At 44.3% G+C, this 57671-nt stretch carries 52 protein-coding genes (1 of these 52 only partly in view); 28 read left to right on the top strand and 24 right to left on the bottom strand.

Going from position 1 to position 57671, the window contains the following annotated elements; translation table 11 throughout:
* Positions 1–509: 509 nt before the first annotated feature.
* The gene (locus UF05_RS02520) at positions 510–1919 is read left to right on the top strand and encodes a porin (protein WP_005454568.1); all 1410 of its coding nucleotides are present in this window, start codon (positions 510–512) and stop codon (positions 1917–1919) included.
* A 43-nt stretch (positions 1920–1962) separates the two neighbouring features.
* On the opposite strand, the gene UF05_RS26240 is transcribed toward UF05_RS02520, so the two are convergent.
* The 6 genes from UF05_RS26240 to bcsE form a co-directional block, all read right to left on the bottom strand.
* Positions 1963–2145: a hypothetical protein gene (locus UF05_RS26240; protein WP_071651861.1), complete on the bottom strand. Its 183-nt coding sequence runs from the start codon at positions 2143–2145 to the stop codon at positions 1963–1965.
* Between the two features lie 540 nt (positions 2146–2685).
* A complete protein-coding gene (locus UF05_RS02515) occupies positions 2686–3147 on the bottom strand; it encodes an NfeD family protein (RefSeq protein ID WP_045546203.1) in 462 nt (153 codons plus the stop codon).
* 9 nt (positions 3148–3156) lie between these two features.
* A complete protein-coding gene (locus UF05_RS02510) occupies positions 3157–4074 on the bottom strand; it encodes an SPFH domain-containing protein (protein ID WP_045546202.1) in 918 nt (305 codons plus the stop codon).
* 158 nt (positions 4075–4232) lie between these two features.
* The gene (gene bcsG / locus UF05_RS02505; protein ID WP_025632291.1) at positions 4233–5858 is read right to left on the bottom strand and encodes a cellulose biosynthesis protein BcsG; all 1626 of its coding nucleotides are present in this window, start codon (positions 5856–5858) and stop codon (positions 4233–4235) included.
* Positions 5858–6034, bottom strand: coding sequence for a hypothetical protein (locus tag UF05_RS26235; RefSeq protein WP_020840228.1), 177 nt, complete (start codon positions 6032–6034; stop codon positions 5858–5860). The genes bcsG and UF05_RS26235 overlap by 1 nt, the downstream gene beginning before the upstream one ends.
* Positions 6031–7614: a cellulose biosynthesis protein BcsE gene (gene bcsE, locus UF05_RS02500; RefSeq protein ID WP_045546201.1), complete on the bottom strand. Its 1584-nt coding sequence runs from the start codon at positions 7612–7614 to the stop codon at positions 6031–6033. The genes UF05_RS26235 and bcsE overlap by 4 nt, the downstream gene beginning before the upstream one ends.
* 477 nt (positions 7615–8091) lie before the next feature.
* On the opposite strand from bcsE, the gene UF05_RS02495 reads away from it, so the two are divergent.
* Genes UF05_RS02495 through UF05_RS02470 form a run of 6 tightly spaced genes read left to right on the top strand, consistent with a single transcriptional unit; the run spans position 8092 to position 18838 of the window.
* Positions 8092–8289 carry a hypothetical protein gene (locus UF05_RS02495; RefSeq protein WP_020840230.1) on the top strand — a complete coding sequence of 66 codons (198 nt, stop codon included), beginning with the start codon at positions 8092–8094 and terminating at the stop codon, positions 8287–8289.
* A complete protein-coding gene (bcsQ, locus tag UF05_RS02490) occupies positions 8286–9065 on the top strand; it encodes a cellulose biosynthesis protein BcsQ (RefSeq protein ID WP_020840231.1) in 780 nt (259 codons plus the stop codon). Before UF05_RS02495 ends, bcsQ begins: the two co-directional genes overlap by 4 nt.
* A gap of 3 nt (positions 9066–9068) precedes the next feature.
* Positions 9069–11702, top strand: coding sequence for a UDP-forming cellulose synthase catalytic subunit (gene bcsA / locus UF05_RS02485; protein ID WP_025524128.1), 2634 nt, complete (start codon positions 9069–9071; stop codon positions 11700–11702).
* The gene (bcsB, locus tag UF05_RS02480) at positions 11692–13977 is read left to right on the top strand and encodes a cellulose biosynthesis cyclic di-GMP-binding regulatory protein BcsB (RefSeq protein WP_023585926.1); all 2286 of its coding nucleotides are present in this window, start codon (positions 11692–11694) and stop codon (positions 13975–13977) included. Before bcsA ends, bcsB begins: the two co-directional genes overlap by 11 nt.
* Positions 13977–15083, top strand: coding sequence for a cellulose synthase complex periplasmic endoglucanase BcsZ (bcsZ, locus tag UF05_RS02475; RefSeq protein WP_031816678.1), 1107 nt, complete (start codon positions 13977–13979; stop codon positions 15081–15083). Before bcsB ends, bcsZ begins: the two co-directional genes overlap by 1 nt.
* Entirely contained in the window at positions 15074–18838 is a 3765-nt protein-coding gene (locus UF05_RS02470; RefSeq protein ID WP_045546200.1) for a cellulose synthase subunit BcsC-related outer membrane protein, read from the top strand. Before bcsZ ends, UF05_RS02470 begins: the two co-directional genes overlap by 10 nt.
* Positions 18839–18899: 61 nt before the next feature.
* Here the strand turns inward: UF05_RS02470 and UF05_RS02465 are convergent, their stop codons facing one another.
* The 3 genes from UF05_RS02465 to UF05_RS02455 all read right to left on the bottom strand — a co-directional run bounded on the left by UF05_RS02465 (position 18900) and on the right by UF05_RS02455 (position 21985).
* Positions 18900–19754 carry a thioredoxin family protein gene (locus UF05_RS02465; RefSeq protein ID WP_005454528.1) on the bottom strand — a complete coding sequence of 285 codons (855 nt, stop codon included), beginning with the start codon at positions 19752–19754 and terminating at the stop codon, positions 18900–18902.
* Between the two features lie 447 nt (positions 19755–20201).
* Complete coding sequence (locus UF05_RS02460; RefSeq protein ID WP_045546199.1) at positions 20202–21029, bottom strand: SDR family oxidoreductase; 828 nt, start codon at positions 21027–21029, stop codon at positions 20202–20204.
* A 38-nt stretch (positions 21030–21067) separates the two neighbouring features.
* Complete coding sequence (locus UF05_RS02455) at positions 21068–21985, bottom strand: TIGR01777 family oxidoreductase (protein WP_020840238.1); 918 nt, start codon at positions 21983–21985, stop codon at positions 21068–21070.
* Between the two features lie 285 nt (positions 21986–22270).
* Here UF05_RS02455 and UF05_RS02450 point away from each other — a divergent pair, with 285 nt between their 5' ends.
* From UF05_RS02450 to yfcE, 6 genes are all read left to right on the top strand, one after another.
* Complete coding sequence (locus tag UF05_RS02450) at positions 22271–23005, top strand: DUF1538 domain-containing protein (RefSeq protein WP_020840239.1); 735 nt, start codon at positions 22271–22273, stop codon at positions 23003–23005.
* Positions 23002–23793 (top strand): DUF1538 domain-containing protein, encoded by a 792-nt coding sequence (locus UF05_RS02445; RefSeq protein ID WP_005454529.1) that lies wholly within the window; start codon positions 23002–23004, stop codon positions 23791–23793. Before UF05_RS02450 ends, UF05_RS02445 begins: the two co-directional genes overlap by 4 nt.
* Complete coding sequence (locus UF05_RS02440) at positions 23783–24133, top strand: P-II family nitrogen regulator (protein WP_005382084.1); 351 nt, start codon at positions 23783–23785, stop codon at positions 24131–24133. Before UF05_RS02445 ends, UF05_RS02440 begins: the two co-directional genes overlap by 11 nt.
* Entirely contained in the window at positions 24130–24537 is a 408-nt protein-coding gene (locus UF05_RS02435; protein ID WP_005454537.1) for a CBS domain-containing protein, read from the top strand. The genes UF05_RS02440 and UF05_RS02435 overlap by 4 nt, the downstream gene beginning before the upstream one ends.
* A gap of 142 nt (positions 24538–24679) precedes the next feature.
* Positions 24680–24889 carry a hypothetical protein gene (locus UF05_RS26425; protein WP_011105727.1) on the top strand — a complete coding sequence of 70 codons (210 nt, stop codon included), beginning with the start codon at positions 24680–24682 and terminating at the stop codon, positions 24887–24889.
* Positions 24890–24958: 69 nt separating this feature from the next.
* Positions 24959–25504 carry a phosphodiesterase gene (gene yfcE, locus UF05_RS02430; RefSeq protein WP_045546198.1) on the top strand — a complete coding sequence of 182 codons (546 nt, stop codon included), beginning with the start codon at positions 24959–24961 and terminating at the stop codon, positions 25502–25504.
* A 58-nt stretch (positions 25505–25562) separates the two neighbouring features.
* Here yfcE and UF05_RS02425 read toward each other — a convergent pair whose 3' ends face one another.
* From UF05_RS02425 to toxR, 4 genes are read right to left on the bottom strand one after another with little or no spacing between them, the layout of a single operon-like run.
* Positions 25563–25841 carry a SelT/SelW/SelH family protein gene (locus tag UF05_RS02425; RefSeq protein ID WP_031816673.1) on the bottom strand — a complete coding sequence of 93 codons (279 nt, stop codon included), beginning with the start codon at positions 25839–25841 and terminating at the stop codon, positions 25563–25565.
* Between the two features lie 21 nt (positions 25842–25862).
* Positions 25863–26618, bottom strand: coding sequence for a sulfite exporter TauE/SafE family protein (locus UF05_RS02420; RefSeq protein ID WP_005496102.1), 756 nt, complete (start codon positions 26616–26618; stop codon positions 25863–25865).
* Between the two features lie 46 nt (positions 26619–26664).
* Positions 26665–27180 (bottom strand): transmembrane regulator ToxS, encoded by a 516-nt coding sequence (toxS, locus tag UF05_RS02415; RefSeq protein ID WP_005454545.1) that lies wholly within the window; start codon positions 27178–27180, stop codon positions 26665–26667.
* An 11-nt stretch (positions 27181–27191) separates the two neighbouring features.
* A complete protein-coding gene (gene toxR / locus UF05_RS02410) occupies positions 27192–28070 on the bottom strand; it encodes a transcriptional regulator ToxR (protein WP_025442174.1) in 879 nt (292 codons plus the stop codon).
* Between the two features lie 269 nt (positions 28071–28339).
* On the opposite strand from toxR, the gene htpG reads away from it, so the two are divergent.
* The 3 genes from htpG to hemH all read left to right on the top strand — a co-directional run bounded on the left by htpG (position 28340) and on the right by hemH (position 32277).
* The gene (gene htpG, locus UF05_RS02405; protein WP_045546197.1) at positions 28340–30244 is read left to right on the top strand and encodes a molecular chaperone HtpG; all 1905 of its coding nucleotides are present in this window, start codon (positions 28340–28342) and stop codon (positions 30242–30244) included.
* Positions 30245–30564: 320 nt separating this feature from the next.
* A complete protein-coding gene (adk, locus tag UF05_RS02400) occupies positions 30565–31209 on the top strand; it encodes an adenylate kinase (protein ID WP_005454556.1) in 645 nt (214 codons plus the stop codon).
* A 105-nt stretch (positions 31210–31314) separates the two neighbouring features.
* Positions 31315–32277 carry a ferrochelatase gene (hemH, locus tag UF05_RS02395; RefSeq protein ID WP_045546196.1) on the top strand — a complete coding sequence of 321 codons (963 nt, stop codon included), beginning with the start codon at positions 31315–31317 and terminating at the stop codon, positions 32275–32277.
* Between the two features lie 76 nt (positions 32278–32353).
* On the opposite strand, the gene UF05_RS02390 is transcribed toward hemH, so the two are convergent.
* The gene (locus tag UF05_RS02390) at positions 32354–33742 is read right to left on the bottom strand and encodes a peptide MFS transporter (RefSeq protein ID WP_005454549.1); all 1389 of its coding nucleotides are present in this window, start codon (positions 33740–33742) and stop codon (positions 32354–32356) included.
* A gap of 333 nt (positions 33743–34075) precedes the next feature.
* Between UF05_RS02390 and rfaH the strand changes: the two genes are divergently transcribed.
* A complete protein-coding gene (rfaH, locus tag UF05_RS02385; RefSeq protein WP_005454588.1) occupies positions 34076–34576 on the top strand; it encodes a transcription/translation regulatory transformer protein RfaH in 501 nt (166 codons plus the stop codon).
* Positions 34577–34691: 115 nt separating this feature from the next.
* Here the strand turns inward: rfaH and asnB are convergent, their stop codons facing one another.
* The 4 genes from asnB to nagA form a co-directional block, all read right to left on the bottom strand.
* On the bottom strand, positions 34692–36356 hold the full coding sequence (gene asnB, locus UF05_RS02380) for an asparagine synthase B (protein WP_005454564.1): 1665 nt from the start codon (positions 36354–36356) through the stop codon (positions 34692–34694).
* A gap of 242 nt (positions 36357–36598) precedes the next feature.
* Positions 36599–38188 (bottom strand): cation:proton antiporter family protein, encoded by a 1590-nt coding sequence (locus tag UF05_RS02375; protein WP_005454558.1) that lies wholly within the window; start codon positions 38186–38188, stop codon positions 36599–36601.
* 81 nt (positions 38189–38269) lie between these two features.
* Positions 38270–39484: a DNA-binding transcriptional regulator NagC gene (nagC, locus tag UF05_RS02370; RefSeq protein ID WP_005454586.1), complete on the bottom strand. Its 1215-nt coding sequence runs from the start codon at positions 39482–39484 to the stop codon at positions 38270–38272.
* A 2-nt stretch (positions 39485–39486) separates the two neighbouring features.
* A complete protein-coding gene (gene nagA / locus UF05_RS02365; RefSeq protein WP_005496091.1) occupies positions 39487–40623 on the bottom strand; it encodes an N-acetylglucosamine-6-phosphate deacetylase in 1137 nt (378 codons plus the stop codon).
* Positions 40624–41112: 489 nt separating this feature from the next.
* On the opposite strand from nagA, the gene nagE reads away from it, so the two are divergent.
* The gene (nagE, locus tag UF05_RS02360) at positions 41113–42684 is read left to right on the top strand and encodes an N-acetylglucosamine-specific PTS transporter subunit IIBC (RefSeq protein ID WP_005454584.1); all 1572 of its coding nucleotides are present in this window, start codon (positions 41113–41115) and stop codon (positions 42682–42684) included.
* Between the two features lie 235 nt (positions 42685–42919).
* Complete coding sequence (glnS, locus tag UF05_RS02355; protein ID WP_031850049.1) at positions 42920–44590, top strand: glutamine--tRNA ligase; 1671 nt, start codon at positions 42920–42922, stop codon at positions 44588–44590.
* Between the two features lie 125 nt (positions 44591–44715).
* Here glnS and fcrX read toward each other — a convergent pair whose 3' ends face one another.
* On the bottom strand, positions 44716–45165 hold the full coding sequence (gene fcrX, locus UF05_RS02350) for a ferric iron uptake transcriptional regulator FcrX (protein ID WP_005489847.1): 450 nt from the start codon (positions 45163–45165) through the stop codon (positions 44716–44718).
* 199 nt (positions 45166–45364) lie between these two features.
* Between fcrX and UF05_RS02345 the strand changes: the two genes are divergently transcribed.
* On the top strand, positions 45365–45868 hold the full coding sequence (locus tag UF05_RS02345) for a DUF4442 domain-containing protein (protein WP_021453870.1): 504 nt from the start codon (positions 45365–45367) through the stop codon (positions 45866–45868).
* Positions 45869–45918: 50 nt separating this feature from the next.
* Here UF05_RS02345 and fldA read toward each other — a convergent pair whose 3' ends face one another.
* The 3 genes from fldA to UF05_RS02330 form a co-directional block, all read right to left on the bottom strand.
* The gene (fldA, locus tag UF05_RS02340; RefSeq protein ID WP_005489824.1) at positions 45919–46452 is read right to left on the bottom strand and encodes a flavodoxin FldA; all 534 of its coding nucleotides are present in this window, start codon (positions 46450–46452) and stop codon (positions 45919–45921) included.
* 48 nt (positions 46453–46500) lie between these two features.
* Positions 46501–46722 (bottom strand): DUF2788 domain-containing protein, encoded by a 222-nt coding sequence (locus UF05_RS02335; protein WP_005461613.1) that lies wholly within the window; start codon positions 46720–46722, stop codon positions 46501–46503.
* Between the two features lie 112 nt (positions 46723–46834).
* On the bottom strand, positions 46835–47602 hold the full coding sequence (locus UF05_RS02330) for an alpha/beta fold hydrolase (RefSeq protein WP_005496087.1): 768 nt from the start codon (positions 47600–47602) through the stop codon (positions 46835–46837).
* Between the two features lie 92 nt (positions 47603–47694).
* On the opposite strand from UF05_RS02330, the gene seqA reads away from it, so the two are divergent.
* Both seqA and pgm read left to right on the top strand, forming a co-directional pair.
* On the top strand, positions 47695–48237 hold the full coding sequence (seqA, locus tag UF05_RS02325) for a replication initiation negative regulator SeqA (protein ID WP_005489857.1): 543 nt from the start codon (positions 47695–47697) through the stop codon (positions 48235–48237).
* Positions 48238–48331: 94 nt separating this feature from the next.
* Positions 48332–49978, top strand: a complete 1647-nt coding sequence (pgm, locus tag UF05_RS02320; protein WP_020840247.1) for a phosphoglucomutase (alpha-D-glucose-1,6-bisphosphate-dependent) — start codon at positions 48332–48334, stop codon at positions 49976–49978.
* Positions 49979–50042: 64 nt separating this feature from the next.
* Here pgm and UF05_RS02315 read toward each other — a convergent pair whose 3' ends face one another.
* Entirely contained in the window at positions 50043–50813 is a 771-nt protein-coding gene (locus UF05_RS02315; protein WP_045546195.1) for a DUF1853 family protein, read from the bottom strand.
* Between the two features lie 137 nt (positions 50814–50950).
* On the opposite strand from UF05_RS02315, the gene UF05_RS02310 reads away from it, so the two are divergent.
* Positions 50951–51709 (top strand): Nif3-like dinuclear metal center hexameric protein, encoded by a 759-nt coding sequence (locus UF05_RS02310; protein ID WP_045546194.1) that lies wholly within the window; start codon positions 50951–50953, stop codon positions 51707–51709.
* Positions 51710–51791: 82 nt separating this feature from the next.
* Here UF05_RS02310 and UF05_RS02305 read toward each other — a convergent pair whose 3' ends face one another.
* A complete protein-coding gene (locus tag UF05_RS02305) occupies positions 51792–53081 on the bottom strand; it encodes a citrate synthase (protein ID WP_005455487.1) in 1290 nt (429 codons plus the stop codon).
* 395 nt (positions 53082–53476) lie between these two features.
* Here UF05_RS02305 and sdhC point away from each other — a divergent pair, with 395 nt between their 5' ends.
* The 5 genes from sdhC to sucA form a co-directional block, all read left to right on the top strand.
* Positions 53477–53869 carry a succinate dehydrogenase cytochrome b556 subunit gene (gene sdhC / locus UF05_RS02300; RefSeq protein ID WP_045546193.1) on the top strand — a complete coding sequence of 131 codons (393 nt, stop codon included), beginning with the start codon at positions 53477–53479 and terminating at the stop codon, positions 53867–53869.
* A complete protein-coding gene (gene sdhD / locus UF05_RS02295) occupies positions 53863–54207 on the top strand; it encodes a succinate dehydrogenase, hydrophobic membrane anchor protein (RefSeq protein ID WP_005455480.1) in 345 nt (114 codons plus the stop codon). Before sdhC ends, sdhD begins: the two co-directional genes overlap by 7 nt.
* Positions 54208–55974 (top strand): succinate dehydrogenase flavoprotein subunit, encoded by a 1767-nt coding sequence (sdhA, locus tag UF05_RS02290; RefSeq protein ID WP_005455465.1) that lies wholly within the window; start codon positions 54208–54210, stop codon positions 55972–55974.
* A gap of 14 nt (positions 55975–55988) precedes the next feature.
* Positions 55989–56699, top strand: a complete 711-nt coding sequence (locus tag UF05_RS02285; RefSeq protein ID WP_020840249.1) for a succinate dehydrogenase iron-sulfur subunit — start codon at positions 55989–55991, stop codon at positions 56697–56699.
* 169 nt (positions 56700–56868) lie between these two features.
* Positions 56869–57671, top strand: the 5' portion of a protein-coding gene (gene sucA / locus UF05_RS02280) for a 2-oxoglutarate dehydrogenase E1 component (RefSeq protein WP_005496076.1). The gene runs 2023 nt beyond the window's last position; only the first 803 of its 2826 coding nucleotides appear in the window; the start codon lies at positions 56869–56871; its stop codon lies off the right edge, out of view.

The raw sequence follows: 57671 nt of genomic DNA, 5'->3' as shown, positions 1-57671 counted from the left end.
CACTATCAAAAAAGATAAAAAATAACCAAAAGCCCCACAGGCAAAGCTTGTGGGGCTTTTTCTTTACGCATATTAAGTATTTTTGTATGTCTTGGTTTTGTGTTTTCTGTGTTTCAGTGATCAGGATCTCCCCTTCGAATATCCGAATTTATTTGTATTCAAGTATGCGATGCACTTCATGTTGAATGTTTGTGTGTTGATTTAAGTGTTTGAATTTAAATGTATATATTCAATGTTGCGGTGTTGGTGTTAAAAATAAGATCTGGATCAATAACTTATATGGAACTTTGGCGTGGCTCATATTTTTTTAGAAAAAAAATAAGTTCCGTTTGGATGTTTTTAGGTGCGAAGTTAGTCTTAATGGCGTGGATACACGGTGTGTATGCAGGAACTAAAAAAAACCAAATTAGAAATAATGAGGTTTAATCAGGAATTTACTTCTCTCCTTCGGCGGCCAACTAAAGGTGAGATAGAAAAATACAGCTATATCCATTTTTAGGAGTTTTTCCATGGACAAATTTTTTAAGGTTTCAGCGTTAACTGCAGCAATGTTTGGTGTTGTTGCTGTTGCTCCAGCTACTGCATCGACTGAAAGTGCAGCGGGTGGTGAATACGTAGAGAAAGTGAACGAATTTATGCATGACTCTAGTCTTAATGCAATGTTCTTAGTTGACACTCGTTCACGTACACGTACTACAGGTAAACCTGGTGGTGAGAACGGTGACCGTTGGAGCCGTCTAAACTACTCTTCTTACAACGCTATCCTAGACTTCACTTCTGGCTACCACGATGGTTGGGTTGGTGCAGATGTTGCGGCTTACTACTCTGGTGATCTTTACAACGACAGCCTTTACAACTCAAACGAAGGCTACCTATGTAACGAAATCTCAACCTGTAACAACCTAGACTGGGGTGCAGGTGACGGCCAACAACTTAAAGTTTACAAAGCTGCGCTTAAATTCAAAGCAAACGAAAACTTTAACGCTCGTGTAGGTATGCTACAAGCTGGTGGTAACGGTACTATTGGTAACGTATGGAGCTTTGTACCTGGTACTTACCGTGGCTTCGAACTAAACGCTAAGCTAGGCGACTTCAACCTAAGCTACTTCGGTGCAGACCAATTCACAGCACCTTGGCTACTTCACGAAGATGACTACGCACCAGCGCTTTGGTCTGACACTTCATGGAGCTACCTACACTCTCTAGGTCTAAACGGTAACCTAACTGACAGCTTGTTCTTCCAAGTTGGTCTTGGTCAAGCGACTGGCGTTAAATACGCAAATGGTATCGACTGGGGTGCAGGTCAAGTAACTAGCTACCACAACGAAACTGACAACACATCTTACAAAGCTTACTTGAAGTACACAGTAAGTGACCGTACAACTCTTGCATTTGACTTCTACGGTGTTGATGACGATGTGAAATACGATGGTCTAGGTTTCCACACTGGTCTATCTTTGAACCAGTCTTTCGGCAAGCTAGCATGGATGTCTGAACTACGTTACACAGACACAGACAACCGTTCCGACTTCGTTCCACGTACTATCCACACTTACGGTATGAACAACGGTACTTGGTCTCAGTGGTGGGATGCTCTATCTGACTGGAACAAAGCGGGTGAGCTAGCATGGTACAACCGTCTATCTTACAACCAAGGTAACGGCTGGAACTACTACCTAGGCTTTGGTTACGGTTCTGGTGCTGACTCAGCTGCAAGCGGTGCATCTGGTGACTGGGATTACGAAAGCGAGTACGCATTCAACGCAACAGTATCTTACTCTCTACAGAGTGGTGCGCTTAAAGGCTCTACAATCCGTCTACACGGTACAATCCTAGAGCGTGACGAGTACGCTGGTGCTGGCGACGCGGACGAGACAGACCTACGTCTACAAGTTCTTATCCCTTACAGCTTCCACTAATCAATTAGTGAATAATCAAAAAGGAGCCTAATGGCTCCTTTTTCTATTTTACTTCTCTGCCGTCATACATTTTGCAATATAACGGTGGCAGCATGTGGACATTACCATTTGGTAATTCACATTTCACTTCAGGTGCTAATGTTCTTCCTCCTGAAGCGCCATTTGCTTGAATAGTAAATGGAATTGTAGCTGAACATATTAATAGTATTCCGGCTAATAATTTCATAACGATCACCCTCATATGTTTAAGACTTTATTACGCCTGTTACCCAAAGTTTGTGTATTTGGCGTGCTAAATGCTCAAACAAAAACATGTCTCTCTCCTTAATACCGCTCACACATACCGCAGTAAATGGTGTCACCCATTGTGTGTCCAACCGCGCTGGAACAAGCTCTGCCTTTGGCGTGGTGAGGACCAACTCAGTTATCAACAAAACGGTAGGAAAGACTTTTCTACTTACCTAAAATATAAGCATTTACCTTTATGCTTATGGATTAAGTATGTATAGGGAGTTGGAAAGATCAAAAATTAATTCAACACTGTTTTATTTTTTATATTGAAATTAGATTGAAAATGACTGGAAGCAGTGAACTATCTTTTTGATTAATTCTTAGTTGATGAATATCAATAGGATTTACAAGATGGAATTTAATAACATTTATATTACTTATTTTTTAAGGACAAATTGAATAACACGATGAAATAAAAAGAGTTGAGAGAAAAGAAAGTAATGAAGCAGTCTTTACTTCATTACTTTGACATAAATTACTCAGAAATAGGCTCCACAATGAGGATTATTCCATCGATCGCGACGATTTTTACGCGAGTACCGGCTGAGATATTTTGCTCACATTGTGCTGACCAGGTGGTATCGGCGATGCGAATTCTGTTTAACCCAATTGAAAAATTTTCCTCGAGTATCACGCTGCGGCCAATTAACTGCTTGTACTTTTGGTTGAGATCTCTTGTTTGATCATCTTGTTTGTCTCTTGACCACTGGCGTCGCCACCATAACCAAGTTGTCAGCAAACTGAAAGTCGCGAAAGATAACCATTGAAGTTGCCAGCCGAAAGGGAGCACTGCCAATAACGCTCCCACTAATAACGCTGATAACCCCAACCACAGAAAGTAACCCGCTGTACCAAGTAGCTCAACGGCAAGCAGCACAAAGCCGAATGCAAGCCAGTGCCAAAATGTTATGCCATCAAGCAGGTTGAACAAGTCCATAACTAGGTCCTAATCTTTATTTTGTTGTTTAAACATTTCTGCGATGCCCGCAACAGAGCCCATGAGTCCGGTTGCTTCCAAAGGTAGCATAATGATTTTTCCGTTTTCAGCTTGACCAATACTCTTGAGAGCTTCTGTGTAGCCTTGCGCGATGAAGTAATTAACGGCTTGCATATCGCCTTTTGCGATGGCTTCGGAAACCATGTAAGTCGCTTTTGCTTCCGCTTGAGCAGCACGCTCACGCGCTTCAGCATGGAGGATAGCAGACTGTTTTTCACCTTCTGCTTTTAAAATCTGCGATTGTTTGTGACCTTCTGCTTTGAGGATTTCTGCCTGACGGACACCTTCAGCCTCGAGAATTTCAGCACGTTTATTACGCTCAGCTTTCATCTGGGCGTTCATTGCAGCAGTTAGATCGGCTGGTGGCTGAACATCTTTTATTTCAATACGCGTGACTTTTACGCCCCAAGGGTTTGTTGCTTGGTCCACGATCGCTAGCAGCTTGGTATTGATCATGTCACGTTGGCTCAGCATTTCATCGAGTTCCATCGAGCCAAGTACGGTACGAATATTCGTTAGCGTTAGATTACGAATCGCGTGTTCTAAATCGTTTACTTCGTAAGCCGCCTTAGCCGCATCGATAACTTGAACGAAACCAACCGCATCGATCACCACGTTTGCGTTATCTTTTGAAATGACCTCTTGTGCTGGAATATCAAGCACACGTTCCATCATGTTTACTTTTTGACCAATTTTATCAACGAATGGAATGATCAAGTTTAAACCCGGCTTTAATGTGTGGGTGTAGCGTCCAAAGCGTTCAACTGTCCAGTTGTTTCCTTGTGGAACCGTTTTGATGGCTGAAGACAAGATAACGACAGCGAGGACGACGAAAATACTGATAGTGATCAGTGAATCGATAGGCATGATTTATTCCCTTGAGTGCATAATAACTGATTCATTTTCACGCATTTTGGGGTTGTAGACAATCGAAGATGTTGAGAAGAAGCGATAGCGGGGCGATTTTAGGCAAAACAAAAGCCGGAAGTTCCGGCCTTAGGCAGCATCGTATGGTTTAGTTGGAACTACTTTGTTGGGTATTCAATCCAACTAGAACCATCAAGAGAAACATAATACTTCCCTTGTACTTCAATCACAGTAGAACCGGAGTTCTGCGCGACAATGCGTGTTTCTGGTAGGTTCTCTGTCAATATTGAAGGGCTAAACGTCTTACTTTGATAAATGTTTTTATCCAGAATATTCGACACGAGCTGTGACAACGCCAGATAGCTAGATGGCGCATTGACGTGTTCTGTGCTGCCCTGACGTTGAATTCCTTCTCCGAAGATTTTAATTCCTACCGGGGTGTGAACGATCGTTGGCGCAGGAATTTCTCGCATACCTGAAATCTGCATTCGGTCTCCTCGCATACCACCACCATGTTCTGGTACCAAGGCCACAACAATGTTGCGCTTTGAGGACTCTAAGGTTTTAAAGAACGCGTAGAGATCATCAAGCAAATTCTTAAGGCGCATTTTGTAGCTAGCAATGGATGTGCTTGAATTCGTATTGATGATCCGGTTGCCATCGTGCAGTGAAATTGAGTTGTAGAGTGCCACGACTTTGTCGTCACTACTGTTAAGTCTTTGCTGCCACCAGTTATCCAGTACTTGCTTATCGCGGAAGATCGAAGAGCCATCAAAAGATTTTTGGTAAGGAGCTAAACCTTCTTGAGACATAAGAGCCGCTTGTAAGTCACCGTCTTTCTTGATTAATTCAAGGAAGCTATCGAAGACACCATTGTGGTTCATCAGTAAATTTTCTTTGAAGCCTAGCTCTTTCAAACTTTCGAACAAGTAGCACTGTTTTGAAGGTGCGGGTTGGAACAGTTGACTGTGTTCCTGTTGACCGCAATTGGCTCGTAGCAGACGAATGACCGCAGGCCCGCTGTATGACGTAGCGGAACTAAAATTGTCGAACATGATGTCAAACTCTTTGAACAGAGGATGATCGGCCAGTCCTGCAATTTCGATGTCATCCCACGCGACCGAACAAATACTCAAGAACAACAAATCAAAAGGAGCATCCATTGCGCTGCTAGTATCGAATGTCACACGTCGAGAAGCTTCTTTAGAAAAGAAATCTGCAGCTAACGTGTTGAGACTTGCATCGTTAATTTCCGTTATTTGAGGTTGTTTGCTAGCAGTAACCTCGGTTGGCGGCTGTTGTTGAGTTACTTCTGCAGCCACTGTTGTCGGAGGTTCAGTCGTCATTGGCATACTTATATAGATCATAGCAATAACCACAAAGACTGAAACTCTAACGAACTTGCTCAAAATAAAGTACGCACCACACAAAGCGAGCAATCCGAGTATTGCTTGGAATGATAAAAATCGTCCCAAAAGTTCGGCCAGATAACTCAATTCAAACTGCATTAATTGTCCCGCTTGAGCCCAAAGACGGTCTAGCGGAGGGAGATAAGAATCGTAATGCAAGAGCCACGCTGCGGCGACAAATACAACGATATGACGCACCGTATTTAGGCTTTTCATCGAGATTGGCAGCAGGATGAAGATCAACAGCGCAAAGTTTTCCATTGGATGGAAATCGATGATTCCCTGAAAATAGAGCGCTATTTTTGCGATAAAGTAAATGTTCCACCAGCCCAATCCTATAGTGAAGGGGGTAGAGTCATGAGAATGCGATGTCATTACTTAAGCTTCTTGGTGTTAGTGGCTGATGTATCTAGCTCAAAATAGCGTGAGCGTTTTAAGTGCTTGTGGTAAAAGCGTGTGGTTGCGTTTACTAGGTCACGAAGAAAGTATCCTAGGAGTAGGCCAATACCTAAGCTGATACTCGCGGTCAGTAAAAAGTCGTTAATATTCATGAACGTTCCTTAAGCTCAATGGCCTTTTTGACAGCAAACAAAGGGGGAACATCAACCATGGAATTGGTGGTGGTATGGAATATTTCCCTTTCTGTCGTCAAGGTTGAAACGTCATCGGATATGACGGCTTCATCTTGAACGATCAATTTTAGCTCTGTTTCGATATCTAATTGAGTATCAAACGTGTGAGTTGAGTGAAACAAGTCTCTCACTGGAAACTCAAATATATTGTTTAGTGCAATATCAATATCGCTTTGTCGAATAGCACTGAACAAGACATATAGAGCTTTTTTGCAGGCTGTCACAACGTCGCCATCTCTTCGAATATGGCAAAGACGTAAACATTCCTCTGCTGTCATGCCTGGCAATAAGTTCAGCTTGATGAGCGCAAAGTTCACACTTGAGTGTGTTGAGTGGGAAATGACGTCAATACAGTATTGGTTAAAGTCCTGGTTTTGTAAGTAGCCTTTGCTACCAAACTTAAGGTCATACTTTAAGAGCGCCTCTAAACTGTCAGGAATTGGGCGTGTAAGCATTTGGCCTTGAATTGCTTCAACCTGAGTCATAAAGCGCATATGGGGGATCTGCGCATGTGAAATGAAGTTCGCCCCCGCGCGGAGTAAGAACTTTTCATCTGCATATCTCAGACATTGTTGGGTCTCCCTGACAATAATCTTTAGCTGACGACCATATGCGGACCTTAAACGGTAGCAATCTAACGCGATCTGTTGAACTTCGCTTTGGTTATCACAGCTGAAAACAATAGTTGAAGAGCGAGGGTTGTTTAACATCGCTATGAGTTCTTGATTACTCTCGGCCATACGCATCCCTTTTGGGGCTTTCTCGTTTTCTCTGAAGGCTCTTCTACTGATATATATTCTATCACTATCCGATTTGTCTTCCGGTATGACACGAGATTGATGCGTATCGTAAGGCGTTGCTTTTAGCTTCTTATCTTTAGTGCTAGAGAGAAGGTACTCGTCTTGGGAAATTACACCGTGTTTATTGGACCAAAAATCCACAAGATAGCAGTAGCGAGCGTCATCTAATGATGTCATGGTCGCCAAACCTGCAATGTATCTATTATGAGAAATCAGCATGGGCTTTAATAGTGAAGTCGTCAGATGCCCATATATACAAACACTAATAGTGAGTTTTTTATTATTTGCCAGTTCATTTAAGTTTTGTAGGAAAATACTTACAAAATAATCGTCACTTGATGATACCAGTGAATCTGGAACTACTAATATATATGTAGAGAGTTTCCTTATATTTGTTTGATGAATATCTTTTGCAAGCTTTATAGCGTTTGGCGCTTTATTTGTGAATTTGTGGCTAAGAAAAAAACATTGTTCAAGATGATTTTTAGATAAGTCATTGAATTTGCATAAGGCCTCATCATTCAATGCAGACAAAAAAGTTTCCTTGTTTGTAAAGCTTGTAAGTGAAGTGTTGTTATTTGCTGGTAGCGTACTGAACAAATAATCAATAACCATTTGCTTATGTGTAAATAAGTTTACATAAACAGAATTTATCTCTCGTTCAGAGGTAATTGCGGATAACCCGGAGATTGCTGACATCAAAAGACCTTATAATCAATGGTTTACTGTCGTTGTGCGTTGTGGCTTACAATCCGCTGTATGCTAATCGTTACAATGTTACTTTTCTTGGCGACAAGAAAATGACGCCGAGATATTAAACGAAATTGATCAAAAATTAAAATAGTTATAGCATTGCTTCATATGATGTTTATAAGTTTAAACTCAATAATTTGCAAGTCTATGATTTGCTGGTAAATTATTTTTTGTGCTTATATATCGTAAATGGATAATTACAATTCATCTTCATAACCCCTGTTGCTGAAGTCAAACATCATTTAGGGATTTATTAATTATGTGAACTATAAATAACCCTTTTCACATTCATTAGCATTCTGTGAATATGAGACGCATAGGTCGATGCGTCAATTTTTCAACAATGGAATTTATACTGCAAAGAGTAGCTGGCGGGATTGCCATTACCGCAGTTTAAACACCGTTATATTGTGAAAAAATGTTATGACTGAGTCTGCAAAAGATATTAATTCGATCTACTCTTCTTATAACTTAACTCAACATAAGTATATTGAAACAACAGAAAACGAGTCTTACGTGCAAGCTAAAAATAAGTGGTTGGTCTTTCAAGCCAACAGTGCTCGTAATGCTCTGCCTCAAGTGCGTAATAAGCAGAAAGGTTTAGAAACGGAAGCGATATGAAACGCCTTCTTTTTGTTAGTTTAAAAGGTGGTTGTGGCTCAACGACCGTCGCTGCGAACTTGGCACAAGCATTAGTTAAGATAAACAAACAGGTACTGGCCATTGAGGTGATGCCTAACAGTTTACTGCAAACTCATCTTGGCTTGCCGCAGGAAGAGCAAGATGGCTGGGCGAAACAACTTCTTTCAGATAAACCTTGGACCCAGGCTGGCTATGAAAGCCCACAAGGTGCACTTTTTTTACCGTTTGGCCATCTGAATTCTGAGCAGTTAAAAGCATTTTTTAACGAGCGTTCTCACTACCTATCAATGCTAGGTGAAATGACGTTGCAAGTGAGCGAAAACCGTGGTGAGCAGTGGCTGCTTTTTCACTCCGACTTAGCAGAGCTTACTGATCCTGAAGTGCGATCTTTTGTCGACTCAATGGATATGATTGTGGTGGTGGTAACGGCAGATGCCCTGAGTTATCTCACTCTTCAATCTTGGCTACAACATGAAGAGCTATCGAGATTGCTTCGCTCTGACAAATTACGTTTTTTGGTGAATAAGTATCAGCCAGAAACCGAAATTGGTCGTGATTTCATGTTGGTGCTGAAAAAGGAACTTAGCGAATCGTTGATTCCTGTTTCGATTCATCGAGATACGGCATTGCTTGAATGTGTGGCAAACCTGACGACCGTTCAACACTATTCGCCATCGAGCCAAGCCGCAAAAGATTTTCAGTCTTTTGCTTTTTGGTGTGTATCAGCGTTATCAAGCGCTCAGGACCAAAGCTAATTTATGCGAAGTCTTAATCTAATTTTCCAACGCTGGGTAGTGGACCAATTCAGACTACAGAAGAAAGCTTACGAGCAAGCCTGGAATTGCAAAACAAACTGGGTTGGTGAGTGTGCTTTGTCTTTTTGGTTTTCATTGAGTTTTGTATTTTTAAAGCCGGTTATTTCGGGTGTTCCCTCATGGAAACTGCCTTTGGTTTACTATCCAAACGTTAATTTTGCTGCGCCAAGATGGTTTGATCCTATACGTTTTATTATCCAAAGCGTGTGGTTGCTTTGCTTCAAGCAAAACGTAAATACAGCATGGTCCAAAAAAACCAGCAGCTTAGCGATGACTTTAGCCGAGCAAATTCGCAATGCGTTCTACTTGCCATTTGAATTGGTTGCAAAAAGCGTCCGCTGGTTAGAACAGACAGCGAACAACATCAAAGATCCACAAGTTCGAGAGCGCATTAAAGCAAGTAAGTCAGCAATGGCATTGAACTACACCTTGCTGTTTTTCGTGGTGTTAATCGCTTTGCTGTGTTTTACGGTGCCATTTGGTTATCAGGCTCAGACTGTCTTTGTGTTGTTACTCTGGGCATTAGCGATGATGGTTCGTCGCATGCCGGGTCGTTTTCCTACCATGCTTTTGATCATCTTGTCGGTTACGGCCTCATGTCGATACTTGTGGTGGCGTTATTCGTCTACCCTGAACTGGGACGATCCTGTTGCTTTGTTTCTAGGGGGCGTTTTACTTCTAGCTGAGACGTATTCTTGGATTGTGCTGATGCTTGGCTATTTCCAAAATATCTGGCCATTGAATCGCAAACCAGTATCGATGCCACCGGATCAGTCAACTTGGCCAACCATTGACTTGATGATCCCTACTTACAACGAAGATCTTGATGTCGTGAAAGCGACGGTTTATGCCTCGTTAGGTGTCGATTGGCCGAAAGACAAACTCAACATCCACATTCTGGATGACGGCAAGCGTGATAGCTTCCGAGATTTCGCCAAAAGTGTAGGGGTGAACTACATCCGCCGCCCAACGAATGAACATGCGAAAGCCGGTAACATTAACTATGCGTTGAAGCAGACCAGCGGTGAGTTTGTTGCGATTTTTGACTGTGACCATATTCCTACACGAGCATTCTTTCAGCTCACAATGGGGATGTTCCTGAAAGATCCAAAGTTGGCGCTTATTCAGACGCCGCACCATTTCTTCTCTCCGGATCCGTTTGAGCGTAACTTATCGAACTTTCGTAACGTGCCAAACGAAGGCAACTTGTTTTACGGCCTGATTCAAGATGGTAACGACTTATGGGATGCTACTTTCTTCTGTGGTTCTTGCGCTATTTTACGTCGAGAGCCTTTAGAGGAAGTCGGTGGTATTGCAGTCGAAACCGTGACGGAAGATGCGCACACTTCTTTGCGCATGCACCGTTTAGGCTATCGTTCTGCATATCTTAAGCAGCCGATTTCTGCTGGTTTGGCGACAGAGACATTGTCTGCACACGTTGGGCAACGCATTCGTTGGGCTCGCGGGATGGCGCAGATATTTAGGGTAGATAATCCATTGACTGGAAAGGGTCTTAAGCTCTCTCAACGGCTTTGTTACGTCAATGCCATGCTGCACTTTCTATCTGGTATCCCAAGGATTGTATTCCTGATCGCACCATTGGCTTATTTGTTGCTGCATTCCTACGTGATTTATGCGCCAGCGCTGGCGATCATTTTGTACGTATTGCCCCATATGATCCACGCGAGCATGACCAACTCTCGTATGCAGGGTGACTACCGTTATTCGTTCTGGGGTGAGGTATACGAAACCGTGCTTGCTTGGTACATCGCAAGGCCAACAACGGTGGCTTTGTTTGCACCCCATAAAGGGACATTCAACGTAACGGCAAAAGGCGGTTTGGTTGAAAAATCTCACTACGATTGGGTGATCTCCCGACCATATTTGGTTTTGGTTGCACTCAATATTCTGGGCTTTGCTGTAGGGATTTACCGAATGGGGTGGGGGCCTCAAGACGAAATCGGTACGGTTATCGTGAACCTCGTTTGGACGATGTACAACTTGTTGATTTTAGGTGCTGCTGTCGCCGTTGCGGTAGAAGCCAAACAAGTTCGAAAAGATCACCGAGTAGAGGTAGCGATTCCTGTCGCGGTAAGGCTTCACTCAGGGCACTTGATTCAAGCGCAGATGAAGGATTTCTCTTTGGGGGGCGTGCGCATTGAAATAGACGGAGTCGATGAACCAACCTGTGCGTACCTACTTGGCCAAACCTTAGAAGTGATCCTCAATCGCGGTGGTCAAGAATTCGTGTTCCCGATGACGGTTGCCTATGCTCATAAGGGGATATTTGGTTTACAACTCAACGAATTGTCTCATCAACAACAAATCCAATACGTCCAATGTACATTTGCACGTGCAGATACGTGGGCGAAATGGCAACAAGGCTATCAATCAGATAAGCCTCTATCGAGTATGCAGGCTGTACTGCAAGTCGGCTTTAATGGATACAAACGCTTGCTGCAACATTGTCCTAAGTTTGTTCAGGCCAGTGTGGATGCACTTTTATTTTGTATCGAATTTATTTGGTCACTAAGACCTCGTTATGTCCCAATCAGGACCTCAAGTCATGCTAAATAATAAAAAACTAACGGCGTTGACGACGGCTATCACTCTCATGTGTATGTCGGGCAGTCTCGCGGCACAAGAAGTAAGTCAGCAACAACCAACGCCTTTGGCACAGCAAGATGCTGAAAATTCGACCGTATTTAAGCGTGTCATTCCATTTAGTCAATTGGGTTACAGTGGTTCAATTGCTATTCAAGGTAGTGAGGCCAGTGCTTATATTGGTTTCGGTTCGCGACTCGATGAGGTGGTGTCTAAAGCCACGTTGTACTTTGACATCACACCTTCACCAGCGTTGCTCTCTTTGGTTTCTCACGTCAAAGTGTATTTGAACAACGAGCTTATGGGAGTGGCGTCAATCGTCGATGGTCAGCAAGGTAAAAAGTTGAGCTTATCGATGCCGCTGGATACTCGTTACTTCAGCAACTACAACCAAATTCGCTTTGAGTTGATTGGGAATACTCAGAAAGACTGTGCCAATCCAAATGACTCGAGCATTTGGGCTGAGATCAGCCAAAGCAGTCGAATTGAAATGTTTGCCCAAAAGACAATGCTGGAAAGTGACTTGAGCTTGTTGCCAGCACCGTTTTTTGATGTCCGTGATTTTAGCCAGTTAAATCTGCCCGTCGTTATGGGTGGCAAATACGATCTGGATGATGTCAAAGCAGCCGGTGTCTTGAGCTCTTACTTTGGTGCTCTAGCGGGTTGGCGTGGTGCTCAATTCCCTTTTAGTGTCGACACGTTACCTAAGCGCAACGCCATTGTCTTTGTTACCAATGACAACAAACCTGAGTTTCTGAGAGATTTTCCGGACACGGATGGCCCTCGTCTTCAAGTTATCACTCACCCAACTGACCCATACGTGAAGCTTCTTCTAGTGATAGGCCGTGACAGTAAGGATCTTAACGTTGCGGTACAAGGTTTGGCGTTGGGAAACCAACTTCTTACTGGGCCAATCGCGAAGATTAATGAAGTCAAACAAATCAAACCACGAGTCCCGTACGATGCGCCAAACTGGGTGAGTACGGCTCGTCCCGTTGCATTATCTGAATTAGTCGAACAAAAAAGCATGTTGCAAGTGGAAGGTCGAACGCCTCCTCCAATCAACGTGAGTTTGCGCTTACCACCCGATCTCTTTACTTGGCAGAGCCGTGGTATACCGATGGATCTTAACTATCGGTATTCGCCACCTGCTGCGGATCATTCTGGTTCTCGCCTGACTTTGAGCATCAATGACCAGTTCATTGAGGCGTTTAACTTAACCACAAAAGGCCAAGGTGGTGAGTCTAACCGTGTGCGTGTTCCTCTATTAGATGACAGTATTCTGAGTGGTGATGCGCTTGTTCGTATTCCGGCCTTTAAAGTTGGCAGTAAAAACCAAATCGAGTTTGAGTTTGGCTTTGCGTCGGTGACCGATGGGCAATGTCAGGTGACGCAACCAAGTAAGCAATACGCGGTCATTGATGGTGACTCTACGGTTGATTTTAGTGGCTTCCCTCACTACATCGAAATGCCAAATATGCGCGCTTTTGCTACTTCTGGTTTTCCTTACACTCGCATGGCCGATTTGTCAGAAACTGCGATTGTTGTTCCAGAGAGAGCTCCAAAAGAAGTGTTGCAGACCTTCTTAAACGTCATGGGGTCGTTAGGACGTGATTCTGGGTACCCAGGTATTCAGGTGCTTTTGACAGACAAATGGAATGCTGAGCAACTAAAAGATAAAGACATCCTGACGATCGGTGTTGTGGATGCACTAGAAGAAGCCGCTAATAATCCTGACCAAGTTAACTTAGTGGTTAAAGAGGGTCAGAGACAAATTCGCCTACCAAGCAAAAATGAAAAGCAGCTCGGAATGAACTGGATGAGTCCAAGTGATGCTCGTCAAGTGGCCGCGGATTATGTTTCTGTTGAGGCTGAGGGCTCTTTTGCTGCTATTTATGGTGCAGAATCGCCATTTACGAAAAAACGCAGCGTCATTTCTATTATGGCGGCTCACCCGTCAGATTTTTCGTCGGTTGATCGCGCGTTGGCTGACTCCGGTAAAGTTGAGCACATGTTTGGCTCGGTGGTGACGTTGAGAAATAACGAAGTAGCAAGCTACAACGTGGGTTCGCACTACTATGTCGGTAAGCTTCCTGTGTGGCAGCTCGTTTGGTATCACTTCTCTAATCACCCAGTCATCGTTGCGTGCTTTGCCGCCTTGCTAGTGGTGATCGTAACCATTGTGCTTTGGCGCGTATTACGTCAAGTCGCGTCTAGACGTTTAGAAAAAACTGAGGAAGAGGAATAATGAAAAAACTCATCTCGTTCCTTATGTTGTTCGTGTCTCCTTACTTGTGGGCTAACACCTGCGAGTGGCCACATTGGGAAACATTTAAGTCGGTATACATGGAGCAAGGCAGAGTCGTTGATGGCAGTGACGAGCGTATGATTACGACCTCGGAAGGTCAATCTTACGCATTGTTCTTTGCCTTGGTTGCCAATGACCCTAAAACCTTCGATCAGGTTTTAAAATGGACTCAATCACATTTGGCTGGTGGGGATTTGACGGCAAGGCTTCCTGCTTGGTTGTGGGGAAGAAAAGAAAATGGTCAGTTCGGAGTGTTGGATTCTAATCCAGCGTCAGATTCTGATTTGTGGATAGCGTACTCCCTCGTTGAGGCGGGAAGATTATGGAATAACTACTACTATCAGACCCTTGGACATCTTATCGCGAGTCGTATTTTACGTGAAGAAACCGTCAACATAGCGGGAGTTGGAACGGTATTGTTGCCTGCTCCAACAGGTTTTGATGCCGACGGCCAGTACCGTGTGAATCCGAGTTATGTTCCGTTACAACTGATTGCTCGTATGCAGTCTCTGTACCCGCAATACAACTGGGATTCAATGTATAAGGCAAGTGTTCACATGCTAGAGAAAACGATGCCAGCTGGCTTTAGCCCAGACTGGGCAACATTGAGAAATGGTCGTTATAGCTCAGATGGGGTCACTGGGCCGATAGGCAGTTACAACGCGATCCGCACTTATCTTTGGGTGGGCATGTTAAATGACCAAGTTTCAGAAAAAGCAGTATTAGTTCAAAAAATGCAGCCGTTTGTGGCGGCAACCAAAACCCTTGGTGCGCCAGCGAGAGAAGTAAATACTGAAACGGGTAAATATACCCAAGCAGGAAGCGCAGGTTTTTCTGCTGCGGCTCTTCCGTTACTCGCGGTTTCTGGTGAATCTACGCTGTTGGAGACGCAGTTTCGTCGTGCTCAAAATGAACTTGTGGTGGACAAAAACGATCATTATTACGACAACGTATTAAGTCTATTTGGGCTTGGTTGGCATGAAGAACGTTACCGTTTTGGTGTGCAAGGTGAATTGCTTCCTGTATGGAGCGAGAGATGTCAGTAACAGGACGCGTGTTATGGTGGATTCCACTGGTTGCTTTGGCGGCTGGTGGCGTCGGCACTGTGCATGCAGAAAGCTTTAGCTCAAAACCTTTGACAAAGTCGCAGCTCGCACAGGTCTACAAGCCTATCGAGCTGGTTCAATTTTCCACATCATTAGCACGAGTTGACTCGGTTGAGTGGTTGGTTGAGCAGCTAAAACTGGCGGATGCGATTGGCCGAGATGATATTGTCGAGAGTACTCTGGAGAGGCTGTTCGCGATTGAAGAAAGCAATTCAACGGGGCTTTTCTATCAAGCGAATATGTATCTGAAACGTAAGCAGCCAGAATTAGCAAAACCGGTATTTGAGCGCTTAATCAGGCAGGCGCCTCATTCGCCTCAAGCGAAAAACTTGTCATCGATTATGGCCATTCAGGGAGAGAAAAGAGCGGATTATCAGCGCGCTCAGTTGCTTGCAAAATCTGGTCGTTACGATGAAGCGATTCAAGCTTACAAAGCCCTTTTCCCAAATGGAATGCCATCACCAGCGTTACAACTTGAATTCCTACAGTTGCAAAGTAATTTGCCTGGCAGTTGGATCTCGGTGAAACAGGGACTGGAACGTTTAAATGCAAATTATCCTAGTGTTCCGTCTTTTCAACTCGCGTTAGCCAACCACATTCGCAAAGAGAATCCTGCCGATCCATGGATTCTTGATACCTATAAAAAGTTAGCGCTTGCTCCTTCGGTTGGAACAAATGCGGCAACGTCGTGGTTGCGTGCATTGGATCAATTGCCTATTTCAGATCAAGTTGTTCAGCAATATGCCATTTTAGCTAGCTACTACCCGTCTGACATGGAGATTCAAAGAGCGAATCAAAGCGCGAAAGATCGCTGGAAAAAGGAAAAGGAACTACGAAAAGACCCCACCTATCTCGCTAAGCTCAAAGGGTTAACGTTGCTCGAGGAAGATAAAACCGACCAAGCAGAAGCTCAGCTGCGTTATGCGTTGACGACTCGTCCGCGAGATCCTGAATTGCTCGGTGCTATGGGCAAGGTTTATCTACGTAGAGGGCAGCAGCAAAAAGCGCTCGAATACTTTAAACAGGCTCAGCGCTTAGATCATAATCCTGACTCGGCCTCAAAATGGGCAGCGCTAATCGAGACGTCTCAATATTGGGCGTATCTTGATCAAGGTGATGCCTTGGTCGAAAAAGGCCAGTTTAAGCAAGCAGAAAGCGTTTATCACAAAGCGATTCAAGTAGATAAATCCCAACCTTATGCTTATTCATCATTAGGCTCTTTGTATCTTGAACAAGAAAATTATGCCGCGGCAGAGAAGGTTTTCAAACAAGCTTTGCAACTGGACAGTAGCAATAGCTCTGCATTGCGTGGTCGTTTAGATGTTCGTATTCAGCAGCAAGATTGGTCTGGCGCGGAAGCACTCGCGCGCAGTTACTCTGCCCCACAGCAGAAAGTGGTCGCTGAAAAAATAGCGAGCATCAAGTCGGAAGTTATTTTGACTCGTCTGCGGATCGCAATCGCTCAAAATGATCAGGCAACGATGAAAGCGTCCGTAGAGGAATTGATTGCGCTACAGCCAACATCCCCATGGCTAAGGCTTGATATTGCTGACGTTATTCATTCAATGGGCGACAAAGTACGCGCGGATACGCTGATGTCCAATTGGGCTACATCTAGTAATGACCCTGAAATGAAATTTGCTTACGCGCTTTATCTCGCGCAGGACTTCAAAGTGAATGAGGCCATCGCTGAGCTAGAGAGCATCGCACAACATGACATGACAGACGCAATACAGCGCAATTTAACCCGCTTGAAGCTTGATGCTCAGTTGAGAGACATTCAAACGCGTTACTTAGCTTCTCCTGAATCAGTAACGGCGACATTACGTGCGCTAGAGTCGGATTATCAAGGTCAAATTCAACCGCTCGCTCGTCTAGTGAGTGCGTGGTTAGACATTGATGAAGTTAAGGAAGCTGAGAGGATTTTCCAAAGCATTTCGTTTGCAGAAGATTGGTCAACCGATGACAAACTGGCTTACGGCAGCATGATGGTAAGCTTGAATCACTTTGAAGATTTTGATAGTTGGTATGCGAGCTTAGCATTAAATTCCGCAACACAAGATTTAAGTGCTTCGGAAGCATTACAGTTTGATGAACTCAAAACCCGTCGACTGTTGAGTCAAGCGGATCTGATGCTTGTTAATCAACAGCCTAAGCTTGCGTTGGATTTGTATAAACAAGTTTCTTTAAAGCCTGAGCCATTTAAAACTCAAGCAGAAATTGGCATGTTGCAAGCCAGTGCTTTGACTGGAGATGAAGCGACGTATCACGATATGCACCTCATTTTGAATAAAAAGCGCGATAGCTTAACTGCGGCACAGTTGATGACAGTGGCCGCGGTGTTTAATCAACAAGGCTATCGAAATGACGCTAATGCGCTAAATCAGTTGTTGGATGCGATACCTGATGCCGACGCCTTAGCGTTTCGCAATAGCATGTCTATAGCAATGGAAAATCAACAGTGGGCGTTAGCTGAAACACGCGCCTATCAAGCCTTAAATCATGACCGAATGGATAAAAATCGTGAACCTGAAGAGGCAAAAAAAGAACCCCCAAGCTTACGCGAGCTATATGATACTGCTGACGACTACTGGTTGACTCGTAACGTCAAATCGGACATCGATAAACTGCATGATCGGAGTGATGGTCATGTCATAATTGGCTGGGATTACAGTGCACGAGATGGTCGCAATACTTCGAATCAAGTGCCCATAGAAGCCCGAATCCCGATTGAGAGCTGGGATGGGCATCTGTTGCTAAAAGCCGATTATGTTTCTATCGATTCAGGTCAGTTGGACTACTATGAAAAAACCACCGATTCTGACAGCGTTTCGTTCCAAAATGACGCATCAGGTATGGCATTTGGAGTGGGCTGGCAAGCTGAAGATTGGTTGGTCGATATCGGCACGACACCAATTGGTTTCGACCATACCACATGGGTTGGTGGTGTGCGTATCAATGGGGATCTAGGTGAGTTAGGTTGGACGGCAGAAGCTTCGCGTCGCCCAGAGACCAGCAGCACGCTTTCTTATGCAGGAATGTCTGTCCCTAGTGGCACGACTGACCCTCAAGGGACTAAATGGGGTGGGGTTATCCGTACTGGTGTGAAGTTGAACTCAAGTTGGGATACTGGTGGCCCTTACGGTTTTTGGAGTAGCTTGCAGTATCATATTTTGACTGGTGAAAAGGTTGAAGACAACACTCGTTTAGGCGTGTTAGGTGGGGCATACTATAAGTTAATTGCAACGGATGACCAGCGTTTAAGTATTGGTACGAACTTAATGTACCTTGATTACGACAAAAATTTGGGTGAGTACACGCTAGGTCACGGTGGCTACTACAGCCCGCAAAGTTACTTCTCGGTGTCTTTACCTATCAACTTTTATGGTCGATACAGCAGCTCTTGGTCATATCAGTTGAGTGCGTCCGTCTCCAACTCTTGGACTAAGGAAGACGCACCATACTTATCGACAATAGCGACGTCAGACAAAGGTGGTGGTTTTGGTACATCGTTGCAAGCAGCGGTGGAAAAGCGAGTCAGTAAACGTTGGTACCTTGGCGCATTAGTCGATGTGCAGCGTTCTGAGTTTTATACTCCAAACCATTTCATGCTATATGCCAAATACACCTTTAATGATCGTTGGCAACCAATAGAATATCCACCAGCAGCACCAATGCTGTATAGCGACTTCTAATAAAAAAACAAAGGCCGGAAATTCCGGCCTTTATTGTCTTATTTTTAGAAGAATTCTGCGCTTAGTACAAGATGGAGTACAGCTGGCGACGATATTTACTTGCAATAGCGTTGCCTTGTCCTAATGCGCTTAGGATATCCATAAAAGTCTTCTTCACTTCGCCATCTTGCGCGCCTAGGTTTACTTTTAAAATGTTCCAAAGTAGCTCTAGCGCTTCTTCATCACGACCTACTTGGTTGTATTGTACTGCTAGCTCACATGCCAATTCGAAATTGTCTGGGTTAGCTGCCAACTCTTGTTCCAAGCGCTTTAATTCTGGACTTTCAGCCGCTTGCTGATGCAGTTCCAGTTTCGCGATTAAGCTTTTGTAAGAGTTGTCTTGATACTCAAGTGGGATGGTTGCTAACAACTCTTGTGCTAATTCGAATTGTTTAGTTTCTAGCAAACAATCGGCTTTCGCTAATTTTACATCACCGCGTGATTGCAGTTCATCTGACAGTGTTTGAATGACGTTCAGAGCTTGTGCATGTTCGCCTTGTTGAAGCAGTTCGCTTACTTGCTTCAATAGTTGTTCGTCAGGGCTTGGCAAATGTTTTTGTAGCATTGCGCCAATCGCTTCGATTGGTTGAGGCCCGCCTAAGCCATCGACTGCTTGTCCATTAACAAACAACGCGATTGTTGGCAGTACTTGCACGCCAAATTGGGAAGCAAGCGCTGGTTGATCTTCACAGTTCAGCAGAGCCAATGTAAAAGCACCATTGTACTGTTGAGTGAGAGCTTGCAACTCAGGTAGCACCTGTGCGCTTTCTGGTTGAGCGTTGGCCCAAAAATGAATCAGAACGGGCGTGTTCATTGATCCTTCAAGCACTTCTCTAAAATTCTGTTCTGTTAACTCAACGATAAATGGGGATTGCATCTGAGTGTCCTTGCTTTAATTCAGGTCGATGTCTGTAGATATGGAGCTAATTGAATGGAAAATCAAGCGGGTCGAGGATATTAGGAAAAACGCTGCCGAAGCAGCGTTATCCTATTTGCAAGCAAAAGTGCAATTAATTTGGTGGTTCTCGCACGTTAGATAGCAGAGCATGGCATCGTGCAAGGTGTGGTATCAAAATAGGATGAACATCGTCAACACTACACCCACACTAAGCCAGTTCAGCTGATTTAATGTCATTGTTGCCTCGCATTCGTACAAAACATACTGGGTGGCGATACCAAATCTTTTTAAGTTCAAAATCTTAAGAGGAAGTCTTAATTGATAAACTTAATCAGAAATTGATTCGAGCGCGTGAGGTTTTTTTAACCTACGTGCTCATAATGACATCACATTGTTACGATGAAATTACATTACGACAAAATATTTCTATGCGGCTTGTCGCAAAATTTTATCGAGGACACGAGTGGGTAATAATCGTTTCAAAATCGCAAACAACTTAGTTGGTGTCGTAATGCGATAGCGAATTTTAGGTTTATTGCTGGTTAGCGCGTGAAGAACGGGTTCGATACAAGCTTCTGCGGGCAGCACGAATCGATTATTCGATTTATCGTTATCTAAACGCTTTTTCTGTCCTTCATACGCGATACGGTGAGGGCTTGAATCTACGTCAATCCATTGCTCAAAAGCGTGCAGAGCGTTGTGTCTAAATTGCGTTTCAATGGGGCCGGGCTCTATCAACGCCACTTTGATGTCGGTATCAGCAAGTTCGAGCCGTAATGTATCTGTCCATCCTTCTAGGGCAAACTTTGAGGCGTTGTACGCCCCACGATACTTCATTGCGGCAAAACCCAAGACAGAGCTGTTTTGAATAATGCGACCTTCACCTTGAACACGCATAGTGGGTAGTACCTCTTGAACCAATTGGTGCCAACCAAAAAAGTTGGTTTGAAATTGCGCTTTCAATGCTTCGGTAGGCAGATCTTCTAATGCACCGGGCTGACCATATGCGCCGTTATTGAACAGGGCATAAAGCTGGCCTTGAGCCAATTCAATCGCTTGTTTTGCGCCACTAGTGATGCTTATTGGGTCGTCGAGGTCGAGCTGGATACAGGTTAACCCTTCTGATTGGAGTCGTTGAACGTCATCAAGCTTTCTACAAGAGGCGATGACGTTAAAGCCTTGTTTATGGAGTGCATGAGCACAAACGTACCCGATGCCCGTTGAGCAACCCGTAATGAGGATGGATTTATTCATGTGTTAGCTTAATGCGAGAGACAGATAAGCTTTATCATTCAACAGCTTCTATCTTGAAGCAAGTGCTTCAGTGCTGGTTCTATTCTTGAATAACTAAATTTAAAGCCGAGCTCGGTGAGTTTCTTAGGTTTGGCTCGCATACTGTCAAACAACAAACATGCTGATTCTCCCATCGCCAATGCCATGACCCATTTAGGTGTGAATAGAATATGAGGACGTTTGAGTGTTTTCGCTAACGTGCGGCTAAATATCCGGTTAGTCACAGGGTGAGGAGCGCACATGTTGAAGGCACCATGCGCGTGAGGGGTTTCAAGCAGGTACATAATGGCACGAACCATATCGAGGATATGAATCCAAGGCATGTATTGATTCCCATTGCCAAGCGGTCCGCCTAACCCCAATTTGTAAGGCAAGAGCATTTTCGCGAGTGCTCCGCCATTAAGCCCGAGTACGACGCCTGTCCGGAGAAAGCAAACGCGGGTTTGTTCGGACTCAGCTCGTTTGGCGATTTGTTCCCACTTGGCGCAAACCATATGCGGGAAATCGTCGTTATTCACATGAAGACACTCATCGAACGGATGATCCTGCTGGTCGCCGTAATAACCCACGGCAGATCCACTAAGAAACACAGAAGGCGGTTCGGTACTGGCGTGAATCAGCTCAACAATTTGCTCGGTAATTTTCCAGCGACTGTCGCAAATTTTCTCTTTTTGCTGTTCCGTCCAACGCTTGTCTGCGATTGGTTCTCCTGCGAGGTTGATGACGGCATCTATGTTGTTGAGATCGGCGAGTTCATCAAGAGAAGCAAGGTACTCGATATTACCTAAATCAGCGTACTGCAAGTGCTGTTTGGCTTGGTCTGGCGATCGGGTCAGTAACACTATCTGATGAGTGGTGAGCAGTTTGAGTAACTCAGACCCTATAAACCCAGTTCCACCTGTAAGTAATATCTTCATAGCATCTCTTTGAATGTCAATATATTAGAACATTATAGTCGTTTTGCGCCTCGCTTGATCAGTTCCGCGCTCCTTATCATGCGTTCTTCCATCTTTCAGATAAATTTTCGTGGTGGCTCATCCAGTTCACATATTAGGAAAATGTAACCAAATGTTAGTGGTGACATAAGGTTGTTCACGTTTGTGAGTAGAAATTTATGCCACACTGAGAGTAGATGATAAGGATATCACCGGACAGGTCTCGCCTTCAGAGCCAATAACTTGTTCGTCAAAGGGAGGATTTGCATGGAAGCACTCACTGCTTTGTTCCGCGCTCTGTTTAACAGTGCCCGCGATCTTCTTCCTATTGTAATTGTTATTACCTTCTTCCAATTGGTGGTTCTGCAAGAGCCTTTACCTAATTTGGTCTCGATTCTTTTTGGTTTGTTGTTGGTCATTTTAGGCCTGACGTTTTTTATTTTCGGGCTAGAACTCGGCTTGTTCCCCATTGGCGAAAATATGGCACAAGCCTTTGCTCGAAAGGGCAGTGTGTTTTGGTTATTGATTTTTGCGTTTTGCTTGGGGTTTGGAACCACTATCGCAGAGCCGGCATTGACTGCTGTTGCAGAAGAGGCCTCAGAGGTGGCGGCTGAAGGCGGGATGATCCCTAATACCGAACAATCCATGACGGAGTATGGCGTTGGCCTGCGGATCACGGTGGCTTTTTCTGTTGGGATTGCGATTGTGATTGGGGTGCTGCGCATCTTAAAAGGGTGGCCAATTCATTACATGATCATCGGTGGTTATGTTGGCGTTGTGACTCTCACTTGGTTTGCGCCAGAGTCGATCATCGGCGTTGCTTACGACTCGGGTGGCGTGACCACGTCAACGATTACCGTCCCTTTGGTGACGGCATTAGGTGTGGGGTTAGCTTCGGCCATTAAAGGGCGTAACCCTATGGTGGATGGTTTTGGGTTGATTGCGTTTGCCTCTTTACTGCCAATGATGTTTGTCATGATTTATGGGATGGCCGTTACATGATTTCATTCGAACATTTCTTAGATACGTTGCTGTCCACTATTCGTGATGTGATCCCGATTGCGGCGATTATTTTTGGCTTTCAATTGGCTGTGCTGCGCCGCCCAGTGAATAATCTCAAAAAAGTGTTGCTCGGCTTTGCGTATGTCATTGTTGGGTTATCGTTATTTTTACTCGGTTTGGAGATGGCATTGTTTCCGTTGGGCGAAACAATGGCGGTGCAGTTGACCGCTCCTGAATTCGTCCGAGAGTTTAAAGTCTCTATTGGGCAGGCGTTAGAGTGGGTCGACTATTATTGGGTGTACACCTTTGCTTTTTTTATCGGCTTTAGTACGACCATTGCTGAGCCTTCATTGATTGCAGTGGCCATCAAAGCCAATCAAGTGTCTGGTGGCAGTATTAGTGTAAATGGCTTACGAGTTGCGGTGGCTTTAGGTGTAGCGATAGGTATCGCGCTTGGCAGTTATCGTATTGTGGTGGGCGACCCGATTCATTACTACATCATTGCGGGGTATATCGTCGTGGTGATTCAAACCTTTTATGCGCCTAAGTTGATCATTCCACTTGCCTACGATTCAGGTGGTGTCACCACCTCTACCGTGACAGTGCCTTTAGTGACGGCGCTTGGGCTGGGACTAGCCTCAACTGTGCCAGGCAGGAATCCGATGATTGATGGCTTTGGGCTTATTGCTTTCGCCAGTTTGTTTCCAATGATATCCGTAATGGGGTATGCGCAAATTACTCAGTGGCTTAATAAAGACACCTCGGAGGACGAAGAAAATGCGCTTTAAATTGATACTCGCGTTTGTTGAAGACAGCAAAACAGACAAGGTGCTCGATGCGGCTCGTGACGCAGGAGCTACGGGGGCGACCGTGATCAATAATGCTCGTGGTCAAGGTTTAAATCAGAAGCGGACGTTTTTTGGATTAACCCTAGAAGTGCAAAAGGATGTTCTGCTTTTTGTGGTGGAAGAGCACCTTTCTCGGCACATACTTGAGACCATTAATGAAGTGGGAGAGTTCGACCGAGAGTCGGGGCAGGGGATTGCGATTCAAATTGATATCGAGGATGCCGTAGGTGTTGCGCATCAAGTCGAAACGTTGACCAAGGTGGTTGAGGATGAACTATGAGTAATCAAACGATAGTACGAGTAAGGGACGTCATGGCTGCTACTTACGTTATGGTAGATGGACTGATGACCGTATACGAAGGCATTACTCTGGCAAAGAAATATCAAGTGAAAGCGCTAGTGGTCAAAAAGCGCGATGACAACGATGAATACGGCATTGTGTTAATGAATGATATTGCGAAGAAAGTGTTGGCAAATAACCGTGCCCCTCAGCGCACCAATATCTACGAAATCATGACTAAGCCTGCTTTGTGTGTCGATCCAGATATGAACGTTAAATACTGTGCTCGTCTGTTTGAGCGATTTGGGATCAGCCGCGCGCCCGTGATTGAAGATGGCGAAGTGATCGGCATGGTGAGTTACAACAATATCGTGATTAATGGCATGGTCAGAGAGGACGGCTAAACTGTGTAAGTAAAATGCGTAATATTTTTCTCAAGTCAGCGACACGCGTCAATCTCTAAGATATTGATTATTAGTGATGTTGCATATATTTTCACAGGCGCTATTCTTTGTGCCCTAAGCATATAGTTGAGGAATTTAAATCATGCCTTTAGTCTCTTGCCCTGTGTGTGAGAAACAAATATCGAAACGTGCTCACACATGTCCAGGGTGTGGGGAACCGGACCCGTTACACCATTTAGCGAAGTCGAAGTTCATTTCGATGGTTTTTTGGACATTAGTTTTAGTCGGTGCCGGATATTTTGCTTGGTTCCATTTGCTACCAATGCTGATTGAGACTGTGCGTCATCAGTAATCTGGAAGTCGGTTGAGCATACGTCAGAATGCCGTAGAATAGCCTCATACATTTTGAGGAGACAACGTCGTGAAACTATTTTTTGCCTCAGACCTGCATGGCTCTTTGCCAGCAACCGAAGAAACCATCAAGTTATTCCTAGCATCAGGTGCAAAGCATTTGGTGCTGTTGGGTGACACGTTGAACCACGGACCACGCAACCCGATTCCGGAAGGGTATAACCCGCCCCAAGTGGCGGAGCTTCTTAACCAATACAGTCAGCAAATCATCTCCGTACGCGGTAACTGTGACAGCGAAGTAGATCAAATGCTGCTGAACTTCCCAATGATGGTGGATTACGCGTGGGTATTGCTAGAGTCTGGTAAGCGAATCTTTCTGACGCATGGCCATTTGTACAACAGCGATAAAAGACCGCCTTTGCGAGAGGGTGACATCATTGCTCATGGTCATACGCATGTTCCCGTAGCCGAAATGAAAGAGGGTGTGGTGATCTTTAACCCCGGTTCAATGATCTTCCCGCGTAACGGTTTACCAAGAAGCTTTGGATTACTGGATGGGAATATGCTCAGTGTTCAAACGCCAGAAGGTGAAGTGCTGGCGCAGACGACGATTTAACGGCCAACTAAGGTTAGTCGCTACGAAAATGATTTAAATAAGGGAACCGAGTGTTCCCTTATTTTGTATCGGAATGACCGAGATCGCGCTCTGGGTCGATAATGTCTCTTACGCGCTGTTTTAGTTCTTTTGCCTCAGGAAAACCGCCGTCCTTCTTACGTTCCCAAATTTGCTGGCCATTGCAGAAAATCTCGAATCGACCACCTGTGTCTGGATGCAAACTGATGGTGTCGATTTCTTCGCTAAAAGTATGCAGCAACTCTTGCGATAACCAAGTCGAACGCAACATCCAGTTGCACTGGCGGCAGTAATAAATATCAATGATTGCTTTATCCATGAAAATTTCCTTTTAACTGGGTTAAACCAGCAATTTGATGCCCACGGCAAACGTGAGAATTTCGAACGCAATTTTAATCACTCGGTTGCTATAGCGAGTTGCGGCCCACGCGCCTAAACTGCCCCCAAGAAAAGAGCTCAACAACAATACTGGTAACCAAGCCCAGTGAATCGGTGCTCCTGCTTGTACAACCGCGACACCACCAATACCATTCCAAAACAGTCCGACACAAATCATGGTGTAGGCGACCGCTTGTTTGTAATCGAACCCAAACCAACGCACAAGAAAGAGAGTGACAAGCAACCCAGAACCAGCGGTTAAAGACCCGTTGACGATGCCTATCAACATGATGCCAATACCACCAAGAATCCAACCCAATTGATTGCGACGCTTAATGATTTCGATTTGCCCCAGCTGCTTTTTCAAGCGGGAATAAATACCGAGTGCCAGAATCATACTGCCTAGCATCTTTTCCGCAATACCATCAGGGATATGAACGATGAGGTTTGCGCCAATCACAACACCTATACTGCCAACAAAAATCAGATAAAGGGCGATGGGCAATTTAATTGTGCCGGCTTTGAGGTGAGTGCTTGCAGCGCCCAAGCCTAAAGCAACAGAAGCCACTTTATGAGTGCCTAGTGCAACGGAGAACGGTAAGCCAAGAAAAATAAGGAGAGGAAACTGTAGCAAACCGGCGCCGCCACCAGAAAGAGATGCCAACGTATTTGCAACGAGCGAGCCGAAAAAGAGAGTGAAAGTGTCTAACCAATCCATGAGAAAAAATTAAGGGGGCATCTTGCCCCCTTATCACTAATTAAATTCAGTTTCTAAACAGTACCGTAGAACCGTGATTTAGGCTAGTTAATAACAGAGTCTTCTCATTAACCACGTCAATTCGGCGGCTTTGTTCTGCATCTAGCTTAAAGATTTGAGTAATCAAACGTAGTTGCGCTTCAGAAAAATCCTTGGATTGAGAAGAAGAAATATCTTTGAACTCAGAAGGAGAAACAAGCAGATAGTTATCACTCACTTCCCAGCGACCTTTCTCTGAAATATTAATTGTCGATTCAGCCGTCGAGCCTTGTGCGAACAGTTTGATGTTTGCCACGCGAATGTAATCGCCATTCGGCAGGTACTTAACGTTCGACTCCACATTCACTCGACGTAACGGGCCTACGGTATCGTCTGGCAAGTTATCAGTAATCACAGTCACCATGGTTGACTGCCATTCATTTGATGTAAGCACTTGCTCAACTTTAAGGTCACTGCCCCAGTACAACCAACCACTGAAAAGGATAGATACGGCCAAAACCGCAGATGCTACTTTAATCTTCATGCTGGCCTCCTTTATTTGCAGATGTCTGTTGGATCGTTTTGACCTGCGAAAATACGCAATGTCACGTTCTCATACGAGTGGTTGCTGTCATGAATGTAGTTCAAAATCAGCTGGTTATTTTGTCCGCCAGTGGCAATCACTTCCACTGGTAAGGAGTCTTCTGCATGGTGTTTAACGTAGCGTTCAATGCACTGCTCAATAGAAGGCAACCAGTTGTTGATTTGCGGGTGATTTACAGGTGTCATCACTGGTACGTTCTGATACTCACCAATCTGACGGAACTGAGATTCCGCTGGGTTTGTAAACAGCAGTACGCAAATCGGTAGTAATAGTGCCAAAAATAAAATAACGCGTGGAATCCAAGGATTCACAGCAGAAGCCACAGGTGCTTTTTCAGGTACTACTGGCGCTTCTGGTTCAACGATTGCGTCAGAAGACGTCGCTAAAGACGGCTCTACGATCGTTTCTACCTCATTAGCAGAGGCGTCATTGTTATCAGAAGCAGGTTCTTCAACTTCAATTGAGCTTGAGTCTGAAGAAAGCGGGCTTAGGCGTTCAACAGTACAAATGAGTTGATAGCCTCGTTTTGGAACGGTTTTAACAAACTCTGGAGATTTGGTTGAATCCTTCAACATCTTACGCAGAGTAGAAATCGCTTGAGTCAGGCTTGAGTCATCCACCTCAAAACCTTGCTCACGCCAAACAAACTCGTGAAGCTCGTTACGGGTTAAAACTTCGTTTGGTCTCTCCGCCAACATCAGGAGTATACGGCTTTCGTTGCTTCCTAATCGTACAACTTCGTTGCCGCTTTGTTGGTCAGCGAGCGAATTACTATTTGGATCAAAGGTAAACCTTTGAGCAAGTAGAAATTTGGTGCCGATGTTAGTCATTTAGTTCTTCTTAGATGGATGATGTTGTAATTATGGTGATTTATATCACAAAATTACGTTTGCGCATGGGAGATACGCGACGTTTTAGATGCTTTTAGGGGGGTAGGATAATTAAATTTTTCTAAAAAAACACCGTTTTTAGCAATATTGACCTTGAATTTACATTTGTCAGCCACATGTTAAATGACATCTTAGTGTGGTGATTTCAGGGACTAAATCACAAAGTCGTCCCTGAAAAAGCCTGTTAGTTTAGATGTTATGGAGCACACATGAGCGAAACCGTATCTCAAAATAAAGAAACTCGTGGTTTTCAATCAGAAGTAAAACAACTACTTCATTTAATGATCCATTCTCTTTATTCCAATAAAGAGATCTTTTTGCGCGAGCTGATTTCTAACGCATCAGATGCATCAGACAAATTGCGTTTTCAGGCACTTTCGAATCCTGATTTATATGAAGGTAACGCAGATCTTGGCGTTAAGCTGTCATTTGATGAAAGCGCAAATACCCTAACGATTTCTGATAACGGTATCGGTATGAGCCGCAATGACGTTATCGAACATTTAGGCACCATCGCAAAATCAGGCACCACGGAATTCTTCTCAAAGCTTTCAGAAGAGCAAAGCAAAGACTCGCAATTGATCGGTCAATTTGGTGTTGGCTTCTACTCTGCATTTATCGTTGCTGATGCGGTGACCGTGCGCACTCGTGCAGCAGGTTTGCCAGCAGATGAAGCTGTGCAATGGCATTCTGCGGGCGAGGGTGAGTACACCATTGAAAACATCACTAAAGAATCTCGTGGTACCGACATTATTCTTCACATGCGTGACGAAGGTAAAGAGTTCTTAAATGAATGGCGCTTGCGCGATGTCATCAGCAAGTACTCGGATCACATCGGTATTCCTGTTTCTATCCAAACTGTAGTGCGTGATGAAGACGATAAAGAGACAGATGAGAATAAGTGGGAGCAAATCAACAAAGCTCAAGCGTTGTGGACGCGTAATAAAGCAGATATCTCAGATGAAGAATACCAAGAATTCTACAAACACGTTTCACACGATTTCGCTGATCCACTGGTGTGGAGCCATAACCGCGTAGAAGGTAAAAACGACTACACTAGCCTACTTTACATCCCATCGAAAGCGCCATGGGATATGATGAATCGTGATCATAAGTCAGGTCTGAAACTGTACGTGCAACGTGTGTTCATTATGGATGATGCTGAACAGTTTATGCCGTCTTACCTGCGTTTCGTACGTGGCTTGATTGATTCAAACGATCTGCCACTCAACGTTTCGCGTGAAATTCTACAAGACAACAAAGTGACTCAGTCGCTACGCAATGCATGCACGAAACGTGTACTGACTATGCTTGAGCGCATGGCGAAGAATGATGAAGAAAAATACCAATCATTCTGGAAAGAGTTTGGCCTAGTGTTGAAAGAAGGTCCAGCGGAAGACTTTGCGAACAAAGAGAAAATTGCAGGTCTATTGCGTTTTGCTTCAACAGAAGTTGATTCTGCGGAACAAACCGTTGGTCTTGCGTCCTACGTTGAGCGCATGAAAGAAGGCCAAGATAAGATCTACTACTTAACGGCAGACAGCTACGCGGCGGCGAAGAACAGCCCTCACTTAGAGCAGTTTAAAGCGAAAGGCATCGAAGTCATTCTGATGTTCGACCGCATTGACGAGTGGTTGATGAACTACCTGACTGAGTTTGATGGTAAGCAGTTCCAATCGATTACAAAAGCTGGCCTTGACTTGAGTAAGTTTGAAGACGAAGCCGATAAAGAAAAGCAAAAAGAAACCGAAGAAGAGTTCAAATCGGTTGTTGAGCGTACCAAGTCTTACCTGGGTGACCGCGTGAAAGACGTGCGTACGACCTTTAAACTTGCATCTACACCCGCAGTCGTTGTGACGGATGATTACGAGATGGGGACTCAGATGGCGAAGCTGCTTGCTGCCGCAGGTCAAGCTGTGCCAGAAGTGAAATACATCTTTGAAATCAACCCAGAGCACGAACTTGTTAAGCGCATGGCGGATGAAGCGGATGAAGAAGCGTTTGGCCGTTGGGTCGAAGTGCTACTTGGTCAAGCCATGTTAGCAGAGCGCGGCTCGATGGAAGATCCAACGCAGTTCGTGGGTGCTATCAACAAGCTTTTGACTAAGGTTTAATAAGTCATCAATATCGAAAAGCTCGCATAATGCGAGCTTTTTGTTTGTTGTCGCAAAATTTTGCATTACAGGTGTTGAGTTAATAATCAATAGCTGCAGAAAGAGGGTGTTGTTAACATTCTTTAGTCTTAATTCACTCTTTGCTCTGTGAACCTGTGATAGAATCTGTGACTTGAATGTGAGTAATAAGGCGTGTATTTTTGCCCGCCTATATACCTTATACCGAAACTTATCGTTGCGAGCGCTTCTAGGGTTTATGCCTGCGAAGCACAGCTATTGTGAGCTTCGGTATAAATCTTAAATATAAAAGAGGATAAATCATGCGCATCATTCTTCTAGGTGCTCCAGGTGCAGGTAAAGGCACACAAGCAAACTTCATCATGGATAAATACGGTATTCCACAAATCTCTACTGGTGATATGCTTCGTGCTGCTATCAAAGCAGGTACAGAACTTGGCAAACAAGCTAAAGCTGTTATCGACGCTGGTCAGCTAGTTTCTGATGAAATCATCCTTGGTCTTATCAAAGAGCGTATCGCTCAAGACGATTGTGAGAAAGGTTTCCTACTAGATGGTTTCCCACGCACTATTCCTCAGGCTGATGGCCTAAAAGAAATGGGCGTTGAAGTAGATTACGTTATCGAATTCGACGTAGCTGACGATGTGATCGTTGAGCGTATGGCTGGTCGTCGTGCTCACCTTCCTTCAGGTCGTACTTACCACGTTGTTTACAACCCACCTAAAGTGGAAGGTAAAGACGACGTAACGGGTGAAGATCTTGTTGTTCGCGATGACGACAAAGAAGAAACAGTACGTGCACGTCTAGGTGTTTACCACGAGCAAACTGCACCACTTATCGATTACTACGGTAAAGAAGCTGCAGCAGGCAAAACTAAGTACCTAAAATTTGACGGTACTAAGCAAGTAGCTGAAGTAAGTGCTGATATCGAGAAGGCATTAGCATAATAGGTAATACCTATTATCAAAATTTTTAATAATTTTGTTATAGTGAAGCGGCCGTAAGGTCGCTTTTTTTATACATTTTATATGCTGGGAAAACAAAGGGACGCAATGCAAACTAAAAATAAACAAGGTGTGTTACTGGTTAACCTAGGAACACCTGATGAACCTACCGCTCCAGCGGTTAAGCGCTTCTTAAGTCAGTTTCTTCATGATCATCGTGTAGTCGATATGGCACGATGGCTTTGGTGTCCAATTTTACATGGTGTGATTCTTCCAATGCGCTCGCCAAAGGTCGCTAAGTTGTATGAATCGGTATGGATGGAAGAGGGCTCACCTTTAATGGTGTATTCCAAACGCCAGGCAAAGAAACTTGCTCAGCATCTTGATATGCCTGTGGAACTCGGCATGACTTATGGCAACCCAAGCCTTCAATCTGGTTTTGAAGCTCTTATCGCTCAAGGTGTGGAAGAGGTTATTGTGCTACCGTTGTACCCACAATATTCTGGGACAACCACCGCAGCCGTGTCTGATGGAATCACAAAAGCGTTTAAGCAACTGCCAGTGATGCCAGCATTCAGCTTTATTCGCGATTATCACGATCATCCAATGTACATCGAAGCGCTTGCGCATTCGGTTCGACAATACTGGGAAGAGCATGGCAAAGGGGATTACTTGCTGTGTTCATATCACGGTATTCCTAAACGTTATGCAGACAATGGCGATATTTATCCTCAGCATTGTGAAGCGACCACTCGCTTGCTTGGTGAGGCGCTTGGTTTATCATCGGATCAGATTGGTATGTCTTATCAGTCTCGTTTTGGCCGAGAAGAGTGGCTACAGCCTTACACTGATAAAACATTGGAAACCATCACCAGTAAAGGCGTGAAGAAAATTGATATCATGACTCCTGCATTTTCATCTGATTGTTTAGAAACGTTGGAAGAAATAGCTGGAGAGAACAAAGAGATCTTTATGGAAGCGGGTGGTGAGCAGTTCCACTATATTCCATGCCTTAACGACGATGACATGCATATCGATATGATGGCAGAACTAGTACGCAGCAAGCTGTAGAGCTTTGGTTTTCTGTACTGAATGAATACTAAAAAGGGTCGCGATTGCGACCCTTTTTAGTAACTTTGAAACCATGTTAAGCAACTTGTGTTTGTTGCTCTTCAATTTGTTCTGCAGTGCTGTGAGTGTTTTCTGCACCGTGCATCCAACGAACAAGCGTGTTCGAGAATAACATTAGAATCACACCACTGATCAATGCGGTTACTGCGATGCCACTAAAGATAGCCATTGCACCAAGTTCACCCACATGAGAACCCACGTAACCAGCAACATAGTTCGCAATAGCGTTACAACCAAACCATGCACCCATCATCAACGATGCAAGACGTAGCGGAGCCAGTTTGGTTACAAGAGACAGGCCAATAGGGGATAGACACAGTTCACCCAAAGTATGGAAGAAAAACGCGCCAACTAGCCATAGCATGGATGTTTTCACGTTAGTATCACCACCTTGTTCCATTACTGCACCAACCATGCATAGGAAGCCTAGTGCCAAGAAGAACATAGCTAAAGCAAATTTCGCTGGTGAGTTTGGTTCACGTTTACCTAGTTTCACCCATAGAACCGCAAGGACAGGCGCAAGCGTAATGATAAAGAATGGGTTTAGTGACTGGAACCAAGCTGCAGGTACTTCAAAACCGCCAATCATACGATCGGTGTACTGCTGAGTGTAAATGTTCATCAGACCGCCAGCTTGCTCGAAACCAGCCCAGAATACGATAGTAAACAGGCTCATCACCAAGATAACTTTAATGCGATCTACTTCTTCTTTGGTAAGAGGCTGTTTTGTTTTGGCGTTCTTATTGTTTAGGTCGCGTTTCGCGGCTGGCTCACGGCCAATATCACCAAGCCAAGACTGTGAAAGCGACATTTGCATGACAAGGCTGATTATCATACCCACGCCCGCTGCTACGAAACCTGCTTTCCAACCAAATGAGTTCGTTACAGATCCAGAAACCACGCCGGCTAGTAAAGCACCAAGGTTGATACCCATGTAGAAGATAGTGAAAGCGCCATCACGACGGTTATCACCTTCATTGTAAAGGTCGCCAACCATGGTAGAGATATTTGGCTTGAATAGACCATTACCACAAATAAGCAGAGCAAGACCTAAATAGAAAGTGTGAAGTGCTCCGAAGCCTAGTGCGTCAGCCGGAAGTGCCAGTGTGAACTGGCCGATAGCCATTAATGCACCACCAAGCAAAATTGAGCGGCGTTGGCCAAGGTAGTTATCGGCAAGGTAACCACCAATCAATGGGGTAATGTAAACAAGGCCGGTGTAAATGCCATAAAGGTCGAGCGCGTCTTTCGTTGACCAGCCCAAACCACCATTCATTGTGGTATCAGTTAAGTAGAGTACTAGAATGGCACGCATTGCGTAGTAGGAAAAGCGTTCCCAGAGTTCAGTGCCGAACAATAAGAACAAGCCACGAGGGTGACCGAAATATTGATGTTGGTTTGACATAAGCTCTTCTAATAGTAGTTATTACATTTTTTAACGACACCTACGTATACATTGCAATTTAACTGCTTACAAACAATAAAATTTTGCCTTACGACTAAATAACATTGTTAAGTCACTGTTTATTTTTGATTTTGTGGGGTTTTTGTTGGTGGTTGGGGTGTGTTACAAACTTAATTTTCATTTTTGCCTATGGACTTATTTTCTTAACCTTTTGAAAAAGTGTAAGTTATGCGAACAATGTATAATGTTCTTCTTATGGATAATTTGAATATTCATGACTCACCTTTAGCTTAATGCTAGGATGAAACAAAAATATAATTGGCTAGTAATAAAATGAAACGTTGGTATTTACTTTATTGTAAGCGTGGAGAACAAATAAGGGCTAAGCAGCATCTTGAAAATCAAGGTGTTGAGTGCTTCTACCCAACTGTAGAAGTCGAAAAAATCTTGCGCGGTAAGCGACAAAAGGTCGAAGAACCGTTGTTTCCTTGTTATGTATTTGCACGTTTTGATTATGAACAAGGCCCGAACTTTACGTCGGTTCGGTCGACGCGCGGTGTTGTCGACTTTGTTCGATTTGGTGCCCAACCAAAAGAAGTTCAAGGCGATCTTGTGTTTGAGTTGAAGCAGCTAGAGAAATGCTGCACAGAAAAAAACATATCCGAATGCATGCCTAAACCAGGTGATCAGGTTCGTGTTAAGAGCGGACAATTTGCAGGTATTGATGCCATTTTCCAAGAACAAGACGGAGAGAAGCGTTCAATCATGTTGGTGCAAATGATCTCGAAGCGAGTACCAGTTAGCATTGATAACACCGATTTAGATTTAAAGTAGTCGCTTAATACTCATAACAACCAACACAAAAAAGAGGTGCGCACGCACCTCTTTTTGATCTTAACGTCAACAAGTTAAATAATTGGGCTGGATTGCTGCTCCAGCCCAATTCTGCTTAGTAAGCGTCGTTGTGAACGGTTTGCACTGCACGGCCTGAAGGGTCAACACAGTTCTTGAATGACTCATCCCACTCAATCGCTTTCGCTGATGAACACGCTACAGAAGGACCACCTGGTACACATTCTGCAGCTGATGGTAATGGGAACAACTCCTCAAAAATTTCGCGGTATACGTAACCTTCTTTAGTTGTTGGTGTGTTGTATGGGAAGCGGTACTGAGCCGTTTCCATCTGTTGATCGGTCACTTTCTCTTCTGCTACGGCCTTCAAAGTGTCAATCCAGCTGTAACCTACGCCATCAGAAAACTGCTCTTTTTGACGCCAAGCGATTGAGTCTGGTAAGTAATGCTCAAAACATTCGCGAAGAATGTGTTTTTCCATCTTACCGTTGCCACACATTTTGTCTGCAGGGTTTAGGCGCATTGCGACGTCAATGAACTCTTTATCCAAGAATGGTACACGGCCTTCAACGCCCCATGCCGCCAACGATTTGTTCGCACGGGCACAGTCAAACATGTTTAGAGCCAGCAGTTTACGAACCGTTTCTTCGTGGAACTCTTTTGCGTTTGGCGCTTTGTGGAAGTACAAGTAGCCACCGAAGATTTCATCAGCGCCTTCACCAGAAAGCACCATTTTAATGCCCATTGCCTTGATTTTACGGCCCATAAGGAACATCGGCGTTGAGGCACGAATCGTTGTTACGTCATAAGTTTCGATGTGGTAAATCACGTCACGAATAGCATCCAAACCTTCTTGAATGGTGTATGTCATTTCGTGGTGAACGGTGCCAATTTTTTCTGCCACTTCACGTGCTGCTTTTAAGTCTGGAGCGCCTTCAAGACCAACCGCAAAAGAGTGAAGTTGAGGCCACCATGCTTCTGATTTTTCATCGTCTTCAATACGCATCGCAGCATAGCGTTTTGCTACCGCAGATGTGATGGATGAATCCAGACCACCAGATAGTAGTACGCCGTATGGTACGTCAGTCATTAGTTGACGTTTCACCGCTGCTTCCAGTGCTTCTGTTAGTTCTTCTTTACTCGTGCTGTTACCTTGAACAGCGGCATATTCGTTCCAGTCTCGGATGTAGTAACGCTGAGGTTCTGCATCTTTTGAGCTGTAGTGCGAACCTGGAGGGAATTCGCTGACTGTTTTACAAACGGGTACGAGTGCTTTCATTTCGGAAGCGACGTAGTAGTTACCGTGTTCATCGTAGCCTTGGTAAAGTGGAATGATACCGATATGGTCACGACCTACTAGGTACTCATCTTTTTCTTCATCGTACAGTACGAAAGCAAAAATGCCGTTTAGCTCTTCAAGAAGATCAGCACCCATGTCTTGATACAGCGCTAAAATAACTTCACAGTCAGAGTCTGTTTGGAATTCGTACTTGCCTTCGTAACGAGCGCGAATCTCTTTGTGGTTGTAGATCTCACCGTTAACGGCAAGGATTAGTTTTTTATCAGGGCTGTATAGTGGTTGAGCACCGCTATTTAAACCAACGATAGCCAAGCGCTCATGAGCTAGGATTGCTCTTTCTGAAGAGTAGATACCAGACCAGTCAGGGCCACGGTGACGAAGCTTTTTCGACATTTCTAACGCGATAGGACGCAGTGCCGCTGCATCACTTTTAATGTCTAAAATCCCAAATACTGAACACATACAACATCCTTTCTAAACTAAACAATTTCTAATCGGTATGGATTCAATTTGCCATTCTGAGTAAAAAAAGCAACGTTTTGTGATTAAAAAAATGACAAAAAGCCTTGTTGATTAAATAATATTTAACTTGTTTGTTGTTTTGATGAATGGAATTAAGGTTTGGTATGAAAATTAAACAAAAAAGCCTCTCTATTGATAGAAAGGCTTTTAATTGGTAGTAGCGTTGTTGCGTATTTTTAGGGTTATTTTATTGAAGTGAACTGAGGTTCTAGTTGTTTGCACACGTGTCGCGCAAAACCACTACCTGCTTCGCTGTATATATTAAAGGCAGCGTCCACACCACTTTCCAACAAACCTTCTAGTTGGTCTGGATATTCTGCAATAGCGGCAATTTGCCCTTTGTAGTTTCTACGCTGAAGTTGTTCTAGTGCCGTTTGATTACCTTGATGGTGTGGCATTGCCAATAAAACTAACTTTACGTGACCAGTATCTAGGATTCGTTCCCAAAAATCTGGGTCGGTAGCATCCCCTGAAATGACATTACGTCCTTCTGAACGGTGTTGTTGCGCTGCTTCTTCACGGATCTCAATCCCCAGAGAAATCTTGCCGTAACGTGCGCGTAGCTCGTCATATGCACCGGTACCAATTCGCCCCATACCTAGAATAAGTACTTGAGCATGTCCCGGGTTGATCAACTGGTCACGTTGGTTGAGTTTCTCTGCAGCCGTTTCTTGTAACCATTTTCCGGAATGTTGATAAATTTTATGGCCCAAGCGATTTAGAGGTGCTGAGATAATAAAGGATAGTGAAACCGCTACAGCGATGGCTGCGAGCATGTCACTCGGCATCCACCCCATTTTGTACGCCAGGCCACCGACAATGAGCCCGAATTCGCTGTAGTTAAACAGTGATAAAGATGCGAGAAGGGAAGTACGCACGCGAAACTTAAAGTGGTTGATGGTCAGGAAGTATAGCAATCCTTTAATAGGCAGAAGGACAATGAATAATAGTGCTAGTGCGATACCTGTTAGACTCAAAGATGCGGATAAGCCGATATTTAAGAAGAAGCAGACGAGAAAGAGCTCTTTCATATTAAATAGCGATTTAGACAACTCTGACGCTTTACGGTGACCAGCGAGCATCATGCCAAGAATCAAGGCGCCAAGGTCTGGTTTCATTCCAACTAACTCAAACAGTCCGGCACCCACAACAAGCGCGAAGAAAATGCCGAACAGCACTAACATCTCGCCGTGGCCTACTTTATCCAATAACTTGTAAAACAGCGGGCGTAGAAGAGGAAGAGCAAATAGACCTATGGCGTACCATTCTGGCACTTTGCCTGTTGAAACAGTCAGAAACACGACCGCGAAGATATCTTGCATAACCAAAATACCGATGGCCAGTGTGGCGTATGTCGCGTTGAGTTCACCTTTTTCCTGCAGTGTTTTTACCGCGAAAACAGTGCTAGAGAAGGAAAGTGCAAAGGCTAGGAGCAATATCTGCCCGCTTTCCATACTTGCAAGGGACGTTAATCCAAGCAGTTTCAGCCCTGACAACGCAAGGGCAAAAAAAGCGGTTGAAAGAATATTGTGCGCTGTTGCGCCGCCCCAAATTTCTTTGGAAAGCAATGTTTTTACATCGAGCTTTAAGCCAATAGTAAAAAGCAAAAGAGTAACGCCGAGATCAGCCAGAGTGACAATAACGTCATTACTTTGATAGCCAAAGGCATGTAAGCCAAAACCCGCTAGTAGAAAACCGACTAGAGGGGGAAGGCTGCATTTGAGCGCGATGAAGCCTGCTAAAAAAGCCGTTGTAATTAGAATAATTTCCATACTGTTGAGCTAGATTCCTGATATACGAAAACGGGCTGTGAAAACACAGCCCGAGATTGTAACTCAATTAGTTGTATAAACTTAGTCTTCTAGTAACTTTTGTAACAAAACGCCATTTAACATCGCTCGTTTTATCATGGCGAAAGCGCCCATTGTTGGCTGCTTATCAATGTGAGAAGCCACAATTGGAAGATCGTTATGGAATGTTTTCAGTGACTGGTTTTCTACATTTCTTTGAATTGCAGGGAAAACAATGTCTTGTGCAGCGGTGATGTCACCTGCAATCACGATTTTTTGTGGGTTAAACAAGTTGATGGTGATAGCGATGGCTTTACCCAACTGGTTACCAACACGTACTAAGCTCTGTTTCGCGAGCTCATCACCGTTCATAGCATGAGTGCATACATCTTCAATCGTAATGTGCTCCAATTGCGTTAAGCTAGACTCATAGCCTTGTGCTATGAGCTGTTTAACGCGTTGGATGATCGCTGGGTTAGCAGCAACCGTTTCAAGACAGCCAAAGTTGCCGCATTGGCATTGCTCACCAAGAGGGTCAATTTGAATGTGGCCAATTTCACCTACGTTACGGTTAAAACCTAGAAACACTTGGCCGTTAACAATGATACCTGCGCCAGTACCGCGGTGTACACTGACTAAGATAGAGTCTTGGCAATCTTGGCTAGCACCAAAATAATGTTCTGCAAGTGCCATACCACGGACGTCGTTACCGACAAAGCAAGCCGTATTGAACTTCTCTCGGATAATTTCACCAAGCGCAAGGTTATCAATATCCGTATTTGGCATGTACTCAACGACGCCTGTCGTAGGGTTAACTAGGCCTGGTAACGTAATACCGATAGCAATCAACTGGTCAATTTTATCTTGGCAACGACTTACGAAGTCTTTTAATAAATCAATAAGACCTGCGATCAAATCGGCTTGGTTGGTGTAGTGAAGTTCGTGTTGATCTTCTGCCAGTGCAGTGCCGCCTAAGTCATAGAGACAGAATTGAACGTAGTCTCGACCCAAACGAACGGCGATAGAGTGAAAAGGCTTCACTTCAGTGGTCAATGAGATTGCTCGACGACCACCTGTTGAAGCTTGTTGGGCGACCTCTTTAATGAGGCCGCGTTCCAATAGTTGACGGGTGATTTTGGTAACACTCGCTGGAGCAAGCTGGCTAACATCCGCGACTTGAATTCGGGAGATAGGACCTTGCTGATCAATCAGCCTGTATACCGCAGCGCTGTTAAGCTGTTTTACTAAATCTACATTACCAATCTGTCCGCCATTCATGCTTAATTTTGCTCGTATTGTCCGTTAACAACCGTCGCTTTAACGTTGAAGTCACGATCGAAAATAGTTAGGTTTGCAACCATGCCTTTTCGAATACGGCCGAGACGGTCCTCAACGCCAATTGCTGTCGCTGGGTACAGTGTAGCCATTCGTAGAGCTTCTTCTAAAGCGATACCTGCGTGCTCAACTGTGTTCTGAACTGCTTCAATCATAGTCAGAGCTGAGCCGCCTAGTGTGCCGTTTTCATCAACACACTTACCATCTCGGTAATATACTTTCTTACCGACAAAAATAAAGTGATCAATGTTAGCACCTGCCGGAGCTGTGGCATCGGTCACCAAAACAAGCTTTTCACCTTTGATTTTATGAGCAATTCGAATGTTTGCGTAGTCTACGTGGAAGCCGTCAGCAATGATGCCTGCGTAGATCTCTGGTGTATCGTAAATAGCACCAACCACTCCTGGCTCACGACCAACCATAGGAGTCATCGCATTGAATAGATGAGTGGCAAAAGTAATACCAGCCTCAAACCCTTTACGAGCTTCAGCATAGGTCGCGTTTGTGTGACCGATTGAAACCACAATACCTGCAGCTTTTAGGCGTGCGATATGTTCAGGGTCGTTCTGCTCTGGTGCAAGAGTTACTTTGGCAATTATGTCTGCATTTGAGCAAATAAGGTCAATCATGCCGTCATCGGATGGACGGATGAAGTCAACGCTATGAATACCTTTTTTCGCGACGTTAAGGTATGGGCCTTCAAGATGTAAGCCAAGCGATTGGTTTTGGTATTTTTTGTGATATTCGCGAGCTGCGGAGATTGCCGCGCGCATATCTTCATCAGAAGAAGTGATCAGCGTAGGAAGGAAGCTGGTACAACCCGACTTTAGGTTTGCTTCGTGCATGATTTGCATCGTTTCTGCTGTGATAGCATCGTTCAACATGACGCCGCCACAACCGTTCAGTTGCAGGTCGATAAAACCAGGACTTAAGTTAGCTCCATTCAGATCTTTTACTTCAATGCCTTTCGGTAGTTCAGCAACGGGCACAATGGATTGAATTAGATCGTTTTCAACGATGACCGCATGATCGGTAAGAACATCACTACCGGTATAGATTTTACAGTTACTTAGCGCGTACATAGTCAGCTAGTCCTTATAGATGAGAATTCAATTTCTGTATCGTTATCTAATCGGCGACTGAATGAGTCATGTGGGTACTTAGTTTGTATCACTGAATTAGATAACGAGTCACATACAGCAAGTTGCGTTTTATCGATGTCATTGTCAGAGTAACTAACTGAAAAATAATAAATGAATTGTTTTTTATGATTCTTTTTCAGAGCAAAGTTACTAAGAATTACCCGCCGAGATACCAAAATAACACTGATTCTGCCTTGCATAAAGTGCGAGAATATTATCTTTAAAACGCCATTTTTTCGTATAATAAAATAAGTTTTATGATCTCGCTAGCAAAAACCTTTCGAAAGGGCAAATTGTGGTGATTATGATCACAAACAATGAGCTTTTAATTTGCGGAGCAAAATTAATGTCATAAACTGACGATGACTAAATTGAACGACTGAAATAAGTCATTCAACATAACATCGAATCCTATAGGGGGAACTTAAGGTGAATATTCTCGGATACGCGCAGAAGTTAGGTAAAGCTCTTATGCTTCCTATCGCGACTTTGCCAATCGCAGGCTTGTTACTGCGCTTGGGCCAACCTGATGTATTTGACATCGCGTTTATGGCACAAGCCGGTAACTCAATCTTCTCTAACCTTCCATTGTTATTTGGTCTAGGTATCGCGATCGGCTTATCAAAAGACGGTCAAGGTGCTGCAGGTCTTGCTGGTGCGGTTGCGTACTTCGTACTTACTGCGACAGCGTCAACAATCGATGCGTCAGTTAACATGTCATTCTTCGGTGGTATCATCGCAGGTATCATTGCTGGCCATTCTTACAACGCTTTCCATGCTACACGCCTTCCTGAGTGGCTAGCATTCTTCTCTGGTAAGCGCCTAGTGCCAATTATGGCTGGTTTGTTCGCCCTAGTTGCTGGTGCTGTTTCAGGTATTGTATGGCCAACAATCCAAGGTGGTCTAGATGCACTTGCTCACGGTATCTCTACTTCTGGCGCAATCGGTCAGTTTGTATATGGTACGCTTAACCGTGCTCTAATTCCTGTAGGTCTACACCACGTACTGAACTCTTTCTTCTGGTTTGGTATGGGTTCTTGTCAAGAAGTGCTAGTTTCTGGCGCAACAGCTGCTGGTCAAGCTCTTCCTGCACTACAACAACTTTGTGTTGACCCAGCTCTAGCTAAGACTCTTGTTGCAGGTCAAACTCACACATTTGAATTCGCTAACTCAGTAACTCCAGAAATTACAGCAACTGTTAAAGAAGTAACTGAAACAGTTAAATCTGGTGACCTACACCGTTTCTTCGGTGGTGATAAGAGCGCTGGTGTATTCATGAACGGTTTCTTCCCAGTAATGATGTTTGGTCTACCAGGTGCAGCACTTGCTATGTACCTAGCGGCTCCTGTTGAGAAACGTAGCCAAGTTGGTGGTGCATTGTTCTCTGTTGCATTCTGTTCATTCCTAACTGGTATCACAGAGCCTCTAGAGTTCATGTTCGTATTCCTAGCTCCTGCTCTATACGCGATTCACGCAGTGTTCACTGGTCTATCGCTAGTTGTTGCTAACATGCTTGGTACGCTACACGGCTTCACATTCTCTGCTGGTCTAATTGACTACTTGTTGAACTACGGTCTAGCAACTAAACCTCTACTACTAGGTGCAGTTGGTCTTGGCTTCGGTGCTCTTTACTTCTTCACATTCAGCTTTGCAATCCGCGCGTTTAACCTAAAATCGCCAGGTCGTGAAGATGATGATAGCCAAGCAGCAGCACCAGCAGGTGAAGCAAAAAGTGGTGACCTAGCTCGTCAATACCTAAAAGCGCTAGGTGGTCATGACAACCTAACTTCAATTGACGCATGTATCACTCGTCTACGTCTAACTCTGAAAGATCGTTCAGTAGCTGATGAAGAAGTGTTGAAGAAACTAGGTGCGAAAGGTGTTGTTAAACTAGGTGAAAACAACCTTCAAGTTATCCTTGGTCCTCTAGCAGAAATCGTTGCTGGTGAAATGAAAGCAATCGGCGCAAACGAAGACCTATCGAATGTAAAACTACCATAATTACATCGAACTGATATTTGATTAGAGACCTCCTTCGGGAGGTCTTTTTTTGTTTTAGTGCTTTGAATCTGCTGTGCATTCACGCGAACTCGATAAATATTGCCGTTTTAGCGCGAGTTCTTGTTGTCTAATGGCTTAGAATTGTGGATCATTAGAAACAATGCACTCTGTAAAACCATATCGGATACAGAGTTCCGTTTTCTCTGACAATACTTATATTTTTGAGGTGCTATAGATGAGTGAAGCTGATGCTCGTCCATCAAACTTTATTCGCCAGATCATTGATAAGGATCTAGCGGATGGCAAACACACTAGCGTGCATACTCGATTCCCGCCGGAGCCAAATGGCTATCTGCACATCGGTCATGCTAAGTCTATCTGTTTGAACTTCGGTATTGCTCAGGACTACCAGGGTCAATGTAACTTACGTTTCGACGATACAAACCCTGAAAAAGAAGACATCGAATACGTTGAGTCTATCAAGAAAGATGTAAACTGGTTAGGCTTCGAGTGGGATGGTGAAGTATGTTACTCATCAAACTACTTCGACAAGCTTTACGAATATGCAATTGAATTGATTAACAAAGGCTTAGCGTACGTAGATGAGCTAAGTCCAGAGCAGATTCGTGAGTACCGTGGCACGCTAAAAGAGCCAGGTAAGCCAAGCCCATACCGCGACCGTTCTGTTGAAGAAAACTTAGCGCTATTTGAAAAAATGCGCGCAGGTGAATTTGAAGAAGGTAAAGCGTGTCTTCGTGCGAAGATCGATATGGGTTCGTCATTCATGGTTATGCGTGATCCAGTGCTATACCGTGTACGTTTTGCTACTCACCATCAAACGGGTGATAAGTGGTGCATTTACCCAATGTACGACTTCACACACTGTATCTCTGATGCGCTAGAAGGCATTACACACTCTATCTGTACGCTAGAGTTCATGGACAATCGTCGTTTGTACGACTGGGTACTAGACAACATCACAATTGATTGTCGTCCTCATCAATACGAGTTCAGTCGTCTAAATCTAGAATACACAGTGATGTCTAAGCGTAAGCTAAACCAACTAGTAACCGAAAAATTGGTTAACGGTTGGGATGATCCTCGTATGCCAACAGTATCTGGTTTACGTCGTCGTGGTTTCACACCTGCGTCAATCCGTGAATTCTGTAAGCGTATCGGCGTAACGAAGCAAGAAAACATGATCGAGTTTAGCTCGCTTGAATCTTGTATTCGTGACGACCTAAACGAAAATGCACCTCGTGCGATGGCTGTGTTGGACCCTGTTAAAGTTGTTATCGAGAACTTTGAAGAGGGCACTGTAGAAAATCTAACGCTGGCTAACCATCCAAATAAACCTGAAATGGGTGAGCGTGAAGTACCGTTTACTCGTGAAGTTTGGATCGAGCGTGAAGATTTCCGTGAAGAAGCGAACAAAAAGTACAAGCGTCTAGTTCTTGGTAAAGAAGTTCGTTTACGTGGTGCTTACGTGATCAAAGCTGAGCGTATTGAAAAAGACGCGGAAGGCAACATCACAACGATTTACTGTACTTACGATCCTGAAACGCTAGGCAAAAACCCAGCAGATGGTCGTAAAGTTAAAGGCGTAATTCACTGGGTATCTGCGGATAAAGCGCTACCAGCAGAAATTCGTCTATACGATCGTTTGTTCACTGTTCCAAATCCAGCAGCAGCAGAAGACTTCGCTTCAACCATTAACCCTGATTCACTCGTTGTGATCAACGGCTTCGTTGAGCCGAGCCTGGTATCTGCAGAAGCAGAGCAAGGCTACCAGTTCGAGCGTATGGGTTACTTCTGTGCGGATTCTAAAGATTCAACTGCAGATAACCTAGTGTTCAACCGCACGGTTGGCCTACGTGATACATGGGCGAAAATTGAGAACCAATAATCTCAATCGTTACCTATAGAAAAATGCCAGCAATTGCTGGCATTTTTGTTTTTGGATTAAGCAAAAAAGTACAGATACAAAAAACGCCAGCTTTAACTGGCGTTTATTTTTAATCTACAAGCAAATTACTTTGCAGGTTTGTGCGCATCTGGGTTTTCTTTGCAGCCACCGTCACTGCATTTACCGTATAGGTATAAGCTGTGGTTTGTTAGCGTCACATTGTACTTAGCTGCTATTTCGCGTTGGCGCTCTTCAATGATGTCGTCAGAAAACTCAATTACCTCACCACAGTCTAGACACACTAGGTGGTCGTGGTGATGTTGAGTTGACAATTCGAAGACTGACTTGCCACCTTCAAAGTGGTGACGAGTAACAATACCTGCATCGTCGAATTGGTTTAGAACGCGATAAACAGTTGCTAGACCTATCTCTTCACCTAGATCAATCAGCTTTTTGTACAAATCTTCAGCACTGATGTGCTGGCAGTCTGGCTGCTGAAGTACTTCTAGAATTTTTAGCCTTGGAAGGGTAACTTTTAGACCCGCATCCTTCAGCGCCTGATTATTATCTGACATATACTTTCCCGTTGGATCATCTGCAGCGATTTAACAGAATTCAATATTCCTACCATTATAGGCGAAGCGCTAAAAACATTAAACCACGAACTTCAAAGGGTTAATAGAATCTTTTTGTAAATTGGAAATGGGTCGATTATATTACAGATCTGACCAGTTACAATTTTGTAACATGAGCTTAGAGAGGGCACGGACTGCAATGAATAAGCGACTCGCGAAGATTTATAAACCAGGGATTGTGAAGTTTGCGTTGAATGTATGGCCACCATTTTGGGGGGCCGGAATTAAAATCTTACATATTTCTGAAGACTTCCGAACGGTTAAAGTTCGTTTGAAACTTCGCTGGTGGAACAAAAATGCCAATCGTACACAGTATGGAGGCAGTATTTTTTCCTTAACAGATCCCATTTACTCTCTCATGTTGATGGGTATTCTACGTGAAGAGTATTACGTGTGGGATAAAGAGGCGAGCATCAACTTTATCAAGCCAGGACAAAGCGATTTGTTTGCTGAGTTTGAGATCACGGATGGTATGCTAGACGAGATCTATCAGATGACTCGAAACGGCGAAAAGTGCTTTCCTGAATTCATTACACATGTAAAAGACAAACAAGGGAATGTGGTATCTGAAGTTCAGCGCAAGTTATATGTGAGAAAGAAGCCTCAATATCGAGAAGAAGAGGCGGTAACGGAAGCGCCTTAATTTAATGTTATAAAAAAGACCTCCAATCGGAGGTCTTTTTTAATACTTACTTAGCCTTCTAGCTCAGCTAGGCACATTTCTTCGTAAATCTGCTTAACCCAGTTTTCGACGCGTTGGTCAGTCAACTCAGGTTGACGGTCTTCATCAATACACAGACCTACGAATTGGCTGTCGTCGCCTTCAACAAGTGCTTTTGAAGCTTCAAACTCGTAGCCTTCAGTTGAAGTATGACCAAGAATTGTGCCGCCTTTAGACTCAACGATGTCACGCACTGTACCCATCGCATCGCAGAAGTATTCTGCGTAGTCTTCTTGGTCGCCACAGCCGAAGATAGCCACTAGCTTAGTAGAGAAATCGATCTGCTCAAGTTCAGGGAAGAAATCATCCCAATCACATTGTGCTTCACCGTAGTACCAAGTAGGGATACCTAGAAGAAGAAGATCAAAGTTATCAATGTCTTCTTTGCTGCTTTTCGCGATGTCTTGAACGTGAACTAGATGTTTGCCTAGTTGCTTTTGAATCATCTTTGCAACGGCTTCAGTATTACCTGTGTCGCTACCGAAGAAGATACCTACACTTGCCATAGAGTCTATACCTTTACATTGTTTGTTATGGGCAATGGTACTGAGGGTTTAACCTAACCCCGAGCCTTCCCAAGTGAGCTGAATAATACCTTTTGCAATAAAGCCAGCACAGCCTAGGAAAAGGACTAACCATACAATACGACGACCAAAAACAGGTACATTGCCTTGCTTTAGCACATCTTTTATTGCCATCCCGATGAAAAAGAAGATAGCAGCAAAAAGAAGATCGAGCCCAATAGACTCGAGCATATCCATATAGTCGTAAAGCATTTTAGTCCTTCATGCCGAAAAATCTTGGGCGCACTATACCACTGTTACACAGTATTGTTAATGCACTACAAGGAGGGTTATTTCAATAATCTATTGTTGCTTTTCGAATTTGTTAACTCGAAATGTATTTCCGGATCACTCGCATCACTTCAGCAGGTTTTTCTGCGTGTAACCAATGGCCTGTGTTGGCAATAATGTGTGCTTTAGCTTGTTTGAATTGTCGTTGTACTGACGGTTGGTGCTCTGGCATTAAGTAGTCCGAATCTCCGCCTTTAATGAAGAGTGTCGGGATCTCGGTAGGAGCAATATCTTGCCAACCAATGATCTCAGCATAGTTACTTAATAAACTGTCGACGTTAAATCGCCAAGCCATATGGTCTTCATTTTTAAACAGAGATTTTGAGAGAAATTGTCTAACGCCATCCATCTCAATGTGTTGAGCTAAGATTTCTAACGTTTGTTGACGGTTCGCAGGTTTTTCTTTGATAACGGCCAGCAAACCATCAAATACGTTGTCGTGACGATTGGTCTGGTAAGCTACTGGAGCCATGTCCAATACGACCAACTGTTTCACAAGATTTGGTGCTATATCAGCGAGTTTCATCGCGACTTTACCGCCCATTGAATGGCCGACGATTATCGATGGCTCAACGTTTAAGTGCTGAAGAAGCGTCGCGACATCTTGTGCCATGTCAGTGTAGTTATGAGTATCAGAGTGGAAAGAGAGACCGTGATTGCGTAGGTCGATACTGATCACTGAGTGATCTTCAACAAGATCACGAGCCAATAGGCCCAGATTACTTAAACTACCAAACAATCCGTGAATCAAAACAACTGTTTGGCCTTGGCCTTCCTGCTTATAGTTGAGTAATGCTGACATTTTATCTTATTCGTGATGGGTTTAACGTGGAGTATCCGAAAGGATCTCGTTATAATCCCCCAGAGTTTAAACATTGAGAATGTGAAAAGCGAATGAAAACAATTGAGGTTGATGAGGATCTATACCGTTACATTGCTAGCCAAACTAAGCATATCGGTGAAAGCGCCTCGGATATTTTGCGACGCCTTTTAAACCTTGATGGTCAGTTGCAGGTAGCAGAATCGGCACCAGCAGTAGAGAAGCCACAAGGGATTGTAGTAAGTAAAGATGCGGGCAAAGCAGAATCTATTGATGTAGTGAAAGAGATGCGTTCGCTGCTAATTTCTGATGAGTTTGCCGGTCTAAAAAAAGCGATTGATCGCTTTATGTTAGTACTATCGACCTTACATAAGTTAAATCCAGAAGGCTTCGCACAAGCGACAAACGTAAAGGGACGCAAACGCGTTTACTTTGCAGACAATGAAGAAACCTTACTGGCCAATGGTAACACCACCAAGCCTAAAGCCATTCCAGGTACGCCGTTTTGGGTTATCACAAACAACAATACCAGTCGTAAGAGACAAATGGTTGAACAAGTGATGACGCACATGGAGTTCCAACCTGACTTGATAGAAAAAGTAACAGGTTCAATCTAAGAAACCTGATAGAAGCCTCATAATGCGTCGCAGTTAGCGGATATTATGAGGCTTTTTTGTAATTTTATTATTTTTAAAAGAAAGGATGTCAAACATGGCTATGCACCCTCGTGCTGGGCAAAAAGCGCAGCAGGAAGATCTCCATAATATTCCAGCGTTAGTTGCTAACTACTTCTTACTTCAGCCTGATGCTAATAATGCGGAACATAAGGTTCAATTCGGTACTTCTGGTCACCGTGGCACAGCAGACAAGCAAACTTTTAATGAAAACCACATTCTTGCTATCGCACAAGCAGTTGCAGAAGTACGTGCCAAGCAGGGGACTACAGGGCCGTTGTTTGTGGGCAAAGATACCCACGCGTTGTCAGAACCTGCGTTTTCAAGCGTAATCGAAGTTTTGATTGCGAATGGTGTAAAAGTCATCGTACAGCAGGATAATGGCTACACACCAACACCTGGCATTTCTCACGCTATCTTAACTTACAATCTAAAGCATGATGAGAAAGCGGATGGCATCGTTATCACACCGTCTCATAATCCACCACAAGATGGCGGTATTAAGTACAATCCAACACATGGCGGTCCAGCAGAAGCAGAATTAACTCAAGCGATTGAAGATCGTGCGAACGAGATCATTGCTGGTGGCCTAAAAGATGTGAAGCGTCTAGCGCTAGCAGAAGCGAAAGCATCTGAGCTATTCGTAGAGATGGATTTGGTGAAGCCTTACATCGATGACTTAGTAAATGTTATCGATATGGAAGCGATCCAGAAATCGAAGTTGAAAATTGGTGTGGATCCACTTGGTGGCAGCGGCATTGATTACTGGCGTCAAATCGGCCAAGCATACAACTTAGATCTGACCTTGGTCAGCGAAGCGATTGACCCATCATTCCAGTTCATGTCGCTTGATAAGGACGGCGTGGTTCGTATGGACTGTTCTTCTCCATACGCAATGGCTGGTCTGCTAGCCCTGAAAGATGAATACGATCTTGCGTTTGGTAATGATCCAGACTATGACCGTCATGGTATCGTGACGCCGAAAGGTTTGATGAACCCGAACCATTTCTTAGCGGTTTGTATCGACTACCTATACCGTCATCGTGATGCGTGGGGTACAGATGTTGCGGTTGGTAAGACGCTGGTTTCAAGTGCACTTATCGACCGAGTAGTAGCCGATTTGGGTCGTGAACTGTGTGAAGTGCCTGTCGGCTTCAAGTGGTTTGTCGATGGCCTTTACACTGGCAAGTTTGGTTTTGGTGGTGAAGAGAGCGCTGGTGCCTCTTTCCTACGTAAAGATGGAACACCATGGTCAACAGACAAAGACGGCATCTTACTATGTTTGTTAGCGGCAGAGATTACTGCGGTAACGGGTAAAAACCCACAAGAGTACTACGAAGAGCTTGCCGCTAAACACGGTGAGTCTAAGTACAATCGTATTCAAGCGGTAGCGAATGGACCTCAAAAAGATGTGTTGAAGAAACTGTCGCCAGAAATGGTTGCAGCAGAAACACTGGCAGGTGATCCGATTACGGCGCGTCTAACACACGCTCCTGGTAACGGTGCGGCGATTGGCGGATTGAAAGTGACGACTGAAAATGGTTGGTTTGCTGCTCGTCCATCGGGTACGGAAGACATCTACAAAATCTATTGTGAAAGCTTCAAGGGTGAAGAACACCTAAAACAAATTGAAGCTGAAGCACAAGAGATTGTGAATCAAGTATTTGCAGCTGCAGGTTTGTAATTAAACCTACTCTGACAAAAAGGCGACCAGATAGTCGCCTTTTTTACAACTCGTCGTTAACTCTCTATTTATGAGCCTTTGGATTTTGTGGCCAATTATCTGGCACGATAAACCAGAACTCGCCATCTGCTGTTTGTGCATGCTCAAATCGCTCCATTGGTTTTTCAATCGGCTGAGAAAAATCATCCGTACCGATAGCCCAGTGGGGTTTGCTTAAGTGGTAAAGCGGTTTATTGATCAAACTCCATTGGCTTTGATAACACCAATATCCACTGATTTGGCTTGGATTGAGAGCAAAACCTAAGCACTCTTTCGGCGGTACTTCATTAGAAAATGGATTGATGTAAAGTCGCCCTTGCATCAACAAGCGTTCCTTTGGAGACTGAACCAGAGGAAGCATTTTTCTAAATTCAGGCCTTTCGCTCATTTTCAATTGGTGGGAGAGCATTCTATCCAGTTTTGTATGCAATTGATCGTGCGCGTTTGGGCCATACCAAACACCTTCATGTAAAAGATAAAACTTAATCGCTACTTCCCAATGTTCTAGTTGGTCCAATGTTCTATTTTTGAGTATGAGATCTATCGCACCAATGGTTTTTCCGTCGCTATCGTTGAGTTGAATTTCTTCTGCAACAATTTCATATTGTTCTGAATTCGCAAGTGCAGCGGTACATAAATGCTGATACAAAAAACCCAGTCTCGGGTTCCCTTGGTACTCTTCAGATTCATCCAGAGGTTTAATCGATAAGTCTTCCAATGTAGCAAAAGGAGGGAGCAACTGAAAAAGAGGAGGAGAAGAGGTGATCCATTGATAAAGACGTTGCAGTTGATTCATCCTGATTCCTTAGTGATGTTGATAAAACCGCGAGCCTCGTTATTGTAACTAAATTTGGTTAGTAGAATAGGGTAGCTAGCATCAGTGTCATAGTTCGATATACACTTTGAGGTACTCGCTCGAAATTGGAAGTGATAATGAATAATTTACAGTTAGAAAAGATTCTCAACAGCAAACTCTCGCCCGAGTTAATTAAAGATTACGCGCCAAATGGATTACAGGTTGAAGGCTGTCCACAGATCAAGCGCGTTGTTACTGGAGTAACCGCTTCTCAAGCATTAATTGATAAAGCGATTGAACTCAGAGCCGATGCGTTATTGGTCCACCATGGTTATTTTTGGAAAGGGGAGCCCGAACCCATTCGCGGTATGAAAGGTAAGCGCATTCGTAGCCTAATTAAAAGTGACATTAATCTGTACGGCTACCATCTACCGCTTGACATTCATCCTGAACTTGGCAACAACGCAGAGCTTGCTCGTCTTCTTGATATTGAAATCGACGGTGGGTTAGAAGGGCATCCGCAGTCTGTTGCCCTATTTGGACGCTTGAAAAAACCGATGACTGGTTCTCAATTTGCGAGAAAGATCAACCAAGCACTTAATCGAGAGCCTCTACATATCGCTCCAGATAATGCGGAGAAAATGATCGAAACCGTTGGTTGGTGTACTGGCGGTGGACAAGATTTCATTGAACTTGCGGTTCAGCATGGATTAGATGCATTCATTTCTGGCGAAATTTCGGAGCGAACAACTTACACCGCTCGTGAGATGGACATCCACTATTTTGCTGCGGGTCACCATGCAACAGAGCGTTATGGCATCAAAGCACTTGGTAAGTGGTTAGCCGATGAATACGGTTTAGATGTCGAGTTTGTGGATATTGATAATCCAGTGTAGCGAGTATTTTTATCGTTAAAACTAAAAAAGGGTTGAGACTTACATCTCAACCCTTTTGTTTATCTGATAACTCTAGTAACGATTATTCTCGCTCATGAAGCGGCGAAAATTCACGTTGCGTTTCGCCTTTGTAAAGCTGACGTGGACGACCGATACGGTTTAGTGGGTCGCTGTGCATCTCGTTCCAGTGGGCAATCCAACCAATAGTACGAGAAATCGCGAAGATAACCGTAAACATTGATACAGGAATACCGATCGCTTTCAGAATGATACCTGAATAGAAATCTACGTTCGGGTACAGTTTCTTAGAAACAAAGTATTCGTCAGAAAGAGCGATACGCTCAAGTTCCATTGCTACATCCAGCAGAGGATCTTTAATGTTCAGCTCTTTTAGAACTTCGTGACATGTTTCACGCATTACGGTCGCTCGTGGATCGTAGTTCTTGTAAACACGGTGACCGAAGCCCATCAAACGGAATGGGTCATCTTTGTCTTTCGCACGTTCCACGTATTCTGGAATGTTATCCACGCTGCCGATTTCTTCTAGCATCTTCAGACATGCTTCGTTTGCGCCACCGTGAGCTGGGCCCCAAAGTGATGCGATACCAGCGGCAATACATGCGAATGGGTTTGCACCAGAAGAACCTGCTAAACGGACTGTTGATGTCGACGCGTTTTGCTCGTGATCTGCGTGAAGTGTGAAGATTTTATCCATCGCACGAGCAACAACAGGGTTCACTTCATACTCTTCACATGGGTTAGCAAACATCATGTGTAGGAAGTTTTCCGCGTAGCTCAAATCGTTGCGTGGGTAGATAAATGGCTGACCAACAGAGTATTTGAAACACATTGCAGCCAGAGTTGGCATTTTAGATAGCAGACGATAAGCCGCAATTTCGCGGTGCTCGTCGTTATTGATATCAAGTGAATCGTGGTAGAAGGCTGCAAGAGCACCAACCACACCACACATTACTGCCATGGGGTGAGCATCACGACGGAAGCCATGGAAGAAGCTTGCGATTTGCTCGTGTACCATTGTGTGACGAGTAACAGTCGTTTTGAATTGCTCGTATTGTTCTCGGGTAGGGGCTTCACCGTAAAGAAGGATGTAACATACTTCTAGGTAATCTGCGTTATTGGCTAATTGATCAATCGGGTAACCGCGGTGCAAAAGAATGCCTTTGCCGCCATCGATGTAAGTGATTGATGATTCACAAGATGCAGTGGCAAGAAAACCTGGGTCAAAAGTAAAGTAACCATTGGCTCCCAGTTTACGAACGTCAATTACAGGTGTACCTAGCGTACCGTCCATAATTGGCAGTTCGATTGGCGCTTGACCTTCAACATGAAGGGTCGCTTTCTTATCCGCCATAACAATCTCCTTTGTTTATTATTTAATCCGTCCAGGATGTTTATGTGCCATTTTTGTACTGTTGTTAAAGCTTAAAGTCAATTTTTCTCCATCTTTGTGTGCACTTGTTATGATTTTTCTCATGAAAATCGTTAAAAATCTGTTCTATGTAGCATAATTTGTTACACCAATTGTATTAGAATGTTGCTCGCCGTATATTGGCAAAGAAAATTTTAGTTAAATCCTTATAAATTCGGGGCTAGAAACAAAAGTGAGGTTTGTTTGTGGACTCCGGTTGTTAACAAAGTGTTTACAATTATCTCTGAGCTTATTGCGGTAATTTGTTAATCAAATGTTAACTTTTGTACGTTTGGAAGCTGAAATTGGTTATAACAATAAATGCTCAATGGAGCTGAGTGAGCAAGCCCGTGAAAGAAAGAAAGTCAAGACCTGTTAATTTAGATTTACAGACCATTCGCTTTCCTATCACAGCAATCGCATCGATCCTGCACCGTGTGTCTGGGGTAATTACGTTTGTTGCGGTGGGTATATTACTTTGGTTACTGTCCATTTCTCTGTCATCCCCTATGGGTTTTATGGAAGCTGCAGATATCGTTGATGGCTTCTTCGTAAAATTCATCCTGTGGGGTATCCTGACTGCACTTGCCTACCACATCGCTGGTGGTATTCGCCATTTGCTGATGGATCTAGGTCATTTTGAAGAACTAGATTCAGGCGTGATGAGCGCGAAAGTTGCCTTTGGTGCAACTGCAGTATTATCACTATTGGCGGGGATCTTAGTATGGTAAAACACGTATCTTCATTTGGTCGTAATGGTGTACACGATTTCCTACTGATTCGTGCAACAGCCATCATTATGACGCTATATACGATTTATCTGGTTAGCTTCTGTGCATTTTCAGATATCTCTTACGCATCATGGACCCAATTCTTTGGTGGTACTTTCACTAAAGTCTTCACCATGTTGGCGCTTGCATCTGTTCTGATTCATGCATGGATCGGTATGTGGCAAGTGTTCACCGACTACATTAAGTGCGCGAAACTTCGTGGAGCACTTCAACTTGGTGTGATTGCCGTTTTATTCGGTTATGTCTTCTCTGGTCTATTTATTCTGTGGGGTGCGTAAGTGTCTATTCCAGTTCGTGAGTTTGATGCCGTAGTAATCGGCGCTGGTGGTGCAGGTATGCGCGCTGCACTACAAATTTCGGAACAAGGCCTTTCTTGTGCTTTGTTGTCTAAAGTATTCCCAACCCGTTCTCATACTGTATCTGCTCAAGGCGGTATCACAGTTGCGCTTGGTAACTCGCATAAGGACGATTGGCAATGGCACATGTACGACACAGTAAAAGGTTCTGATTACATTGGTGACCAGAACGCGATTGAATACATGTGTAAAAATGGTCCTGAGTCAGTTATCGAGCTAGAAAAAATGGGTCTTCCATTCTCTCGTTTTGATAACGGTACCATCTACCAACGTCCATTCGGCGGTCAGTCAAAAGAGTTTGGTGGTGAGCAGGCGGCGCGCACAGCAGCTGCTGCAGACCGTACAGGTCACGCTCTTCTTCATACGCTTTACCAACAAAACGTCAAACATAAGACAACCATCTTTTCTGAATGGTACGCTTTGGATCTTGTGAAAAACCAAGATGGCGCAATCATGGGTTGTACTGCGATCTGTATGGAAACGGGTGAAATCTGTTACTTCAAATCGAAAGCAACAATTCTAGCTACTGGTGGTGCAGGTCGTATTTACGCATCGACAACTAACGCGCACATCAACACGGGTGATGGCGTTGGTATGGCACTTCGTGCAGGTGTTCCAATGCAAGACATGGAAATGTGGCAGTTCCACCCAACGGGTATTGCTGGCGCGGGTGTTCTTGTGACAGAAGGCTGTCGTGGTGAAGGTGGTTACCTTCTAAACAAAGACGGCGAACGCTTTATGGAACGTTACGCTCCAAACGCGAAAGACCTTGCTGGTCGCGACGTTGTTGCTCGCTCTATGATGATTGAAATCCGTGAAGGCCGCGGTTGTGATGGCCCTTGGGGTCCACATATCAAGTTGAAACTTGATCACCTTGGCAAAGAAGTACTTGAATCACGTCTGCCAGGTATCTGTGAACTGTCTCGTACATTCGCACACGTTGATCCAGTGAAAGAACCAATTCCAGTAATTCCAACTTGTCACTACATGATGGGTGGTGTTCCGACTCAAGTTTCTGGTCAAGCGATTAAGCAACTTGCGGATGGCAGCGAAGCGGAAGTTCAAGGTCTATACGCTTGTGGTGAAATTGCTTCTGTATCTGTACACGGTGCAAACCGTCTAGGTGGTAACTCACTACTAGACTTGGTGGTATTTGGTCGTGCAACAGGCCTACACCTAGGTGAGACTCTTGCTGCTCAAGTTGAAGCTCGCCCTGCAACTGAATCAGACATCGAAGCTTCTCTAGCGCGCACTATGCGTTGGGAAAATAGCACTGGTGGCGAAGATCCAGTACAAATCCGTAAAGACCTACAACGCTGTATGCAAAACAGTTTCTCGGTATTCCGCGAAGGTGATGCAATGGCGACGGGCCTAGAAGAGTTGAAGGTAATTCGTGAACGTCTGAAAGATGCTCATTTAGCCGACAAATCTTCTGAGTTCAACACGCAACGTATTGAGTGTCTAGAACTAGATAACCTGATGGAAACCGCGTTCTCAACAGCAGTTGCAGCAAACTACCGTACAGAAAGCCGTGGTGCTCATGCTCGCTTCGACTTCCCTGAGCGTGATGATGAGAACTGGCTATGCCACTCTATCTACAACCCGGAAACCGAAGCGATGACTAAGCGTGATGTAAACATGACGCCAGTACACCGTGACGCGTTCCCACCGAAAGTACGTACATACTAAGGGAGGATATGATTATGAAACTGAACTTCTCTTTGTACCGTTACAACCCGGACGTAGATACTAAGCCTTACATGAAAGAGTACACACTTGACGTAGACGAAGGCTCAGACATGATGGTGCTTGATGCATTGATTCTGCTAAAAGAGCAAGATCCAAGCATCGCATTCCGTCGTTCTTGTCGTGAAGGTGTGTGTGGTTCTGATGGTTTGAACATGAACGGCAAAAATGGTCTGGCATGTATCACTCCATTATCGGCTCTACAAGGTGACAAGATCGTCATTCGTCCTCTACCGGGTCTACCTGTAGTGCGCGATCTTATCGTTGACATGACGCAGTTCTATGATAACTATGCGAAAGTTAAGCCTTTCTTAATTGATGACGGTGCTCTACCGCCATCACGCGAGAACCTGCAATCTCCAGATGAGCGTGCGCATTTAGATGGATTGTACGAATGTATCATGTGTGCATGTTGTACAACTTCTTGTCCGTCATTCTGGTGGAACCCAGATAAGTTTATTGGCCCTGCAGGCCTACTTGCGGCTTACCGCTGGTTGATTGATAGCCGAGATACGGCAACAGATGAACGTTTGTCTGATCTTGATGATGCATTTAGCGTTTTTCGTTGCCATGGCATCATGAATTGTGTAAGTGTTTGTCCTAAGGGACTAAATCCGACGAAAGCCATCGGTCACATTAAGTCGATGCTGGTGAATCGCTCGGTTTAATTACTCGCAAGCCATAAAGTTGCAGTAAAGTGAGCACGCAACGTACTGACTTTGCTGCAGCCTTCAAGCACGAGTAAAAGGATACTAAAATTGCCGGCTATTTCGGTCGGCTTTTATTAGCTCGGCGTAAGACCGAAGCAAACGTGAAAACTACTGGTTAAGGGAAAATATGCACAACGGCGTGATGAAGGCATGGCTCGAGTCTTCACACTTGGCTGGCGCCAATGCAACGTATGTAGAGGACCTCTACGAACTGTATCTAAGTGATCCCGATCTGGTAAGTGAGGAGTGGAAACGTGTTTTTGAGGGCTTGCCTAAGCCATCAGAAGAAGTGGCAGAACAGCCGCATTCACGTGTCCGTGACTACTTCCGACGACTCGCTAGAGAAACAAAGCATTACAATGTCCAAGTTAGTGATCCAGATGTCGATGCAAAACAAGTAAAAGTTCTACAGCTTATCAACGCATACCGCTTCCGCGGACACGAGGCTGCAGAATTGGATCCACTAGGTCTGTGGCAACGTCCACCTGTGGCGGAGCTAGACCCAGCATTTCATAATCTTACCGAAGACGACTTCGAAGAAACTTTCAACGTAGGTTCTTTTGCTGTTGGGCAAGAAACCATGAAGTTGAAAGACATCTACGCAGCCCTCAAGAAAACTTACTGCGGTTCCATCGGTGCTGAATACATGCACATGACTGACACAGAGCAAAAGCGTTGGATCCAACAACGTCTTGAGTCTGTCGTAGGCCAGCCATCATTCAACCAAGATGAAAAACGCACGTTCCTTGAAGAGTTGACTGCAGCGGAAGGCCTTGAGCGTTATTTAGGCGCAAAATTCCCTGGTGCGAAGCGATTCTCTCTAGAAGGTGGTGATGCGCTTATCCCAATGACGAAAGAACTGATTCGTCATGCGGGTAAGAGTGGCATGCGTGAAGTGGTTATTGGTATGGCTCACCGTGGTCGTTTGAA

This window comes from Vibrio sp. S457-15, assembly GCF_000960545.1.
GTDB lineage: Bacteria > Pseudomonadota > Gammaproteobacteria > Enterobacterales > Vibrionaceae > Vibrio > Vibrio parahaemolyticus.
This window is presented reverse-complemented; position numbering and strand designations above follow the sequence as displayed.

Bases quoted from the DNA above. Each gene is read 5' to 3' on its own strand.
- bcsA (WP_025524128.1), top strand. From the start codon at position 9,069: ATGCGAAGTCTTAATCTAATTTTCCAACGCTGGGTAGTGGACCAATTC.
- UF05_RS02450 (WP_020840239.1), top strand. From the start codon at position 22,271: ATGGAAGCACTCACTGCTTTGTTCCGCGCTCTGTTTAACAGTGCCCGC.
- UF05_RS02515 (WP_045546203.1), bottom strand. From the start codon at position 3,147: ATGGACTTGTTCAACCTGCTTGATGGCATAACATTTTGGCACTGGCTT.
- fcrX (WP_005489847.1), bottom strand. From the start codon at position 45,165: ATGTCAGATAATAATCAGGCGCTGAAGGATGCGGGTCTAAAAGTTACC.
- UF05_RS02335 (WP_005461613.1), bottom strand. From the start codon at position 46,722: ATGCTTTACGACTATATGGATATGCTCGAGTCTATTGGGCTCGATCTT.
- UF05_RS02455 (WP_020840238.1), bottom strand. From the start codon at position 21,985: ATGAAGATATTACTTACAGGTGGAACTGGGTTTATAGGGTCTGAGTTA.
- rfaH (WP_005454588.1), top strand. From the start codon at position 34,076: ATGAAACGTTGGTATTTACTTTATTGTAAGCGTGGAGAACAAATAAGG.
- bcsE (WP_045546201.1), bottom strand. From the start codon at position 7,614: ATGTCAGCAATCTCCGGGTTATCCGCAATTACCTCTGAACGAGAGATA.
- fldA (WP_005489824.1), bottom strand. From the start codon at position 46,452: ATGGCAAGTGTAGGTATCTTCTTCGGTAGCGACACAGGTAATACTGAA.
- UF05_RS02495 (WP_020840230.1), top strand. From the start codon at position 8,092: ATGACTGAGTCTGCAAAAGATATTAATTCGATCTACTCTTCTTATAAC.
- nagC (WP_005454586.1), bottom strand. From the start codon at position 39,484: ATGAATGGCGGACAGATTGGTAATGTAGATTTAGTAAAACAGCTTAAC.
- UF05_RS02305 (WP_005455487.1), bottom strand. From the start codon at position 53,081: ATGGCGGATAAGAAAGCGACCCTTCATGTTGAAGGTCAAGCGCCAATC.
- UF05_RS02390 (WP_005454549.1), bottom strand. From the start codon at position 33,742: ATGTCAAACCAACATCAATATTTCGGTCACCCTCGTGGCTTGTTCTTA.
- UF05_RS02375 (WP_005454558.1), bottom strand. From the start codon at position 38,188: ATGGAAATTATTCTAATTACAACGGCTTTTTTAGCAGGCTTCATCGCG.
- UF05_RS02445 (WP_005454529.1), top strand. From the start codon at position 23,002: ATGATTTCATTCGAACATTTCTTAGATACGTTGCTGTCCACTATTCGT.
- UF05_RS02470 (WP_045546200.1), top strand. From the start codon at position 15,074: ATGTCAGTAACAGGACGCGTGTTATGGTGGATTCCACTGGTTGCTTTG.
- UF05_RS26425 (WP_011105727.1), top strand. From the start codon at position 24,680: ATGCCTTTAGTCTCTTGCCCTGTGTGTGAGAAACAAATATCGAAACGT.
- UF05_RS02315 (WP_045546195.1), bottom strand. From the start codon at position 50,813: ATGAATCAACTGCAACGTCTTTATCAATGGATCACCTCTTCTCCTCCT.
- UF05_RS02465 (WP_005454528.1), bottom strand. From the start codon at position 19,754: ATGCAATCCCCATTTATCGTTGAGTTAACAGAACAGAATTTTAGAGAA.
- nagA (WP_005496091.1), bottom strand. From the start codon at position 40,623: ATGTACGCGCTAAGTAACTGTAAAATCTATACCGGTAGTGATGTTCTT.
- htpG (WP_045546197.1), top strand. From the start codon at position 28,340: ATGAGCGAAACCGTATCTCAAAATAAAGAAACTCGTGGTTTTCAATCA.
- glnS (WP_031850049.1), top strand. From the start codon at position 42,920: ATGAGTGAAGCTGATGCTCGTCCATCAAACTTTATTCGCCAGATCATT.
- hemH (WP_045546196.1), top strand. From the start codon at position 31,315: ATGCAAACTAAAAATAAACAAGGTGTGTTACTGGTTAACCTAGGAACA.
- bcsG (WP_025632291.1), bottom strand. From the start codon at position 5,858: ATGACATCGCATTCTCATGACTCTACCCCCTTCACTATAGGATTGGGC.
- UF05_RS02310 (WP_045546194.1), top strand. From the start codon at position 50,951: ATGAATAATTTACAGTTAGAAAAGATTCTCAACAGCAAACTCTCGCCC.
- UF05_RS02440 (WP_005382084.1), top strand. From the start codon at position 23,783: ATGCGCTTTAAATTGATACTCGCGTTTGTTGAAGACAGCAAAACAGAC.
- bcsZ (WP_031816678.1), top strand. From the start codon at position 13,977: ATGAAAAAACTCATCTCGTTCCTTATGTTGTTCGTGTCTCCTTACTTG.
- UF05_RS02510 (WP_045546202.1), bottom strand. From the start codon at position 4,074: ATGCCTATCGATTCACTGATCACTATCAGTATTTTCGTCGTCCTCGCT.
- UF05_RS02330 (WP_005496087.1), bottom strand. From the start codon at position 47,602: ATGTCAGCATTACTCAACTATAAGCAGGAAGGCCAAGGCCAAACAGTT.
- UF05_RS02285 (WP_020840249.1), top strand. From the start codon at position 55,989: ATGAAACTGAACTTCTCTTTGTACCGTTACAACCCGGACGTAGATACT.
- UF05_RS02520 (WP_005454568.1), top strand. From the start codon at position 510: ATGGACAAATTTTTTAAGGTTTCAGCGTTAACTGCAGCAATGTTTGGT.
- bcsQ (WP_020840231.1), top strand. From the start codon at position 8,286: ATGAAACGCCTTCTTTTTGTTAGTTTAAAAGGTGGTTGTGGCTCAACG.
- toxR (WP_025442174.1), bottom strand. From the start codon at position 28,070: ATGACTAACATCGGCACCAAATTTCTACTTGCTCAAAGGTTTACCTTT.
- UF05_RS02425 (WP_031816673.1), bottom strand. From the start codon at position 25,841: ATGGATAAAGCAATCATTGATATTTATTACTGCCGCCAGTGCAACTGG.
- sdhD (WP_005455480.1), top strand. From the start codon at position 53,863: ATGGTAAAACACGTATCTTCATTTGGTCGTAATGGTGTACACGATTTC.
- pgm (WP_020840247.1), top strand. From the start codon at position 48,332: ATGGCTATGCACCCTCGTGCTGGGCAAAAAGCGCAGCAGGAAGATCTC.
- UF05_RS02435 (WP_005454537.1), top strand. From the start codon at position 24,130: ATGAGTAATCAAACGATAGTACGAGTAAGGGACGTCATGGCTGCTACT.
- toxS (WP_005454545.1), bottom strand. From the start codon at position 27,180: ATGAAGATTAAAGTAGCATCTGCGGTTTTGGCCGTATCTATCCTTTTC.
- seqA (WP_005489857.1), top strand. From the start codon at position 47,695: ATGAAAACAATTGAGGTTGATGAGGATCTATACCGTTACATTGCTAGC.
- UF05_RS02460 (WP_045546199.1), bottom strand. From the start codon at position 21,029: ATGAATAAATCCATCCTCATTACGGGTTGCTCAACGGGCATCGGGTAC.
- UF05_RS02345 (WP_021453870.1), top strand. From the start codon at position 45,365: ATGAATAAGCGACTCGCGAAGATTTATAAACCAGGGATTGTGAAGTTT.
- UF05_RS26240 (WP_071651861.1), bottom strand. From the start codon at position 2,145: ATGAAATTATTAGCCGGAATACTATTAATATGTTCAGCTACAATTCCA.
- bcsB (WP_023585926.1), top strand. From the start codon at position 11,692: ATGCTAAATAATAAAAAACTAACGGCGTTGACGACGGCTATCACTCTC.
- adk (WP_005454556.1), top strand. From the start codon at position 30,565: ATGCGCATCATTCTTCTAGGTGCTCCAGGTGCAGGTAAAGGCACACAA.
- UF05_RS02420 (WP_005496102.1), bottom strand. From the start codon at position 26,618: ATGGATTGGTTAGACACTTTCACTCTCTTTTTCGGCTCGCTCGTTGCA.
- UF05_RS26235 (WP_020840228.1), bottom strand. From the start codon at position 6,034: ATGAATATTAACGACTTTTTACTGACCGCGAGTATCAGCTTAGGTATT.
- asnB (WP_005454564.1), bottom strand. From the start codon at position 36,356: ATGTGTTCAGTATTTGGGATTTTAGACATTAAAAGTGATGCAGCGGCA.